General features: G+C 28.6%; 42 protein-coding genes, 1 pseudogene and 1 riboswitch. Of the genes and pseudogenes, 5 read left to right on the top strand and 38 right to left on the bottom strand.

The features are described from left to right. Positions 1–183 precede the first annotated feature (183 nt). Complete coding sequence (locus tag ACRCYC_RS15280; RefSeq protein WP_438619976.1) at positions 184–1,773, top strand: amidohydrolase; 1,590 nt, start codon at positions 184–186, stop codon at positions 1,771–1,773. A 147-nt stretch (positions 1,774–1,920) separates the two neighbouring features. Here ACRCYC_RS15280 and ACRCYC_RS15275 read toward each other — a convergent pair whose 3' ends face one another. From ACRCYC_RS15275 to ACRCYC_RS15170, 22 genes are all read right to left on the bottom strand, one after another. After that, positions 1,921–2,445 (bottom strand): CarD family transcriptional regulator, encoded by a 525-nt coding sequence (locus ACRCYC_RS15275; RefSeq protein ID WP_438619975.1) that lies wholly within the window; start codon positions 2,443–2,445, stop codon positions 1,921–1,923. A 163-nt stretch (positions 2,446–2,608) separates the two neighbouring features. Beyond that, entirely contained in the window at positions 2,609–2,809 is a 201-nt protein-coding gene (locus ACRCYC_RS15270; protein WP_438619974.1) for a cold-shock protein, read from the bottom strand. Positions 2,810–3,040: 231 nt separating this feature from the next. Further along, complete coding sequence (gene cplR / locus ACRCYC_RS15265; protein WP_438619973.1) at positions 3,041–4,696, bottom strand: ABC-F type ribosomal protection protein CplR; 1,656 nt, start codon at positions 4,694–4,696, stop codon at positions 3,041–3,043. 288 nt (positions 4,697–4,984) lie between these two features. Next, a complete protein-coding gene (locus ACRCYC_RS15260; protein WP_438619972.1) occupies positions 4,985–5,392 on the bottom strand; it encodes a bacteriohemerythrin in 408 nt (135 codons plus the stop codon). 79 nt (positions 5,393–5,471) lie between these two features. Next, positions 5,472–6,158, bottom strand: coding sequence for an ABC transporter ATP-binding protein (locus tag ACRCYC_RS15255; RefSeq protein WP_438619971.1), 687 nt, complete (start codon positions 6,156–6,158; stop codon positions 5,472–5,474). A 10-nt stretch (positions 6,159–6,168) separates the two neighbouring features. Further along, entirely contained in the window at positions 6,169–6,720 is a 552-nt protein-coding gene (locus ACRCYC_RS15250; protein WP_438619970.1) for a hypothetical protein, read from the bottom strand. A 24-nt stretch (positions 6,721–6,744) separates the two neighbouring features. Beyond that, positions 6,745–7,884, bottom strand: coding sequence for an ABC transporter permease (locus ACRCYC_RS15245; RefSeq protein WP_438619977.1), 1,140 nt, complete (start codon positions 7,882–7,884; stop codon positions 6,745–6,747). A gap of 40 nt (positions 7,885–7,924) precedes the next feature. Further along, positions 7,925–8,956 (bottom strand): efflux RND transporter periplasmic adaptor subunit, encoded by a 1,032-nt coding sequence (locus tag ACRCYC_RS15240; RefSeq protein ID WP_438619969.1) that lies wholly within the window; start codon positions 8,954–8,956, stop codon positions 7,925–7,927. Positions 8,957–9,123: 167 nt separating this feature from the next. Then, positions 9,124–9,615, bottom strand: coding sequence for a hypothetical protein (locus tag ACRCYC_RS15235; RefSeq protein ID WP_438619968.1), 492 nt, complete (start codon positions 9,613–9,615; stop codon positions 9,124–9,126). Positions 9,616–9,699: 84 nt separating this feature from the next. Next, entirely contained in the window at positions 9,700–10,854 is a 1,155-nt protein-coding gene (locus ACRCYC_RS15230) for a sensor histidine kinase (RefSeq protein WP_438619967.1), read from the bottom strand. Beyond that, complete coding sequence (locus tag ACRCYC_RS15225) at positions 10,854–11,537, bottom strand: response regulator transcription factor (RefSeq protein WP_438619966.1); 684 nt, start codon at positions 11,535–11,537, stop codon at positions 10,854–10,856. Before ACRCYC_RS15225 ends, ACRCYC_RS15230 begins: the two co-directional genes overlap by 1 nt. Positions 11,538–11,720: 183 nt before the next feature. Continuing rightward, positions 11,721–12,239: a hypothetical protein gene (locus tag ACRCYC_RS15220; protein ID WP_438619965.1), complete on the bottom strand. Its 519-nt coding sequence runs from the start codon at positions 12,237–12,239 to the stop codon at positions 11,721–11,723. A 224-nt stretch (positions 12,240–12,463) separates the two neighbouring features. Further along, entirely contained in the window at positions 12,464–12,985 is a 522-nt protein-coding gene (locus tag ACRCYC_RS15215) for a PASTA domain-containing protein (RefSeq protein ID WP_438619964.1), read from the bottom strand. 385 nt (positions 12,986–13,370) lie between these two features. After that, positions 13,371–13,832, bottom strand: a complete 462-nt coding sequence (locus tag ACRCYC_RS15210) for a methylated-DNA--[protein]-cysteine S-methyltransferase (protein ID WP_438619963.1) — start codon at positions 13,830–13,832, stop codon at positions 13,371–13,373. A 57-nt stretch (positions 13,833–13,889) separates the two neighbouring features. Further along, positions 13,890–14,783: an SPL family radical SAM protein gene (locus ACRCYC_RS15205; RefSeq protein WP_438619962.1), complete on the bottom strand. Its 894-nt coding sequence runs from the start codon at positions 14,781–14,783 to the stop codon at positions 13,890–13,892. 110 nt (positions 14,784–14,893) lie between these two features. Further along, positions 14,894–15,376 carry a prolyl-tRNA synthetase associated domain-containing protein gene (locus tag ACRCYC_RS15200; protein WP_438619961.1) on the bottom strand — a complete coding sequence of 161 codons (483 nt, stop codon included), beginning with the start codon at positions 15,374–15,376 and terminating at the stop codon, positions 14,894–14,896. Positions 15,377–15,600: 224 nt separating this feature from the next. After that, a complete protein-coding gene (ribH, locus tag ACRCYC_RS15195; RefSeq protein WP_438619960.1) occupies positions 15,601–16,062 on the bottom strand; it encodes a 6,7-dimethyl-8-ribityllumazine synthase in 462 nt (153 codons plus the stop codon). 30 nt (positions 16,063–16,092) lie between these two features. Then, positions 16,093–17,289: a bifunctional 3,4-dihydroxy-2-butanone-4-phosphate synthase/GTP cyclohydrolase II gene (locus ACRCYC_RS15190; protein WP_438619959.1), complete on the bottom strand. Its 1,197-nt coding sequence runs from the start codon at positions 17,287–17,289 to the stop codon at positions 16,093–16,095. A 43-nt stretch (positions 17,290–17,332) separates the two neighbouring features. Continuing rightward, on the bottom strand, positions 17,333–17,986 hold the full coding sequence (gene ribE / locus ACRCYC_RS15185) for a riboflavin synthase (RefSeq protein ID WP_438619958.1): 654 nt from the start codon (positions 17,984–17,986) through the stop codon (positions 17,333–17,335). After that, positions 17,987–19,084, bottom strand: a complete 1,098-nt coding sequence (gene ribD, locus ACRCYC_RS15180) for a bifunctional diaminohydroxyphosphoribosylaminopyrimidine deaminase/5-amino-6-(5-phosphoribosylamino)uracil reductase RibD (protein WP_438619957.1) — start codon at positions 19,082–19,084, stop codon at positions 17,987–17,989. A 213-nt stretch (positions 19,085–19,297) separates the two neighbouring features. Continuing rightward, positions 19,298–19,413: riboswitch (FMN riboswitch) on the bottom strand. 95 nt (positions 19,414–19,508) lie between these two features. Next, positions 19,509–20,390 (bottom strand): proline iminopeptidase, encoded by an 882-nt coding sequence (gene pepI / locus ACRCYC_RS15175; RefSeq protein ID WP_438619956.1) that lies wholly within the window; start codon positions 20,388–20,390, stop codon positions 19,509–19,511. A gap of 229 nt (positions 20,391–20,619) precedes the next feature. Continuing rightward, entirely contained in the window at positions 20,620–21,978 is a 1,359-nt protein-coding gene (locus tag ACRCYC_RS15170) for a peptide MFS transporter (RefSeq protein ID WP_438619955.1), read from the bottom strand. Between the two features lie 740 nt (positions 21,979–22,718). Between ACRCYC_RS15170 and ACRCYC_RS15165 the strand changes: the two genes are divergently transcribed. Then, entirely contained in the window at positions 22,719–23,861 is a 1,143-nt protein-coding gene (locus tag ACRCYC_RS15165) for an aldo/keto reductase (RefSeq protein ID WP_438619954.1), read from the top strand. Positions 23,862–23,963: 102 nt separating this feature from the next. Here ACRCYC_RS15165 and ade read toward each other — a convergent pair whose 3' ends face one another. The 12 genes from ade to ftcD all read right to left on the bottom strand — a co-directional run bounded on the left by ade (position 23,964) and on the right by ftcD (position 32,995). Continuing rightward, positions 23,964–25,766, bottom strand: coding sequence for an adenine deaminase (gene ade, locus ACRCYC_RS15160; RefSeq protein ID WP_438619953.1), 1,803 nt, complete (start codon positions 25,764–25,766; stop codon positions 23,964–23,966). Positions 25,767–25,768: 2 nt separating this feature from the next. Next, a complete protein-coding gene (locus tag ACRCYC_RS15155; protein WP_438619952.1) occupies positions 25,769–26,041 on the bottom strand; it encodes a EutN/CcmL family microcompartment protein in 273 nt (90 codons plus the stop codon). Positions 26,042–26,062: 21 nt separating this feature from the next. Next, positions 26,063–26,395 carry a hypothetical protein gene (locus tag ACRCYC_RS15150; RefSeq protein WP_438619951.1) on the bottom strand — a complete coding sequence of 111 codons (333 nt, stop codon included), beginning with the start codon at positions 26,393–26,395 and terminating at the stop codon, positions 26,063–26,065. A 4-nt stretch (positions 26,396–26,399) separates the two neighbouring features. Beyond that, the gene (locus ACRCYC_RS15145; RefSeq protein ID WP_270659173.1) at positions 26,400–26,678 is read right to left on the bottom strand and encodes a BMC domain-containing protein; all 279 of its coding nucleotides are present in this window, start codon (positions 26,676–26,678) and stop codon (positions 26,400–26,402) included. Between the two features lie 13 nt (positions 26,679–26,691). After that, positions 26,692–27,036: a BMC domain-containing protein gene (locus tag ACRCYC_RS15140; RefSeq protein ID WP_438619950.1), complete on the bottom strand. Its 345-nt coding sequence runs from the start codon at positions 27,034–27,036 to the stop codon at positions 26,692–26,694. Positions 27,037–27,047: 11 nt separating this feature from the next. Then, complete coding sequence (locus ACRCYC_RS15135) at positions 27,048–27,416, bottom strand: hypothetical protein (protein WP_438619949.1); 369 nt, start codon at positions 27,414–27,416, stop codon at positions 27,048–27,050. 12 nt (positions 27,417–27,428) lie between these two features. After that, entirely contained in the window at positions 27,429–27,689 is a 261-nt protein-coding gene (locus ACRCYC_RS15130) for a BMC domain-containing protein (protein WP_438619948.1), read from the bottom strand. Between the two features lie 29 nt (positions 27,690–27,718). After that, the gene (locus tag ACRCYC_RS15125; RefSeq protein WP_438619947.1) at positions 27,719–29,059 is read right to left on the bottom strand and encodes a UbiD family decarboxylase; all 1,341 of its coding nucleotides are present in this window, start codon (positions 29,057–29,059) and stop codon (positions 27,719–27,721) included. A gap of 1 nt (position 29,060) precedes the next feature. Further along, complete coding sequence (locus ACRCYC_RS15120) at positions 29,061–29,615, bottom strand: UbiX family flavin prenyltransferase (protein ID WP_438619946.1); 555 nt, start codon at positions 29,613–29,615, stop codon at positions 29,061–29,063. A gap of 210 nt (positions 29,616–29,825) precedes the next feature. Then, on the bottom strand, positions 29,826–30,437 hold the full coding sequence (locus ACRCYC_RS15115) for a cysteine hydrolase family protein (protein ID WP_438619945.1): 612 nt from the start codon (positions 30,435–30,437) through the stop codon (positions 29,826–29,828). 63 nt (positions 30,438–30,500) lie between these two features. Then, positions 30,501–32,048: a dihydroorotase gene (locus tag ACRCYC_RS15110; RefSeq protein ID WP_438619944.1), complete on the bottom strand. Its 1,548-nt coding sequence runs from the start codon at positions 32,046–32,048 to the stop codon at positions 30,501–30,503. After that, a complete protein-coding gene (ftcD, locus tag ACRCYC_RS15105; RefSeq protein WP_438619943.1) occupies positions 32,045–32,995 on the bottom strand; it encodes a glutamate formimidoyltransferase in 951 nt (316 codons plus the stop codon). Before ftcD ends, ACRCYC_RS15110 begins: the two co-directional genes overlap by 4 nt. A 220-nt stretch (positions 32,996–33,215) precedes the next feature. Between ftcD and ACRCYC_RS15100 the strand changes: the two genes are divergently transcribed. From ACRCYC_RS15100 to gltS, 3 genes are all read left to right on the top strand, one after another. Next, on the top strand, positions 33,216–33,908 hold the full coding sequence (locus tag ACRCYC_RS15100; protein WP_438619942.1) for a cyclase family protein: 693 nt from the start codon (positions 33,216–33,218) through the stop codon (positions 33,906–33,908). Between the two features lie 37 nt (positions 33,909–33,945). Continuing rightward, on the top strand, positions 33,946–35,280 hold the full coding sequence (locus ACRCYC_RS15095; RefSeq protein ID WP_438619941.1) for a uracil-xanthine permease family protein: 1,335 nt from the start codon (positions 33,946–33,948) through the stop codon (positions 35,278–35,280). Positions 35,281–35,540: 260 nt separating this feature from the next. Next, positions 35,541–36,809, top strand: a complete 1,269-nt coding sequence (gltS, locus tag ACRCYC_RS15090) for a sodium/glutamate symporter (RefSeq protein WP_438619940.1) — start codon at positions 35,541–35,543, stop codon at positions 36,807–36,809. 230 nt (positions 36,810–37,039) lie between these two features. Here the strand turns inward: gltS and ACRCYC_RS15085 are convergent. From ACRCYC_RS15085 to ACRCYC_RS15070, 4 genes and pseudogenes are all read right to left on the bottom strand, one after another. Next, positions 37,040–37,759: pseudogene (locus ACRCYC_RS15085) on the bottom strand (transposase); the annotation flags it as partial. Between the two features lie 68 nt (positions 37,760–37,827). Beyond that, positions 37,828–38,511, bottom strand: a complete 684-nt coding sequence (locus ACRCYC_RS15080; RefSeq protein WP_438619939.1) for an ABC transporter ATP-binding protein — start codon at positions 38,509–38,511, stop codon at positions 37,828–37,830. A gap of 23 nt (positions 38,512–38,534) precedes the next feature. Beyond that, entirely contained in the window at positions 38,535–41,096 is a 2,562-nt protein-coding gene (locus ACRCYC_RS15075; RefSeq protein WP_438619938.1) for an FtsX-like permease family protein, read from the bottom strand. Positions 41,097–41,281: 185 nt separating this feature from the next. Then, the coding region (locus ACRCYC_RS15070; RefSeq protein WP_438619937.1) for an ATP-binding protein at positions 41,282–41,766 on the bottom strand (485 nt) is incomplete at its 5' end.

Raw genomic sequence — 41,766 nt, 5'->3', positions numbered from 1 at the left:
TTTTAAATATGATATATTTTGAACTAGTTAAATAATATTATTTAATTGTGTAAAATATATTTAAAGTTTTGAAATATAGGTATATAAATATTATAAAATTAAATTAATCTTTTAAATATTTTAATTTAACGTATACTATTAAATAATATGAATTTCAAAATATATTTTAGGGAGATGTTTAATATGAAAGAAACTTTATATTTTAATGGAGATATTATAACCTTAGAAAATGATTTATATGCAGAAGCAATTTTAGTTAGAGATGGCAAAATATTTAAAATTGATAAAAAAGAAAATCTTTTAAAAATTGCTAATTCTACTGTAGAAATTATAGACTTGCAAGGTAAAACTTTAATTCCTTCATTTATAGATGCTCATAGCCATTTTTTTGCTTATTCACAAACACTACTTCAACCATCTTTAGAGAATGCTACTAATTTTGAAGAAATAATTGATATTATACAAAAATTCATAAAAAATAATAATATTCCAAAAGGAATTTGGGTTACTGCTGCTAACTACGATCATAATAATTTAAATGAAAAAACAAGTCCTACAAAAGAAGTACTTGATAAAGCTGCTCCAGATAATCCACTTGTAATAAAACATCAATCAGGTCATAGTGGAGTTTTGAACTCTATTGGCCTAAATGAATTAGGTATAACTAGTGATACATTAAATCCTGAAGGAGGAATTATCTATAAAAAAGATAATGATCCAACAGGGTATTTAGAAGAAAATGCTTTTATTAATTATATTCAAAAAATACCTTTACCTTCATTTAACGAAATAATCAAATCTGTTAAAAAAGCACAAGAACGATATAAGTCATTTGGTATAACCACTATGCAAGAAGGTATGGTAGTTCCTTTAATGAGTGATATATTAAACTACATAAAAAATTCTAAAATGTTAGAACTAGATTATATCGGTTATATAGATGTTAAAGAATCAAAATCTCTACTTAATAATTTTGATGGTTGCATAAAAAATTATGTCAATAGGTTCAAAATAGGTGGATATAAAATATTTTTGGATGGTTCACCACAAAGCCGTACTGCTTATATGTTAAAACCTTATAAAGATGCAACAGATGGTTATAGAGGTTATCCAATTTATAAAGATGAAGATTTAGAAAAATACATAGAATTGGCTATAAAAAATAATATGCAATTACTTGCTCATTGTAATGGAGATGCGGCTAGTTATCAATATATATCTCAATTTAATATTGCAAAAGAAAAATGTAATTTAAATAATGATATTAGACCAGTTATAGTTCATGCTCAACTGCTTCCATATTCTCAGCTAGATGCCGTTCATAGGCTTAAAATGATACCTTCATTCTTTGTCGCTCATGTTTATCACTGGGGAGATATTCATATTAAAAACTTTGGATTTGAAAGAGCTAGTAAAATAAGTTTAGCTAATTCAGCATCAAAAAAAGATCTTAAATTTACATTCCACCAAGATTCACCTGTAATAGAACCTAATATGTTAGAAACAATTTGGTGTGCTGTAAATAGAATAACTAAAGATGGAGTTTTATTAGGAAATGATGAAAAAATTACTCCATTAGAAGCTTTAAAAGCTGTCACTATAAATGCTGCTTATCAATATTTTGAAGAGCATCATAAAGGCAGTATTAAGGAAGGCAAGTTAGCAGATTTAGTTATATTAGAAAAAAATCCTTTAAAAGTAAAGCCTATGGAAATTAGAAATATCCATGTTTTAGAAACCATAAAAGAAGGAATCTCAATATTTAAACTTTAAAATTACATAATAAAAAGATAGACTCATTTTAGTCTATCTTTTTATTATTAATAAATAAGTTCATATATTTAACTATGGGCTCATTTTTTATTTTATAAAATGAAAAAATAAGTCTATAGTTAAATATAAATATTTTTTCAACTAACTCTATTTATTATTTTTTTTATCTTCAAATTCGTTTATTTTATTTCTAATATATGATGGAACTTCTTCTCTTGGAATTCCTAAAACAACTGAAAATTCATCATTAATTAATCCCTCAGCTACTTTCATGAATCTATCATCTATTTGCCCAAGTTTTTTACCTTTGTTTTCTGCACTAACTTTTTTTTCATAAATACCTGCTATTACGGCTAATAAATCTGAACATTCATGAGTTTGTAAAATATTTTTATAATAAGCTTGAAGTAATCTTGAGTTTTTCTCTTTAAATTCCATATCTTTCATAGAAGGAATCATTTCTATTAATTGTTGAACCTCTTCATAAGTAATAACAGCTCTCATAAACACACTGGTATCTACTGGCGTAAATATTCTTCCATTTTCATATGCTGGTTTAAGAGTATAATAAGTCCTTTTTTTATTAATACTTGAAATATTAATTTCACCTATATCCTCTACTTCACATACTCCATCATTTCCATAAATAATAAATTCTCCAATTTTGTACATAATTTTATATCTCCCATCTTCCTTTATATTTTATATCCGAAAATAGAATCAGCCCCATTTGACTGGAATTATCTCACTATTTATAATATTTTATTCAATATTTTATATTATACTAGGTATAAAAAAAGACCCTCGAAAGGATCTTCCCGAATCAATCTATATATTATAATATAGTTATGTTCTCTGCTTGAGGACCTCTAGCACCTTTAACTATATTAAAGCTTACTTTTTGACCTTCTTCTAATGATTTGAATCCATCAGTTTGTATAGCTGAGAAATGAGCGAATACATCATCTCCACCTTCTACTGATATAAATCCAAAACCTTTATCATTGTTAAACCATTTTACTATTCCATTAGTCATTTTGACTGTCTCCTATAAACCGATCAAGATTAATCTTGATTTACTTTTGTATTTCTACAATATTTATTATAGCACAAATAAAAAATAATAACTAGTAGTATTATCTAGTATTATTTTTTATTTGTAATAACAGTGAGAAATAAACCCAATTATTTATTTTAAATATATCAATATTATCTTATTTTGACTAGATATCACGGTATCGTACTTTATAGCATATTTGCAATACTATTAATTACAATTATTTTTAAGTTTACTTATTTCTTTTAACAAATCTTCATATTCTTTTTCATATTGTAATTTTCTAGCTTGATTATTTTCCATACATATCATAGATACTATATGAGTTATCTTATTTTCTAAAATTAAAATTTTATTTTTATCAATTTGTTCTTCTTTATTAATCTTTACTACAACCTTTGCCTTTTCATACTCTTTTAAATTTCCGTTAAACTCACTTAAACCTCTTTCCTTAATTTCGACTATATAATCGCAAACTTTATTAATAAAAATTCTATCATGAGTTGCTATAATCATAGTTTTTTCTGTACTTATTAACGATTTTTCCAAAGCTTCCATTGATGTAATATCTAAATAGTTAGTTGGCTCATCTAATATTAATAAATTATTATCTTCTAAAATAAGCTTACACAAAGCTACCTTTACCTTTTCTCCACCACTTAATACTTCTATTTTTTTATAAACCTCATCACCTTTAAATCCAAACAAATTTAAGTTTATTCTGATAAAAGTTTCATCAAAAGATGATACTTCCTTTATATTGTCTAGTATACTTTTTTTAAAATTTAAACTATCTTGATTTTGAGCAAAGTACCCTACTTTAACTTTAGAATTTATTTTAATAGATTCATTATTGTTTTTTATAAATTCTTTTAATAAACTACTTTTTCCACATCCATTATCACCTATTAGAGCAATTTTTTTATTTCTTTTTACTTTAAAAGAAACATTGTCTAATAAAAGTCTCTCATGCATCTTCAATGTTAAATCTCTTACTTCTATTAAATTTTTACTTATTATCTCCATACCATCTTGTATATTTATTTTTATTTGATTAATATATTTTGGTTTATCCTTTACTTCTAAATGTTCAATTCTACTTTGTATTGATTTTATATTTCCATCTAATTTCTTTTTACTTTTTTGATCTCCCATTTTGTGAAGTCTAGCTTCAGAGTTTCCCATTCTCTTTGGAGTTTTTCTAATGCTGTTTTTAAGTTCAGTTTTTTGTATTTTAGCATTTTCTAGTCTATTTTTTTCTATTTTATATTGTTCATATTCAAATTCTTGTCTTTTCATTTCTTCTTCTTTAAGATTTAAATAAGTTGTGTAATTTCCTTTATATACTTTTATTTTCCCTTCGTCAATTTCAGCTATAGTATCACATATAGAATCTAAAAACTGTCTATCATGAGATATTAATAGTAATGCTCCATTATGTTTTTTTAACATATTTTCTAAAATTCCAATACTGTGTTGATCTAAATTAGAAGTTGGCTCATCAGCTATTATTAATTTCCTTTTTTCCTTTAAAGCATTTGCAATTTTTAGTTTTACTTTTTCTCCTCCAGATAAGTGTTCTTCAAATTTTGCCGGGATATTTAACAAACTTTTAATTTTACCATCTGTGCATAAATTTTCTACATCTTCACTTTGACTTATATAAGAATAACTATTTGTTAAATATATATTACCTTCATCTATATCTATATTTCCCGTTAAAGCTTTTACCAAAGTTGTTTTGCCTGCTCCATTAACTCCTACTAATCCTATCCTATCATTTTCTAATATTTCAAAATTTTTAATATCTAGTATTAATCTGTCTAAATAATATTTTTTTAATTTATCTATACTTGCAAGTAACATAAAAAAATCCCTCCTTATTTATGCCTAAATATAAGGAGAGACCGTTATTTATAGGTACGGCAAATAAAAGTAAAGTTTATAATTTACTCTCCTTTAATTTAAGCATTATAAATATACCTACTAACAATAGGTTTTAAAAATTTATAATACTGTAAATTTAAAAAGTAAATTATATGTTCATTTTATTTTATTCCGTTCCCTTTCTTTTAATTTTCACTGTAATTTTAGCACAGTTAATATTTATTATCAACTTACAGTTTGATTTTTATGTGATAATTTTTTATAAAATTATTTAGAGTTATTTCTTATATGTGCTGCAACTTTAACATCTTCTCTTTTTATATGACTAATTATCCAAGTTGCAACTTTACTGTTAATTTCTCCAACTAAAGAAATGCTCGGTCCACTTTCCATAAGCTTTCTTTGTATATCATCGACTGTTGATATAAAGTGTTGATGATATTTTTTATGATTAATATAATCTGGATATCTAGATTTCATTTGTAAAACTTCTTCATGCGCAAAGTGAGTTTTTGTATAAGAAGATAAAAATTTCACTGTTTTTTCTAGCTCAGCTCTTCCTTTTCCTTTGCTACAAGCTTCTAATAAATCATTAATCGCTTTTATAAGTTCTTTATGTTCATTGTCAATTTGAGAGTTACCTGTTAGTAACTCATCAGTCCATTTATATGCCATTTACATCCTCCATGATAAAGTATTTATATACTTATACGCCGATTATAACTTTTTCTAAAGCTTTTTTATAAACTAAATCTTAAACTTTTTTCTCATTTATTTCTATTTTACCATCAACAATAGTTATAATACGATCTCCAACATTTGCAACATTTCTATCATGTGTAATCATTACAATAGTATTTCCTTGATCTTTTAACTCTTTGAATAATAGTAATACTTCTTTACTTGTTTTTGAGTCTAATGCTCCTGTTGGTTCATCTGCTAAAAGGATTGCTGGATTCGAAACCAGAGCTCTAGCTATAGCAACTCTTTGTTGTTGTCCCCCTGAAAGTTCATTTGGTTTATGTTTTAACCTATCTTCTAATCCCACAAGCCTTAACTTTTCAATAGATTTATTTCTAGCAATTTCTTTATCTACACCTCTTATTAAAAGCGGCATCATTACATTTTGTATAACACTGTATTTTGGTATTAAGTGATATTTTTGAAATATAAAACCTATCTTTTGATTTCTAACTAAAGCTAAAGAATTGTCATCTAAATTACCTATATCCTTACCATCTAAGTTATAACTTCCATCATCTAATATATCCATACACCCTATAATATTCATAAGTGTTGACTTTCCTGATCCAGAAGGCCCTAGTATTGATATAAATTCCCCTTTTTCAACTTTTAAACTAATATCCTTTAACACATGTAACTTTTCATCTCCTACACTGTAGGACTTATTAACATTTGATATATCTATTATGTAATCCATAATTTAGTACCTATGATATTACATCTACTGATAATATAGTGGGAGTTTCTGATTTATTGTCATCTACTGATAACTTTAAATATGTTCCTTCTTTTATAGATGATAACCCTTCTCCACTTCTAGCCGACAATATATTTATATTTACACCCGTTGGTATCATTATAGTTTTTAGATCACCTGTAAACTCTAACTCTACTAAAGGTTCATTTTTTTCTATATCGCCTACAGACACTTTTTTATCATCTTCTTTACTCATTGCTTTCGTAGTCATAGTTGCAGGTACTTCATCTTTTTTTTCTTTGTCTTTCTCTACTTCTTCTTTATCAACAGCTTTTATGTCTTTTCCTGGATCTTTTGCTAATTCAAACTCTATTTCATTACCTACTATACTTTTTACTTTACCATAAATAAATTGGTCTTCCTTCTGACCTTGCTTATCTAGTTTTTGCTCATTTCTAGGTTTATCTTTTATACCTTCCTTCTGTTCTTCTTTTTCTGAATTACAAGCTGTAACTCCTAATGCTATTGATATAACTAATCCTAATAATAATGGTTTTTTCATATTAATTTCTCCTCTTATTTTAATTTATTCGTAACTTAATGCTTCTACTGGCTTTAACTGTGATGCTTTGTATGCTGGATATATTCCAAATACAGTCCCTGTTATAATTGCAAATAATAATGCTATTATCTTTCCATGTAGAGTAAACAAAACAGGAACTCCTAAATACTTTGTTAATGGTATTAATAAGTAACTTAAAATTATTCCACATATTCCTCCAATAGTACTTATTAATATAGATTCTATTAAAAATTGTAATAATATATCTTTACTTGAACTTCCTAAAGCCTTTAATATACCTATTTCTTTAGTCCTTTCATTTACTGCTACAAATAATACATTCATTATTCCTATACCTCCAACGATAAAAACAATAGTTGCCACAGACATTAAAAGTATATTCATAGTCTTTGCTGATGCAAGAGCTGCTTCTATCTTATTGCCTGCATCTTCAACTTTAAAATTATTAGCTTCACCATCAAATATATAGTCTAGAGAATTTTGAATATCACGTATTCCATCTTCAACTTTATTTAAATCTTCAACTAAAGCAATTCCTTGAGGTTGATAACTTTTTTCATCATATACATATTTATATGCAGTAGAGTATGGTATAAAAATACTTTGATCTGGCCTTACTCCTTGCATTCCATCACCTTTTTTTTGTAAAACGCCTATGACTTTATAAGTTCTACCTCCTATTTTTACAGACTCTCCTACAGCACTTTGAGCATCCGTAAAATGCTGTTGTGCTAAACTTTCTCCTAATACACATACCTTCTCCTTTGATTGTTGATGTTTTTCATTTAAGGTATCTCCAAATTGTATCTCAATGTTGTTTATATCATTGAATTCATTAGTTATACCTACCACCGGCTCAACACTATCCTTACCTCGTATTTTCACGCTAGTAGAACTTGATACATTCAAGCCTACCTTACTTATATTATTTGAATCATCCATTATACTTTGCATTTTTTCTTCGTCTAGAGGTTCAATATTTACTATATCTAAATCTGGATTTTCAAAGTTAAGATTTATAAAAATACTTCCTGCACTTAATCCTTCAAACTGTTTTTTTACCTCTTCCTCTCCACCTTTTCCAATGGCAATTACCATTATAATAGTTACTGTTCCTACTATAATTCCAAGAGAGGTAAGAATAACCTTAAATTTATTTTCTTTTAAGTTTATAAATATAATATTAATTAGCTCCTGGACTTTCAGAATCTCCCACCTTCCTTTCTTCTATTACAACCTGATTTTCTTTTAATCCTTGTAGTATTTGTGTAACCTTTCCGTCAGAAAATCCTGTTTTTACTTCTACTTCTTTTGTTTTTTCGCCATCTTTAACCTTAACTATTTGCTTATTGTTTTTATTTGTTATAGCTTTACTTGGTATTTGCAATACATTTTCTTTGTTTTTTATTATAAATTCAACTTCTGCAGTCATACCTTGATAAAGTTCTACGTCTTTATTATCTAGTTCTACTTTAACTTTATAGTCTACATCTTCCTCAGACCCTACACTTGTGTAACTTTTTTCTTTCACGGTCCCATCAACTTCAATATCTGGATAAGTCTCAAAAGTTACTTTAACCTCTTGGTCTTCTTTCACTTTTACAATATCTGTTTGAGTTAGCAAAACATCTAAATATATTTTATTTTCATTTCCTACTACAATAATTTGATTTGCAGGTGTTACAGCCGCTCCTAGCTCGCCCTTAATATCTATAACTACCCCATCATTTTTTGCATATACATACAATTTATTAAGATCTAGTTTTAAGTTTTCAATTTTTTTATTCACTTTATCTAATTCACCTTGAGCCGTTTTTATTTGCAAATCTATTGATGTATCTTCTGGTGCACTATTTTTTTGATTTTTTAATTGATTTAATGCTTCTGATTTAGTGTCTTGTTCTATTTTCAACTCATCTATTTGTGAATTAATATCTTTATCTGATAATTTAGCTAACTTACTTCCTTTTTTTACTTTGTCACCTTTATTCACATAAATTTTTTCAAGAGCTCCACTTGTTTCAAAATTGTGATCAATTCCTTCTAACTTAGCTTCTCCCTCTCCTTCTATTGCAACTCTTATATCATCCACTATAGCTATGTGTTCCTTATCTTTTTTTAATGGTTCTTCTTTTTTAGGTTTAAGCATTAACCAACTAGCTCCTACCAAACATGCAACTACTGTTAATGCTATTAATTTCTTTTTTATTAACATAATACCCCTCCATATTCCACTTCATTTTTATAGTTTAACTATACTAAAATAGGTATAAAGTTTCTGTTAAGAAATTTATTTTAAATAAAAATTTTTAAAAATAAAAATGCACTTTATACTGTAAATTTTTATTTACTGTATAAAATGCATTTTATTTTCTTAATTATTTAATTAACTTTATCTACACTAATTACCTTGCTATCTTCAATATCTATTTCATTTTTTTCTTTCGGCTCATAAGTTCCTATTCTTACATATATTCCTTCTTTTATATCGCTAAATAACATATTGCTATCTACACCTATTAAATCAATGTTAGCATTTTCTCCTGTTTCTTTTAACTTAGTAGTATCTATATCTAAATTATCATTGTACCCCTTATCATCATAATCTTCTGGGGTGTTTAGAAATGCCACATCTATTTTTGTATCTTGTATTTTCATAATCTTAGCAAATTTATATTTTGTATTTTCTTTTATAGTTTTCACTACATTTTCATTAATTTTTTCCATTTCTTCTTTTGTAAGAAACTTTTCTTCAGTCTGTTCTTCTTTCTTACTTTTAACTTCCTTTTCATGTTGACTTTCACTAACTCCATTACATGCAGTTAATACCAAACTTACACATACTACACTTCCCCACAAAACTATCTTTTTCATATTTATATTCCTCTCATTTTTATTATAATTATTTTGATTAATTTTATAATAACGAAAAGTATATAAAGTTTTTGTTAAGAAATATTAATTATAAGGAATTTTAATAGTGAATTTACTTCCTTTTCCATCGCTTTTAACCTCAATAGTTCCATTGTGTTCATTTATTATATTCTTAACTATTGAAAGACCAAGCCCCGATCCTCCTATTTTTCTTGATCTAGACTTATCTATCCTATAAAAAGGTTTAAATATATTTTCATAATCTTCTTTTTTTATTCCTATTCCACTATCTTCAACAATGATGCTTATAAAATTAGTGTATTCATTTAAATAAATTTTTACGTATCCATTTTCATGGTTATACTTAATACTATTTTCTATTAAATTATACATTGCCCTATATAAAAGATCTTCATTACCATAAAATTCTTTGTATGCATTTTTACTTATATTTTCATCAATAACTATATTTATATTTTTTCGTGATGTAACTTCTTCAAGTTCACCAACAATAGATTTAATAACTTTATTTAAATTTATCTTATCTCGAAATTCTATATTACCTTTATTACAAATACTTAGTAATTCTTCTACTACTTTTGATAGCCTATTGTTATTATTTTCTATTACATGAATTAACTTTATATAATCTTCTTGTGTATGTTCATTTCGCTTATTAAATACATCTATTTTCATTTTTATAACTGATAAAGGCGTTCTAAGTTCATGTGCTACATTTAATGAAAACTGTTTTTGACTTTCAAAAGCATCTTCTATCCTTGTTAACATACTATTGAAAGATTTAGTTAAATCTTTTATTTCATCTTCAGGTCCTTCTTCTTTTATTTTTTTAGATAAATTATGTTCACTAATATCTTTTATTTCATCATTTAATTTTTTTACACTTTCTAACGATTTACCTGTTGCTAAATATGTTATTATACATCCTAAAATGATTACAATTATCATATAAATAAAACTTGTAATTGCTAGTTTTTCTTTTTCTATTTTAAATGAATTAGTTACATTTTTAGCAGGTATTCCTTCTACACTGTCTAACTTATTCTGATCTCCTTGGGTTGTGCTAATAGCTGAATTATTTAAAGGAATATTCTCTAATGAGTCTATAGTTTTCGCTGCTGAAAAAGAAGTACTTAAAGTTAATAACACACTACAAACTATAAGTACTATAGTATTTATAATTGTTACTTTAAGTCTAAGTGATAAATTTAAATTCATTAAATTTCCTCCTTAGCTGTTTCTATTATATATCCAACTCCAACCACATTTTTGATTATATCTTCATCTAATTTAACTTTTAATTTTTTTCTTAATGAATTAATATGAACCCTAACTGCATTACTAAACATATCAACACTATTATCCCATACATGATCAATGAGTTCTTCTTGACTGATTGTTTTATTTATGTTTTTCATTAAATATTCTAATATAGCAAATTCTTTTTTTGTTAACTTTATTTCATAATCATCTATATAAGTTTTTCTTGATTTTATATTTATTTTTAAATTTTTATACTTAAGTTCCTCGTCTTCTTGTATAAATTTAATTCTAAGTAAACATCTTATCCTTGCTTCTAGTTCGTCAAAATGAAATGGTTTTACTAAATAATCATTAGCTCCTAAATCAAGTCCCTTTACTCTTTCTTTTATGCTTGATCTTGCTGTTAGTATTAATATTTTGGTTAATTTATCATTAATTCTTATATTCTTCAATATGTCTAATCCATCCATATTTGGTAAGTTTAAATCAAGAATTATAAGATCATAATCATTTACAATAGCTAATTCTAAACCTTCTTCACCATCTTCGCTTGTATCAACTGCATATCCATCTATTCTTAAACCTTCTGATATAGCTTCTAATAAATCTACTTCGTCTTCTACTACTAATATTCTCATATTTATGCCTCCCCTAAACATTATCTTAACTATTATACACTTAATTATATAAAGTTTTTGTTAAGTTGATTTTGAAGTATATTATTAAATAATTTTTCATATCCTAAAATCAATTACTGTTCAAGATTTTTTATGATCAAATATACTATATGTACTATACTTATACTTTGAGTGAAATTAAAATTATTTATAATATGTGTTTAATAAATAGTTACATCTCTCAATAGTCATTCTAGATTTAATTTGCATATCACTAATATTTTCTTTATCTTTTATCCAATTTATTTGCCCCACCCTTAAAATTTCAAATTCACCTGTTGTTACTATATTTTTTAGTTCTCCCCACATCTCATTTAATATAGTGTCTGCTGAGCTATAACTTTCCATTGCAGCAGTCATACGTTGAGCTTCATAAATTTTAGTTTGATAATAAGATTTATTTAAACCTATATATTCTTTTGATTTATTTTCATCTATTTTTATTAAATTACCATTGTCATATTTTATATCATTATTTTGAATAAATTCATCAATATATGATTGATTATACTCTTTTAAATCATGAATTTTAGTACCTATGTATTCAGTTTTATTTTTCTCTTCATCTAAATAGATATTGTTTAGTTTTTCCATTGTTAAAACTACTACTAGTGCTATAATTATGATTGCTACCGTAGCACTTATAATTACTACTTTCTTCATATATAATACCTTTCTATACTCAAATTTTGCATATTTAAAAGCCTAGCACACCAATCCTGTTCTCTAGGCTTTTATCACTATTATATATATTATCATTAAATATACTAAATTCTCAATATATTCACTTGCATTTTTTCTATATTTAAACGAATTATGTTTCGAATCAAATATACATAGCCTCTTCCTATTTTTGAATATGAAACCAGTTAATAAATTTATATATTCTAATTATCGGTATTATTTTTCATAAAATTACCCTCTTCATCATGACATTTATCCTCCCCATTATTAGGATCATAATGCCCATCAAATACATATATACTAATCTTAATCTTATTATCTTTTGTAATACTCTCACCTGGTTCAATTGATTGTTTAGCAATAGTTCCTTTTAAATTATATATTGGTGTAAGTACAGCTTCTCCTAACTCATATTTCACACCATGTTTCTTTGCAAATTCATATACCTCTGTTTGCTTATATCCCTTAAAATTTGGAACTTTTCCTTCTGTGTATATTATTTCATTTTTATCCTTACTTTCTATTTTCTCAGACTTAGTTTTGCCATCCGTTTTATCTTCTTTCATCTCTTTGAATTCATTTTTTTTACTTTCAGTTATATACATTATTTTTTTCTCAACATCCCCAAACAAATTATCATTGTTTAACTTTATAATTATAAAACCTACAGTTAATGCTAAACTAAAAACTCCACCTACAATACTTATAATAGCTAATTTTTTCATGTAAATTACCTTTCTACATATTTTACCCTACTTAAAAATCCCCAGCAGTAATTATATACTCTATCACTTTATTATGTTAAAAGTAACGATAACATATAATATATGTTATCGTTACTTTTAACATAAAACTTTAATTGTATTTACCAATTTTTTGTCTCAAGTTTTAGTTAATATAATAAAAATCAAGTATCAGTGATGGTCAAGCTAGAGACTAAAATTTCAAAAATATTTGTCTACAATCTAATATTATATTTGTTTTTTACACTGTTCCAATTTTTAATATTATTGCATAATGGCTTTATATTTAAAATAAAAACCACTCATATAAAATAATATGAATGGTTTTTATTTTCATTTCATACACCAATAGAATATTAAGTTTTCTTTATTTTTTACAATTTTTTTCATGTTCCAAAAGCCATAACTTTCTATCTAGTCCACCACCATATCCAGTTAAACTTTTGTTGGCTCCAATAACTCTATGACATGGAATAACTATATTTATAATATTCTTTCCATTAGCATTTCCTACTGCTCTTACAGCTTTTTCATTCCCGATTCTATTAGCTATATATTTGTAAGATACTGTTTCTCCATAAGGAATTTCTATTAAAGAATTCCATACTTTTTCTTGAAATTCAGTTCCTTTAAGTTTAAATTTAATATTGAATTCTTTTCTATATCCATTAAAATATTCATCTAATTGTCTAACAACTTCATTTAAAATTACATTAGTTTGTGTATTTTCTTTTTTTTCATCTACATATAAGATTGAAATTAATTCTTCTTTTGTCGTGCTTATCTCTAGTATTCCAATAGGTGATTCGTAATAATATTTTTCTAGCATGTGAACGTCTCCTTAGATAACCATATTTTATATATAATATGTATTTATGTAAAATTATTAAAACCAAGTAATTTGCTTAACTTCATATTTGCTTTTATAGTCTTTTATAATATCTTGCATATCATATAATAGATTGTATTTATCGCATTCTTCTTTAAATACTTTCCACAAATATTCAGATTTTGTAGAGCTATTTTCATATACATCTCCATATGTTTCAATATATTTTTTATCTATCATTTGATTTGGAAATATTTTTCTTAATTGCTCAAAATAGTAATCCCTTTGATTATTTCTTAATGTAACTCCCAATCCATAACTGAAAACAAATTTAGCCCCACATTCATATGTTTTTTTTATAATATTTTTTATATTTTCTTCAGTATCATTAATAAAAGGTAGTATTGGCATTAACAACACCCCTGAATATATATTATTATCTGATAATTTTTTTAAAGCTTTAAATCGATCAGTTGTTGTTGATACATTTCTTTCAATTTTTTTGCATAGTTCATCATCAAATGTAGTTATTGTAATTTTAACCATCGTAGGTGAATGAATCTGTATTTTTTTTAATATATCTATATCTCTAACTATTAGGTCGCTTTTAGTGATTATAGATATACCAAATTTGTGCTCATCTATTAATTTTAAAGCTTTTCTTGTTAACATATATGTTTTTTCAAAGGGGTTATATGGATCACTCATAGCTCCTGTTCCTACTACCCCCTTTTTTCTTTTGGCTTTCAAATCATTTTTTATTATTTGAGTTGAATTTGCCTTAGCTCTAACTCTATCAAAATCTATAATTTGATAGCAATTACTTCTAGAATCACAATATATACAACCATGACAACAACCTTTATAGATATTCATAGTATAGTTTATTCCAAACCATTGTGGACTTTCTTTATAATTAGATACAATTGTTTTGGTTGGTATAAATTCCATAAATTCATCAATCCTTTTAATTATCTATTTATTATATTTTCCATAAACTATTTTAAAATATAATATTTTTTCACTCAGATTACTTTGTAATATTTTATTAATCGATTAATTTATATCTTTACTTTAATAACTGTATTTTTAGCATATTTTAAAAATTTATTAAAATCATTACCTGTTATATTAAATGTTTCCGTATTTATAGCCGGATGAAAATTAAGATTTTGACTGTCTAATAAATCATTATCTATTAATAATATTACCTTACTATTTATATCATTTATAACACTAAAAGGATTTACACTACCAGGCGTTACCTTCATCAATTCGTATAATCTCTCTGGTGAGTCAAAAGAAAGTCTACTACTTCCAATTTGAGCTTTTACATCCTTTAAATCTACAGCTTTATCATGTTTTGCTACTAATAAGTAGTTCATACTTTTATTTGAGTTTTTTAAAAATAAATTTTTACAGTGATGTCCTGGCATATCTTTAGTTACTTCATAAAACTCCTCTGCTGTAAATACCTCTTCATGTTTTAGTACTTGACATTTTATATTTAGTTCATCTAATTTTGCATATATTGCTCTTTTCATTATTTTCCCCCTGTTGAATTTATATAAGTATATTATTACATATTTTTTATTTTGATTAAAGTTATAAAAAACTCATATCAAATCGATATGAGTTTTTTATATTTATATATAAATTTCATTAATAACTTTATTATCTAGAATACCACCTGCCTCTAAAATTAGATGCTCATCACATTAACATACTTTACAATGCTCTTTACTTAATTTTTATGTAGTTAATAATACTAAAATTGTTTTAATAAATTTGCCATTTCAATAGCTGTTACCGCAGAATCATAACCTTTATTTCCAGCTTTAGTTCCAGCCCTTTCAATAGCTTGTTCAATTGTGTCTGTTGTTAATATTCCAAATATCACTGGCTTTTCACTATATAGTGAAACTGAAGCAATTCCCTTTGAAGCTTCTGCACATACATAATCAAAATGTGGTGTTGCCCCTTTGATGACTGCACCTAGACATATTACTGCATCATACTTTTCGTTTTTAGCCATTTTTTTTGCTATTAAGGGAATTTCAAATGCTCCTGGTACCCATGCTACATCTATGTTATCTTCATCTACCCCATGTCTTTTTAATCCATCAATAGCTCCACCTAATAATTTTGAAACTATAAATTCATTAAATCTTCCTACGACGATACCTACCTTAATACTTTCTGCTACTAAATTGCCTTCTATCATTCTCATTTTCAATTCCTCCGTTAATATATATTAATTTTAATAATTAAGCATATGCTGCAATTTTTCTTGTTTAGTTTTTAAATAAAATTCATTTTTTTCATTATGATTCATTTGAATCGGTACTCTTTCTACTACGTCAATATCATAACCCTTTAGCCCATTAAGTTTTCTAGGGTTATTTGTCATAAGTCTCAACTTTCTAACGCCTAAATTTTTTAGTATTTGTGCTCCAATTCCGTAATCTCTCATATCTGCTGGAAATCCTAACATAAGGTTTGCCTCCACTGTATCATAACCTTTATCTTGAAGCTCATATGCTTTCAATTTATTTATAAGACCAATACCTCTACCTTCCTGTCTCATATATAAAAGAATACCTCTACCTTCTTCTGCTATTTTTTTCATTGCAGCATCATATTGTTCTCCACAATCGCATCTTAACGACCCTAAAGCATCCCCAGTTAAACATTCTGAATGAACTCTTGTAAGAACTGAGTCATTTTCATTTATTTCACCTTTAACTAAAGCTACATGATGCTCTTTATTTAATTTATTTATAAAACCATACATCTTAAAATCCCCATATTTTGTTGGCATATTAACTTCTACAACTCTTTCAACTAAGTTCTCACGTACTCTTCTATAAGCTACCAAATCAGCTATAGTTATTATCTTAAGATTATGTTCTTTTGCAAACTCTATTAACTCAGGTGTTCTAGCCATAGTTCCATCTGTGCTCATAATTTCACAAATAACACCTGCTGGTTCTAATCCAGAAAGTCTAGACAAATCTACTGCTGCTTCTGTATGTCCAACCCTTTTTAACACTCCACCAGACTTAGCTATAAGTGGAAAAACATGTCCTGGTCTTCTAAAATCTAGTGGTTCACTATTTTCTAATACTTTTTGTATTGTTAAAGCTCTTTCATAAGTAGAAATCCCAGTAGTAGTATCAATATAATCAATAGAAACTGTAAAAGCTGTTTCATGGTTATCCGTATTATTTTCTACCATAGGATGTAAACTTAATTTTTTTGCTTTTTCTTCCTCTATAGGCATACATATAAGCCCTCTTCCATATGTGGCCATAAAGTTAATAGCTTCAGGCGTTACCATCTCAGCAGCCATTAACAAATCTCCTTCATTCTCTCTATCCTCATCATCAACAACTATTACTATTTTTCCTTTTTTTATATCTTCTAAAGCTTCTTCAATAGTATTAAATTTCAACATTTTATCTTCTCCTTATCTTTAAATGAATCTAATTTTCTAGAATCTATAAAAAACCATTAATTTTTAAAAAATCTTCACTTAGTGAACTTTTATTATTATTTTTATCTATATTCAACCTTAATAATTTTTCTACATATTTACCTATTAAGTCACATTCAAGATTTACTGTCTGTCCTATCTTTTTATTAAGTAATGTTGTTTCACTTGCTGTATGAGGTATTATAGAAACTTTAAAACAGCTATTGTCTATATAAGCCACTGTTAAACTTATACCATCTATAGTTATTGAACCTTTATGTACTATGTATTTTAAAATATCAATTGAAGCTTTTACTGTAATCCATACAGCATTATCTTCTTTTATGAACGATACAATAGTCCCTGTACCATCTATATGCCCACTAACTATATGTCCTCCTAGTCTTTTATCTAAACTTAAGGCTCTTTCTAAGTTAACGTAACTACCAATATTAAGACTTCCAAGATTACTTCTTCTTAAGGTTTCTGTCATAATATCAGCTTCAAAACTATCTCCATTCAAATCCGTTACAGTAAGACATACTCCATTTGTTGCAATACTATCTCCTATATGAGTTTTATTTAAAACCTTATTTGCTTTTATTGATAACTTTGAAGATTTACCACCTTTTTTAATTTCTTTAATAACTCCTATTTCCTCAACTATTCCAGTAAACATCTAGATTTCCTCATCTCCTATATATCCTTGAAGTAAAATATCTTCGTCAACTATTGATACATTCAAATCTTTAACTTTAAAAGCATCTTTAAGTTGTTCTATTCCATTTCCCCCTACTGGAGTTTTTGACTTTACTCCACCAATAATTTTTGGTGCTACATATATTAAAATCTTGTCAACAATTTCAGCTTCTATGGCTGAGTAATTTAAAGTTGCTCCTCCTTCTAAAAGAATACTATCAACTTTTAATTCACCTAACCTAATCATTAATTCTTTTAAATTCACTTTTCCATCTTTTGATTTAGTTTTTATAATAACTACTCCTAGTTTTTCTAAGTAATCTACTTTTTCTTTTTCTACTTTTTGTGTAGTACCAATTATTGTTTTTATATCATTTGTATTTTCTAATACCTTTGAATTTTTAGGAATTCTAAGTTCACTATCTACGATTATTCTTATTGGATTTCTACCTTCTAACATTCTACATGTTAGCTGAGGATTATCCATTATCACTATATCTACTCCAACCATAATAGCAGATAAGTCATTTCTTAATTTATGCACTTGGCTTCTTGATTTTTTTCCAGTAATCCACTTTGATTCTCCAAAAGCTGTAGCTATCTTTCCATCTAATGACATTGCAGATTTTAATACTACAAATGGCTTTTTCTTTTCAATGTATTTAATAAATACTTCATTTGCTTTTCTGCATTCTTCTTCCAACACACCCACCATTACATCAATTCCTGCGTCTCGTAGTTTCTTTATCCCTTTCCCTGATACTAGGGGATTAGGGTCTAGCACACCAATAACAACTCTAGCAATTTTATTCTCTATTATCTTATCAACACAAGGTGGTGTTTTACCATAATGAGAACATGGCTCTAAAGTTATATACATAGTTGCTCCAAATACGTTTTCCTCTGCATTTTTAAAAGCATTTACTTCTGCATGAGCTTCTCCATATTTTTCATGATAGCCTTTAGCTATAATCCTTTTATTTTTCACAATTATTGCTCCAACTATCGGATTTGGATTTACCATTCCCTTTCCCTTAATCGCTAGACTTAATGCAATGTCCATATAGTATTTATCCATACTTTCACCTCCTTATTTTTGATTTTAAATAAACTCCGGGCAATTATAAAATAAAGCCCTGAGAATAAATACTCAGGGCTTTCTATACATTTTATACATAAAATATAATTCTAATTTATTTTCTATAGAATTAAAAAAGCCCTGAAATATTAAATATTTCAGAGCATAAATAACACTACTATAGTACAATACTTTAGAGTAATCTTACGTTTATATTATCTTCTTTCATCCAGACTTTACTGTCGGCTTCGGAGTTTAACCGAATCATGCCATATAGGCTCGCGGGCTTTACCGCCGGTAGGGAATTGCACCCTGCCCTGAAGATCTATTCAATTTTAATTAAATAGTACTCTATATAATTTTATATGTCAACAATATATTTATATATATAATAAAAATAGATTATTATTTCATCATTTATTTATTAATCATTTTCATTTAACCATTTAGTTAAAACTTCTATATATTTTTCATTTTCCTCAACAAATGGCATGTGTCTTGAATATTCAAATAGTTCCCATTTGCTATTAAAAATTCTATCATACATAGTTTTTGCAATGTATGGTGAACATAAATCTATTGCTCCACTAGTTATTAAACACGGTTCCTTTATTTCATGTAATCTGTCTGTAAATTCATATCCAGCAAGGGTACCTGTAGGAGAAAATTCATTATGTCCCCACCCTACAACATATGCTTCAGAACCTGATTTTTTAGGTCTTCTTAAACATTCTGGAGATTCTTCAGTTAACTCTCCTGCACAATACATTTCCATAAATTTTTCTAAGGCATTATTATATTCTTTACTAGAATAATCTCCAGTGTTTACTGCATCAAGTAACGCCTTTTGATCTTGTTTATCCATATATGATATTCTTCTTTTTTGCTCTTTTTCCCAAAGCTTTGCTGAAGAAAGAGTAGATGAAAGAATATATGATTTAATCCCCTTTGGTTTATGTTCAATAGCATACCAAATAGCCTGCATACCTCCCCAAGATTGACCTAATAGATGAATTTCTTCAAGCCCTAGGTGCTTTCTTAGTTCAATAAGCTCTTTTATCCAAGTATCAGCATTAAATAACTCAGGATGACCTTTTACAAATGAATTACCACAACCAATTTGGTCATACATTATTACTTGTCTACCACTTTCTGCTATCTTATCTAATACCTCAAAATAGTTATGCGTAGAACCTGGTCCTCCGTGAAGCAGTACTAATGGCTTCTTTCCTTCTGTTGCTTCTCCTACTATACGATAATAGGTTTTAAAACCTTCAAAAGGCATGTATCCTTCAGTTATTTTCATGTTTATCCCTCCAATTTGTCTTTAGAAACGTTATCCTCTTATTAGCAAGACTATTTTAAAATTCTAAACCATATTCAATTTGTACTTGATTTTTTATACTTCCTTTTATAAATAGTATATCATAAAAAGAAATAATCTCCACCCCAACTATTTTTATATAATGATACCCCTATATCGCGAAATACGACATAGGGGTATCATCCTGATCTTTTAAATATAGATTTATATATTAATCTTCTACAAGTTTGTTTAGTTTATTATCGCATCCCCATAATACTACTCCACATACAATTACAACTACCGCTACTCCACCGTATGCAGATGCAAATGGCATTGTTGATAAAAATTCATATAAATATCCATATACTTTACTAGCAACAAATACTGCAAGTGGCCATATACCAAGCATTAATCCTAAAAGTTTACCTGGTGAGAACTTACTTATAAATGAATTTCCAAGTGGTGAGAATACCATTTCACCTAATGTCATTAATACACCTATCATTACTATCCATAATAAACTTGCTTGACCATCACCTCTTAATATTTCAGCTAACGCCATTACTCCAAATGCTGATCCAAGTAACATCATACCTAATGCAGTTTTTCTAAACATACTTAAATCTCCTTTAGCAGATTTTGCACGTTTACTCCAAACTACAGCTAATATAGGTCCAAGAGCTATACAAGAAAATGCATTTAATGAGTCAAACCAAGCTGAAGGTACTGTAAAGTTTCCTATTACCCAGTTTGCATGATTTGCAGTAGCTACTTCTGGTCCCCAGTGATATACTATTGGCATACTCATTAAGTAATATGCTATCCAAAATACTATAGAGAATACTGTAATGAAAACTATTGCCCCAACTCTTGATTTTTCTTTCTTAGTTAAAGGTGCTTCCCCAGATCTTTCTCCTTTTTTACCTGAGTTTTGTGTAGAATCTCCAGCTTTAAATGGTTGTTTACCAATATCACCAAAGAACATTTTTCCTCCGATTATAAACCAAGCTGCATCTAAAAATAAAAGTAATCCACATATTAAGAATGTACCACCAAATCCAATTGGAGAGAATGCTATAAATGATACGAAAGTTGTTCCTATAAGTGAACCTATATTAACAAATGAGTATTGTATCGAGAATGCTGAGTCAAGATCTTCTTTATTATTGAAGAATCTTCCATTTATCCCCGATAAATTCCCTTTAAACAATCCTGTACCTATTGATACAAGTAAAATCATCGCCCATACTAATCCGATTGATGTTTGTTCTGATGCTTGCCATCCACACATATATCCAAGTCCCATAATTATTGATCCTAAAGGAACACATACTCTTGGACTCACCCATCTATCTGCAATAAATCCTCCAAGTATAGGAGTTAAGTAAGTAAATGCAACTAAGTTTGCACTCATTTTTGCTCCATCACCATCTGTTAATCCAAGTCCACCTGATGCTACTTCTGCAACTATAAATATTAACATTAGCCATCTTGCTGAATAAAATGCCATACGTTCAAATGTGTAAGTTAATGAACAAACATAAAATCCTAAAGGATATTTCTTTTTATTTTTTACTGCATTTTCCATAATCGTCACCCCAATATTTAATTTTTTACATTTCGATTATATCTCTTTATTTCCAGTCAATGACCAGTTGTGATAGTTTTACAGTGTTGTCAATTATAAATATGAAATTATTCCAATTTTGCTAAAATACTGTTTTCTGATGTTTTAAATTATGCAATTTATTTGTATGTGATTGATTGTGATTATATCTGAGATGTTGAATTTTTTACAAATTCCTAGATGCCATTATAGGATTAAATCCCAATAACTTATTTCGAAAATTCTACTTTGATTTTATCAATAGTCTTATTTGATTTATGAATATATGAATTGTGTCTATTCTTATTATTTTGAAAGTATACTAAACCCCCTACCTCCTTATATTTTGTTCCTTACAAGAATTTTAGCGGAAAACATTTTTCAAGTCAATGTAAATATGTTCATTAATTTATTAAAAATCGATTTTTAATAGTACTATTTAAGGAATTAAATCGATTTTTTTATTATTTAAGATATTAAAACTTCACTAAATTTGTATAAGTTATATTGTTTATAATTTAGTATATATTATTACTTTAGATTTTACATCTATACCCCATATCGTGAACTATTGTATTCTCTTATTTATTAGTTATATTTAATTGATATACTAAAAATCTTGATTCTATCTAGTAAAAACAATTTAATTAAAGGAGATTTGTCTGTTGGCGCAGAATTTTAATTTATATTGTAGTATTTTAAACATAAAAGGAGATTCAATAATGAAATATGTTGAGTATGGAAAGACTGGTAAAAAAGTTTCATCAGTTGGATTTGGCGGTTTAAGATTTAATTTAGATAAAAGTAATGAAGAAAATGCAAAATTAGTAATGTATGCTTATGAAAAAGGTATAAATTATTTTGATACAGCACCGGGCTATTGCAATGGACGAAGTGAGGAAATTTTAGGTATAGCTTTTAGACATCTCATTAAAGATGGGAAAAATGATTTTTATGTATCTACAAAAGGTAGACCAACTGTATGTGATACAGTAGAAAAAACAGTATCTTCTGTAAAAAAATCTATTGAAACACTAGGTGTAGATAAAATAGATTTCTACCATGTATGGTGCATTCGAAAAATGGATCACTATGATATAGCAATGAAACCAGGTGGGCAATACGAAGGTTTATTAAAATGCAAGGAAGAAGGTCTAATTGATCATATAGTATTTTCATCTCACCAACCAGGTGATGAAGTTATAAAAGTATTAGATGATAATAAGTTTGAAGGAGTTACAATGGGTATAAACTTATTAAATTTTCCTTATAGATGGAACGGTGTAGAACATGCTTATAATAACAACTATGGAGTTGTAGCAATGAATCCATTAAATGGAGGTTCAATACCAAATCATAAAAATTCACTATCTTTTTTAGCAAAGGAAAATGAAAATGCTGTCGATGCCGCACTAAGATTTAATATAGGCAGTCCTCAAATAACAATATCATTAATAGGCTTTGGAAGTTTTTCTGATATAGACCATGCATGCTATATAGCAGATGAAAATAATATTTATAGCAATGAGGATATCGAAAATATAAAAAACAAATTAGGCGAACATATGAATTCTACTTGTAACGGGTGTGGATATTGTAGAGTATGTCCTCAAAACATAAATACTCCAGCATACATGCTTTTATATAATGAAAAACAAATGTTTAAAAAGAGTGATGAACAGATGATAGATGAAATCTATGGTCTTGAGTGTTGGAACTATACTATGAATAGCGAAGGTAGAGCTTGTGATTGTATAAAATGTGGTAAGTGTGAATATGAATGCACACAACATCTTCCTATAATTGATAGATTAAAAGAAATTGCTATGTGGGAGAAAATTGGAGTTAATAATATAAATGTATAAATAAAATATATAACCAAAATGAAGTACTTACTTAAAATAAATTTAATTATTTTAGTAGGAACTTCATTTTGGTGTATTGAAATTTAAAATCAACTATTTAAACTAAATAATAGGATTTAAAATCTCAAAATTATTAACATCAACTAACCCCTTATCAGTAATCTTCCACTTAGGACTAGTCGATAAAGCAAGAAAAGACAAATGCATAAACGGAGAGTGAATCTTACCTCCAAGCTCACAACTTACAGTATTTTCAAGGGAATCTATTCTTTCACTAACCTCACTGCCGCTAAGCTCATCTGTAATAAGTCCACCAACATTTAGACTTAGTTCATCAACAACTTTTCCCTTATTGACAACAGCAATGCCACCACCCATATCAATAACCCTATTAACAGCTACTACCATATCATAAATACTAGTTCCAACAACAGTAATATTGTGAGTATCATGAGCAATACTCTCTGCAAAAGCACCTCTCTTTAATCCAAATCCTCTAACAAAAGCCTTTCCAATATTACCAGTTCTACCATATCTTTCAACACAAGCAATATATAAAATATCCTCATTAATATCAGCTTCAACCATATTATTTCTTGTATTAAGTTTAACCTCCAAACACTCCGTCAAATTTTGATTGGGAATAGCCTCAATACACCTAGCAACAACTTCTCTTTTATCACTAAAGATTGCTAAATCTTTCTCACATATCTTTTCTAATCTAACAGAATTTTTCACGCTATCAGGATAAGTATACTTAGGTAACTCTATCAAAAGTTCTTTATCTGAAGCAACAAGCTTTCCTTCTATAAATACAGCTTCAACATCCATATCTTCTAAATCATTAATAACCGCTATATCAGCAATCTTAGAAGGAGCCAAAACTCCCCTATCCTCTAAATTAAAATAAGTCGCAGGATTTATAGTAGCCATTTGTATAGCTTCAATAGGGTTTACCCCTTCTTTTATAGTTCTTCTTATTATCTCGTTCATATGACCTAATTCTTCTAAATCCTTAGCCACCATATCATCAGTCGCCAATATACATCTTCTTGAATCCAAGCTTTCTTCAGTCACCGCTTTTATACACTCACCCATATTTTTTTGAGTAGATCCTTCTCTCATAAATACATAAACCCCTTGTCTTAATTTCTCTACACACTCAGCTTTTGTAGTAGTTTCATGGCAAGAACACTTCCCACCTGTACATACTATATGAGCTGCAAGTTCATTTGAAAATAAATCTGGGGCATTTCCATCTACAATCTTTCCTATACTTTTAGCGTAAGTAGTAGATGTCAACAAATCTGTTATTATTTCTGGAGTATTATTATATACATGTTTTGCATTGCTAAAACCTTGAAGTTCTCCTATCCCAATTATATTTTTATAATTAAGTAACTCTTCCATATCCTTAGAATTCACATCTACTCCAGCAGTTTCCAAGCTAGGACAATCTGGAGTTAGTGCTGGAACTACAAATTTTACATAGTTTGGGACATGACTTGCTTCATCTGCCATAGCTTTCATTCCAACACTACCTAGTGCATTTCCTATTTCGTGAGGATCCGCGATTAATGTTGTTGTTCCTGATGGTATTGAAAGTCTTGAAAATTCTGTTACCGTCAACATGCTACTTTCAAAGTGCATGTGAGAATCTATAAATCCAGGAGATAAGTACTTCCCACGAACATCTACAACTATAGTATTTTCACCTATTAATTTTTCACAATCTCCAACCATTAATATGTGCTTTCCTTTTATAGCAATATCTCCCGTATATATTTCCCTAGTCAATACATTTATTATATTTCCACCATACAAAACTAAATCTGCATGATGTTTATCACTCATCAGAGTATCTATTAACTCCTTGTACTCCATTGCTTGTTTTATATATTTCAAATTTAGTCCTCCCACACATCTATATTATCAACTATACCAACTATAGCAGCGTTTATTGAAGAATTACATTTTTTAGCTGCATTTCTAGCTGCGGTTCCTTCTGTATATATTACTATTTCCCCTATTCCTGCACCTACTGTATCTACTGCTATAATTGGTTTTCCTTCTGCATTTTTTCTAAAATCTAGAGGTTGTGTTATCATCAACTTACTTCCAACTAGTGTTTCATCTTTTTTAGTAGCAACTACAGTTCCTACAACTTTACCTATTTGCATTTTTATCCCCCTTTTTAATCATTAGTTAAATATTATTTCTATTTTATATTGTTTTATATAATCTTTGGCCATCGGAGTTATTATAGAATTTTTTGGTATGTTTATAGTAGTTGTATTTCTAGATTTGATATCATTTAAAGTTATTATTTTTCTTTTTTCTTCTATATTTTTATTATCTTCATCAGTACTATTAAAGTTTAAAAGTTTCATTATAGCTTCTATATTTGGATGATTTATAGGTATCATTATAAATGGATTAGTATTATCTTCAATATTATTAAATATTTTATCCTTTGTAGTTTTCATACTAATCTTATTTAATATATTTTCAGTAAACTCTTTTTTATCTTTCATTTAATTAATCTCTACTTAATATTACTCTTTCAACTTCTGAATGTGGTCTTGGTATTACATGAACTGAGTGAAGCTCTCCTACATTTCTAGCTGCTTCTGCTCCAGCATCTACAGCAGCTTTTACAGCCCCTACATCTCCACTTACCATAACAGTTACTAATCCAAATCCTATTTTTTCATATCCCATTAAAGTTACATTTGCAGATTTAACCATAGCATCTGCAGCTTCTACGGCTCCTACTAAACCTTTAGTTTCTATCATTCCTAGCGCTTGCCCCATAATATATACCTCCTTATTAATTATCCTTATTATTTTCTAATTCTTCTTTTTTAAGTTGTTTTACTTTTAAATTTTTCTTAAATTCATTTATTAAAACATCTATTTCCTCATGGGGTCTTGCTATCGTTTTAGAGGATACAATTTTACCAACTCGATTTCCTGCTTCTACCCCTGCATCTATCGCTGCATTTACTGCTGCGACTTCTCCTGCTAATTGTATATTCACACTTACAGATTTGCCTACACCTATTACCTTGTCATATCCAATTAGCTCCACATCAGCTGCTTTACAAGCTGCATCAAGTGCTGCAAGTGCTGTTGTAAGTCCTATAGCTTCTATCATCCCTAGGGCTTTTCTCATAATGATCCCCCTTATTTAGATAAGTCTTTTAAACTAATCATTTTTTTATTACCTTTATCATTAAGCTTAATTTTCATATCTTTTTTACAGCTTTTATCATTTAAACTACTTAAAGCTTTCAGTTCTATATTGTTATTTTTATTAACTTTTTGACTTATAGTTTCATTTTTTTCTATTTTAGAGTTTCCATTATTATTTTTCAAATCATTTAAATTAACTTTATTTTTATTTTTCACCAATATATTTTTAAGTATAGCTTCTTCTGATTTTCCTATATTTATAGAAGTATTTTTAACTTCGTTTTTATTATTTGTATTTTTTTTATTAAGAGCTAAATCTGATATATTCTTCATCACGCTCATAGTTAAGAAATCTGCCATTTAAATTTCCTCCTAAAGTATTTTGCTTACTTCATCATGAGGTCTTGCTATTACATTTGTAGATATTATCTCAGCTATCTTACTTGCTGAATCTTTCCCATTTTCAACGGCTGCATTAACTGCTGCAACATCACCTCTAACAATCGCTGCAACTATTCCAGATCCAACAAAATCAATATCTACAAGTTCAACGTCAGCAGATTTAAGCATCGTATCTGCAGCTTGAATCGCTCCAATTAAACTTTTCACTTCTACTATTCCAAGTGCTTTCAAGTTTTTTCCCCCTTTTAACCTTTAAGAAGCTAGAAATAATCATTTATATTAATATCTTCATAACCAGGAACTACTGCTCTATCAAATAATTCATTATTTAAAGGCTTTGTAGCATCTATCCCCATCTTATCGCTCAAACCCTTATTAACATGAGATGCCTCTAGTGGACTACCTAATGCATTTTTTATTATAATCACATCTTCACTCGCTTGAACTCTTGAAGATATTGCAAACTCTACATCGCTATAATCATATATATCAACATCACTATCAACTATAATTACATGTTTTAAATCCTTGCTGCTCCCAAGAGCTGCTAATATTGCACTTTTGCCGTCCCCTTCATTTTTCTTATTTATTTTCACGATAGCGTGAAGTCTACATCCACCACCTACAGTTACATTTACATCAACTATATCCACTATATTTTTTAGTGATGTATATATCTCAACTTCTCTAATGAGACCATTCGCTAAATGTTCTTCTCTTGAAGGAAATGCATGTTGAAATATTGGATTATCTCTATGAGTTATAACATTAATATCTATAGTTGGATGACTAACAATATCTCCATAATATCCCATCAACTCTCCAAACGGGCCTTCTATAACTTTCTTATTAGGATTTAGCTTACCTTCTATAACAATTTCTGCATATGCTGGAACTAATATATCTATACTTTCACATTTTACAACTTTTAAAGGTTCTCCTTTTAAAGCACTATATACCTTATACTTATCAAGCCCATACCTAGAAGAACTTATTTGGGATGCAATTAAAAGCTCTGCATCATATCCTAAAACTACAGCACAATCTATACTTTTATTATTTGCTTCACAATCTTTTATAAGTTTATTAAGATGTGGAGATGCTCCCGACACCAAAGCACTAATATTATCCTTTGAATTTACTTGAAACCTTCTAACAGCCATATGTATATCACCAGTATTTGGATCTTTTATTATAAGCATGCCAGAAGTTATAAAATTTGACGAATCTTTTTCATGTGAAATAGGTATTGGAAACATCTTATTTATGTCAATATTTCTACTTGCTATATTTTCTTTAACTGGACCACTACTAACTTCTATATAATCTATAGGATTTGTTATAGCATCCATAAACTTATATATTCTATTATCACTATTTAAATCCATCAAATCATAAAAAATTTCCCTCTTACCATAAACTCCTCCAGCCAAACTAATTTTATGATTTTTAACATTATTAAAAAGTATAGGGACTTCATTTTTAAAATATTTTAAAACTCCTCCAACCTCAAATATCGGATCCACACATTTCTCACAAACTTTTAAATACCCAAGCTTATCTAGCTTGTCCATGGTATATCTAAACATTTGATTTTCCAACCTACTCACCCCATCTCTTTAGCATATCATGTTCTATCCCAACTTGATCTAAGCATCTACCAACAATAGAAGTAACAATATCACTTATATCCTGAGGATGATTATAAAAACCAGGAGATAACGGCATAATAGTAACCCCTAAATTAGAAAGTTTTAACATATTGTCAAGATGAATAGAACTAAGAGGAGTTTCCCTAGTAAGGAGCACCAACCTTCTTCTATCCTTAATACAAACATCAGCAGCACGAGTTAACAAACTATCGCTAAACCCATGACAAACAGCCGATAAAGTCTTCATAGAACAAGGAACAACAACCATACCATCAACCTTAAAAGAACCACTAGCAACAGGTGCAGCCAAATCATAATTTTCATAATAAAAATCAGCCATATTCTTAAGTTCTTCTAAACTAACACCACACTCATGACTAACCACATACTCGCCCATATTACTAACCACCAAATGACTCTCAACCCCAAGTTCCCTCAGAGCCTTTAAAAAACCAAGAGCATAAATAGCGCCACTACCACCGGAAATACCAACAATAATTTTCATAAGCTTTCATTCCAATCTATATCTTTTTTCTCTTCTATTTTCTCTTTTTTTCTCCAATAAAGGTACATAGTTTTTAAATAGTTTGGTAAGCTTCATAAGGCGAGGGGGTGAATGTGGGAGGTGCAGCGACATTTAAAAGCACGCCCCACCGCTTGTATGGAGCAAACCGCCCACATTCACCCCGAGCCCCGAAGCTCACCAAACAAAAAACTACTCTACCTTATTCTCAGTGTCTCCTCCGCCAGCCCAAGGATCTAGGCCTTTTTCCCAAGCATCTATATACTCATCAATAGTCATAACCTTAGTAAAGATGCTCAAATCACGAAGCCCCGCCTCATGCATCTCATCATTTTTCGAATGAACACCATCACTTAAAGTAATAACCTTATACGCATTATATAAAGCATCACTAGCAGTACTTCTAACACAAACATTAGTCCAAACTCCAGTAACAACTACTGTGTCAATATTTTCCTCTCTCAAATACAAATCTAAATCCGTATGAGCAAAGCCACTATGTCTTCTCTTAGGAACAATATACTCCTCACCCTCAGGATAAAGTTCCTTTATAAAATCAGAACCCCAAGTTCCCTTAACCGCATGACGAGGTCTAACCCTGAAATCAGCATCATTTTTTCTATGAGCCTCTTGAATATGAATCAACTGAACATCATCAAGCCCTCTAGCATTTCTCTCCCTAACCCATGCAAAAAGTTTTTGAAGATCCGGAATAATCTGCTCTCCACCAGGACATCTAAGAGGAGCCTCCTCCCCAACAAAATCATTTAACATATCTATAACAACAATACCGTGTCTTTTCATAAATACCCCCACATATATTTTTATTTTCTCTCTTCCTCTAAAAATCATTAAGTTTTAGTATAGCTAAAACTTAATATTTTTATCTAACTTACTTATTTGTTGACGTTTAGTGAATTTACCGAATCCTGGTTTAACTTTTATCCCCTTTATACTCTTAACATGATCAACTATTAATTCAGGATGATCTTTTCTATAGCTCACCTTATACTCGCCACTTGTCAGCTCATATGGATTATTAAACAGAACGTCATAGTTCTCTAACTCACCTAAAACTCCAGCTTCACCATCTTCATAAACTAAATTACCTCTAACAATAGTTTTATCTATTCTTCCTTTTAGCTTCATACCTTCAAGTGGAGTATAACCACACATAGTAACTAAATCTTCTTTCTTAACAGTCCATTCTTTATCTAAATCAATCACAGTAAAGTCAGCATCTGAACCTATATTTAAAGCACCTTTCTTAGGATATAAACCATAGTGCTTAGCAGCATTAGTACTTAAAATATCAACTAATTTACTCAAAGTTATCCTACCTTTATTGTATCCTTCACTAACTACCACAGGAACCATAGTCTCAACCCCTGGTATACCTGGGAACGAAGTCCATATATTCATGCCTTCTTTTAACTTCTCACTCTCTATTTCATATGGAGCATGATCTGTAGCTATAAAATCAATACTTCCATCATTTATACCTTTCCAATGCTCTTCATTGTCTTTTTTAGTTCTAAGAGGAGGAGCAATTTTAGCTAAAGGTCCGTATTCTGTCATAGCATCTTGGTAATTTAGAGTTAAATAATGAGGACAAGACTCACTAGTTACATCTATTCCTCTCATCTTAGCATCCTTAACTAACTTAGCACCAATTCCAGTACTCATATGCACTATATGAAGTCTAGCTTTACTAGCTTCTGCAAAACTTATTCCAAGTTCTATAGCTACCTTTTCAGCCAACTCCATTCTAGCTTCAGCCCAAGCTGGTCCATCAATTCTTCCTTCTTCCCTAAACCTATTCACATAGAAATCACACATTGCAAAGTTTTCAGCATGTATTCCTATTGGAAGCCCTGTTTCTGATACTGCCTTAAAGCATTCAAACATTTCAGGATCTGTAACTCTTGGATAAGTTGGAACTGACGGAGTCATATATACCTTAAAAGCTACTACTCCATAATCTGCTTGTTCTTTAACATTATGCATCCATCCTTCTCTAACATCTTCTCCTGTTACTCCTCCCCACATAGCATAATCTACTACTGCTTGTGGACCACATATACTAAGCTTAGTTTCAAGTTGTTCTATACTTCTAACTGAAGGTACTGAACAACAAGGCATATCTATTATAGTTGTAACTCCACCAGTAGCAGCTGCTGCTGTTCCTGTTAAGAAGTTTTCTCTATGTGGAAATCCTTGATACATAAAGTGAGTATGAGAGTCTATGCATCCTGGCATAACTAAGTTTTTATTAGCATCTATAACTTCTTTAGCATCTATAATATTTATATCTTCAACAAACCCTACTATTTTCTCGTCATTTACTAATATATTAGTAAGTACCATTTCGTCTCCTTGAGGTATGTTGGCATTTTTTATAATTAAATCTATCATATTTCCCCCCCTATATCCATTAAATGAGTTTCTAATACTTGCCCATTTCTAAAATCTTCTAGCTGTAAATAATAGTTAAAAGTATCTAATACATAATCAAGCTTTATTGGCCCAACTAATTGACTTCCTGTTACAATTACACCATATCTTTGAGCTTCTCTTTTTACAAATTCAAAAGCTCTGTGTATAGGAGTTTGATAGCAATCTAACAAGTTCATAGAAACTACTACTCCTTCTTTTTCAGGGAACTTTATTCCAACTGCTCTAACTGTACTAAATCCACCACTTGGTCCTCTAAGTGCCTTAGCAATTTTTCTAGCTATATCAACATTTTCAGTCCCAAGGAATATATTATAAGCTGTAAGCCCATTAACTTCTGCACTAGATAATGTAGCTCCAGATTTTTCACTTAATAATCCGTCAATACTTAAATCTGGTTTTCTATTATTGTATTCTTCTTGTCGGCTTTCATCGTCTTTTATTTCTTTTAAAAGATCACGAACTCCCTCGTATTGACCTTTTCTTATATATGCAAATGCCTTTCTTTCTTCTGTACTAGCACTTTCTCCTGCAAAATACACCGGAACTTTACTTTCCTTATGTAATCTTTCACCAATTTCTTTAGATAAAGCTACACATTCTTCTATTGTTATATTTTTAAGTGGGAATATAGGTAGCGTATCTTGTGCTCCTATTCTTGGATGCGTTCCTTTGTGTTCTCTCATATCTATAAGTTCTATAGATTTTTTAGCCATATTAACAAGAGCATCTTTAACGCCTTCCGGCTCTCCTATAAATGTTACTACTGTTCTATTAAAATCTGCTTCTGGTTCATAACTTACTAATTTAACATCTGAATTTCTAACTACATCTACAATAGCTTCTATTACGTCTTTATCCTTTCCGTTGCTAAAATTTGGTACTGCTAATACATATTGTTTCTTCATAAAATTATCTCCTTATCTTTTTTTAATTTAATAAGTAGATAAACTATTAAAACAAGCAAATCTTCATTTATCCAAACTTATGAATCTATACTAACCCTGTAAATTTATCTTTGGTTATTTCTATTTTTATAAATTTTATATTTACGCTTGTTTAATAAATTATATTTTGGAAACTTTGTGAATATAACTTATAAATAAACTTTTTTAAGGAGGTGTTTATATGAGCTTTAAAATAATTGATTTATCTCAAGAAATTTTTCAAGGCATGTCTGTTTTTCCTATGCACCAACCAACATTTATAATGACTAATATGACGCATGAAGAAAACATGAAAAAAACAGGTAGCAAAACATTAGGCTTCTCTGCTAGAAACTTACTTATTAGCGAACATGGTGGTACTCACTGTGATGCTGTATGGGAATATAAACCTAGTGGTGAAACTATAGAAAATATGCCTCTTGATTATTTTTGTGGCAGTGCTATTTGCATAAATTTAAGTCATATCCCCTATAGCAGGTATATAGAAGTTTCGGATATTAAAGATGCTTTAAACAAAGATAATCTTGAGATAAACAAAGGTGACATAGTACTAATGTATACCGCTCACTTTGACAGAAATTTTGGAACTGATAAATGGCAAACAGAGTATTCAGGACTTAGTTATGAAGCAGCTACATATTTAGCTAAATTGGGAGTTGTAAATATAGGTGTTGATGCCCCTGCAATAGATCATCCTGATGATTTAGACTTTTCTGGTCATTTAGTTTGTGGTGAATTCGATATTTCAAACACAGAAAATTTATGCAACTTAGATAAAGTAGTTGGAAAAAGATTTTTATATTTTGGTCTACCTCTTAAAATACGAGGTGGGTCAGGTTCTCCTATAAGAGCAATTGCTCTTTTAGAAAATTAGTATATAATAATCCATTTTAAATTGGGAGGAAATTATTATGAGTAAAAAGAATTCTTCTCAAAAGATTAAAAATAAAACAAACACAGGATTACTTTATAAAATAGAAGATAGACCAAACCTTCAACTTTCTATACTGCTAGGTTTTCAACATATAGTTGCTGCTTTTGGTGGTATTGTTGCAGTTCCTTTAGTAGTAGGTCCTGCTATTGGACTTGATATACATACTACCGCCATGATGGTTAGTGCTGCTATATTTATAGCTGGCATTGCAACTATAATTCAAGCTAGAGGAGTATCTAAGGTTGGATCTAAACTACCATGTATAATGGGTACTGACTTTACATTTGTAGGTCCATCTATAGTCGTTGGTAGTTCTATGGGGCTTGCCGGAATATTTGGAGCTACTATACTAGGTTCTTTTATAGAAATGATTTTAAGTAGATTTATAAAACCACTTATGAAATTTTTCCCACCAGTTGTTACTGGCACTGTTGTTACTTTGATAGGCCTTACTTTAATACCAGTTGCAATGGATTGGTCTGCCGGTGGAGTTGGATCTTCTACCTATGGAAGTATAACTAATATTGGTGTCGCTTTACTTGTTATGATTATTGTCATAAGCTTTAATATTTATGGTAAAGGTATTCTTAGCAGTGCTTCAATATTGATAGGAATGTTTATAGGTTACTTAGTGTGTATTCCTCTAGGACTTGTAGATTTTACTCCTATAAAAGAAGCTAGTTTAATAGGTTTACCTGGTATTCCTTTAGTTTTAGAATATGGTATTAAATTTAGCTTGGTCGGAGTTATTCCTTTTGCTATAGCTTATTTGGTAACTACAATAGAAACCGTTGGTTGTTTAATCGCTATAGGTGAAGCTGCTGAAAAAGAAACTACTAGTGAAGAAATAAGTAGAGGTGTATTAGCTGATGGTGTTGGAAGTTTTCTAGCTGGATTATTTGGTGCTGGTCCTAATACATCGTTCAGTCAAAATGTAGGTCTTATTCCTATAACTAAAGTTGCAAGCCGTCATGTTGTTTTTGTTTCTGGAATTATCATGATGATTCTTGGAATTTTTCCTAAACTAGGTGCTTTGGTTGCTTCTATCCCTAATCCTGTTTTAGGTGGTGCTGGAATTGTAATGTTTGGTGTTGTTGCTGCTAGTGGCATCAAAACTTTAAGTAGAGTTAATATGAGTAATAGAAATTTAATTATAATATCTGTTTCCTTAGCTCTAGGTCTTGGTATAACTACTAGACCTGATTTATTAGCTAATTTACCTGAAGCTTTTAAAATGTTATTTGGTTCAGGTATAAGTACTGGTACTATATCTGCTTTAATTCTTAATTTAGTTTTAAAAGATAAAAGGTAAGTTTATTGTAAAAAACATGGATTTTAAAATACTATGCCAATTAGTATATTTTGAGATCCATGTTTTTATGATTTCAAATATATAATTTAATTATTTTGAAGATAATTTATTTACATATAATTTATACTTTTTTAAATTTATACTTAATAAAATTAAGCACATGAGGATATTTGCTTACTAATATTTACTTTTTTAAATTTAAATGCTATAATAATTAGATACATAATAATACAAACCAATAAAATAAAAGGGGTGATTTAATGGAGTTTACCTACATTAATGAAATCCTTACTCTTAATTTAAACATTGTTGCTACTATAGCACTTGCGTGTTTTTTAATAATATTTGGAAAATTTATTAGAAAACAAATTCCAGTTTTAGACAACCTATGTATACCAGGTCCAGTTATAGGTGGTATATTATTCGCAATTTTAGTATTTGTACTTAAACAATATGATATATTAAACATTGTCTTAGACACTAGTTTACAATCTACATTTATGGTGGCGTTCTTCTCTACTGTAGGTATAGATGCAAGTTTTAAGCTGTTAAAAAAAGGTGGAAAATCAGTATTCATTTACTGGATATTCTGTATAATCCTTATTTTTGCACAAAATATAATAGGTTTATTAGGTGCAATGCTAACAGGACTCGATCCACTAATGGGATTAATGTGTGGAGCTATTTCAATGGGTGGAGGCCATGGTACAAGTGCGACTTTTGGTCCAACTTTAGAATCAATGGGAGTTGTAGGTGCTAATACAATAGGACTTGCCGCTGCTACTTTAGGTCTTATATCAGGCGGATTAGTTGGAGCTCCAACTTCTAAATTTTTAATTGAAAAATATAAGTTAAAACCTAAAAAAGAACCTGTTGTAGATTTCCACGAAGGTATTCCTGATGAAGAAGGTATACACAGTGAAATAGTAGACTCAGATGCATCACTACCAACTGCTTCTAAGATAGATACTTCTCAATTTATAAAACATTTATTTATAATCAGTACTTGTATGACTATTGGTTATGTTGTTAGTGAATTTATAACTACTATTACAGGTTATGTTTTACCTGAATATGTAGGTGGTATATTAGTTGCTATGTTATTTAGAAATGCAAATGATAAATTTAAAGTAGTTGATGTCGACTACTCATACTTTGAACTTTTAGGTAATGTTAGTTTAAAATTATTTTTAACTATGGCTCTTATGAGTATTAAACTTTGGGAATTAAAAACTCTTGGACTGCCAATGTTAATCATAGTTTTAATGCAAGTAGTATTTATAGTGTTATTTACTATATTTGTAATGTTTAAATTATTAGGTAAGGATTATGATGCGGCCGTTATGGTTGGAGGATTTATAGGACATGAACTTGGTGCTACTCCAAACGCATTAGCAAATTTAAATTCAATATGTGGTAGATATGGGTATTCTCAAAGAGCATTTTTCACAATACCTATAGTATGTGCTTTCTTAATAGATTTAGTGGCACTGCCTACTATAATAATGTTTATAAATATGTTATCGTAGTATAAATTTAAATAGGCATATATAACTTAATTTAAGTTGAGAATGTCTATAGATTTGTGTAAATAGATTTATTTATAATTAATATTACTGGAAATTACTGATTCCAGTAATATTTTTTTATTTCTATGGAGTACTAATAATGGTATTCTTTACACTTTTATTATGTGTTTAATTTAGATGGTTATACACTAAATTAAACATTATTTCAAAAAAATTAGATTGTATAGATAATCCTGCTGATAATCAAATAAAGTTGATAAATTAGACCAATTGCTATACCAAGAATCTTTTACAATAGAGTACTTATTGTACCATTTTTTTAAGTATATCTAAATTTTCAAGGGTAGTTTCTTCATTAAATGTCTTATATACACTCCTTAAATCTTTGGTAAACTCTCTTTGCCTTTTGATGATATATATTTAAATGAATTTTTAATTTGATGTACTATACAAGTTTGTATATTAACATCTGGGTAGACTGTTTTTATTGCTTCTGGAAGTCCTTTTAATCCATACAAGCTATTAATATATCATCTAAGCCTCAATTTTTAAGGTCATTACATACTGATAACCAAAACTTTGCTCCTTCAGATTCACCTATCCAAATCCCTAAGATATCTTTTTTACATTGCATATCTAAAGCTATTATTATCATCTCGTACACTCATTCCACATGCATAGAGTCCTATTATTTTTTTATCTAGTTCATTACATACTGTTTCATATTTTTTAACAACCTTAGATTCAAATTGAGATTCTCTGTCTCTTGGAATATCTAATCCAACTTCACCAAAACTACTACTTATTATTTTAGAACTGTATCCATTTCGATAGTTTGTATTATTTGAACCAGATCTTTCATGTTTTTCTCTTCCTAAATGATCTTCCATTGTCTTACACTTTTTTATTTCAGCTTGATAATCTACATCTGGAATAATTAAATCTTTCATTTTTAAAATACCTACATTAAAGTTTTATATGAATATTGTTCCAAATTTACCATTTTTATATTCAATAATTACCTAACTTTTTCTACACTCTTTAACTTCCCATCAAAAATAGTTACAACAATATCAGCCATCTTAGCAATCCTCTCATCGTGAGTAATCATAACCAAAGTCTGCCCAAACTCCTTAACACTCATACAAAGTATATCCATAACCTCTTGACTAGTCTTACTATCTAAATTTCCAGTAGGCTCATCTGCAAATACTATAGAAGGCTTATTCGACAAAGCCCTCGCTATAGCAACCCTCTGCTGCTGTCCTCCAGACAACTCATTAGGAAACTTACCAACCTGTTTCTCTAACCCCAACGCTTTAACAATCTCATCAACATAACTCTTATCCACCTTCTTATGATCCACCGACACAGGCAAAATTATATTATCATAGACATTCACAATAGGAATCAAATTAAAATTCTGAAAAACAAACCCAAACTCTTCAACCCTAACCTTAGACAGCTTATCATCATTTAACTTATATATATCTGCATCTCCTAAATAAACATTCCCCTCAGTAGGCTTATCAAGCCCTGCCATACAATGTAGCAATGTACTCTTACCACTGCCACTCTCCCCAACTATTACAGTAAACTTTCCGCTCTCTATCTCCAAACTAATTCCATTAACAGCCTTAACCGCATTCTCCCCTTTTCCATATATCTTTTTTAAATTATCAACTCTTATGCTCTTCTTCATTTCTCAATCCTCCATAACCTGTTCTAGTCTTCATTTATTCCATCAATTATATCTATCTTATCTATAGATTTTGCTTTCATATATCCTACTAAAAAAGCAAATAAAACCATTATCACCGTAAATATAATCGCTTCTTTTGGAGGCATATATATTTCTTTAATTTTAATATCCATACTAAGCTGATCGATAAATGTTTCTCTGATATATTTAAGATATTTAAAATCCTTTATTCCAATAACAATAGTAGCAATCAAACTCCCTATTAAAGCATAAGTTACAGATTCCCAAACTACTAATTTTTTCAATGATTTCTTGTTTAATCCTACTGCTCTTAATATAGAAAACTCTCTTAAATTATTCTTTATATTTAAACTAATAGTTATATACATATTAAATAATGCTGAAACTAATACCAATAAAAAGACTATCGTTATAAAATTAATTTCAATCTCACGATTATACTCTTCGCTATGGTTAACAATTAGATATTTATTATTTGATTTTATATTGTCTAAAATTTGATTTATAGTTTTATAACTTTCTTCTTTAGCATTAAAGAATATTTCTTGATTATAAAATCCATTAGTTATTTGATTAAAATTATCAAAGTTCATCACTACTCTAGGCCCAGTACGATTTATTTCATAATTTTGGTTATAATCATAATCTAAAATAGCACCAACTCTACATTTTAAATTTTTATGACAATAATTTCCATAAGCATCTATAGTTATTACTTTAAAACTAAGTATATCCCCTAATTTTAAATCTTTTATAACAGATTTATAAACTCCATCCTTTATAGAATAAAAACTATTACATATAGCAACATTTATGTACTCACTCTTTTTATCATTTAAATGTTTTATATCTCCTTCGTTTACAAGTTCCTTTAATTTATCTATATCTTTCATTCCTTCAATTGTCGAGTATAAATTTTGGGTATTTAGATTACTTTCTTCTTCTGGATATTCATCCATATAAGCTTTATTTAATTTTTCATTATTTATTATCAAAATTCCTCTAGCATAATTTTCTACCCTTAAATCTTTTACTCCGTCTATATTCTTAATCTTCAAAATATCTTTGTCACTTACTTTTTCTATACTTTCATTAGTATTAAATTCAGGGCTTATAATATAATCGTATTTATGAGGTGAATATGACGATTGTTTATCCATTTGTTCATGAATATAATCTAAATTAGTAGCAAATCTCTGTATAACCATAATCCCACTAAAAGATATAACTATAACAGAAACTAAAGTTTTTGTTTTTTTCCTAAATAAATTATTCTTTAAAAGAGTTCTTGTAATATTTTTATTAAATCTTGTTTTATATCGTACTTTATCTGTACTATGTATAATATCTATAGGATATTTTCTTAATGATTTTAAAACAGGAATAAATACTGTAATCAATAATACAAGTAAAACGATAGACAAAGCTTTAAATACAATAAAGTATGGTATATTTAATTTAACTTTACTAAAATCACTTATATCAAACATGTTTATAGTTAAAATTGTACTCATAGCATACCTTGCAAATATAATGGAACTTATAAAACCTATAATGGAACCCACTGCAAATAATATAGCAATTTGAATTAAATAAAACTTAATTACATTTTTATTAGACATTCCAATAATTCTTAAATAACCTATTTGTCTTACAAGCTTTGTAAGAATTATATTAAAGAAATTTACTATTGTAAACGCTGCTATGACTGTAATAAATATTTTAGATTGCACTTCATTATTTTCTTGTTGGTCTTTGAAAAGTCTAAGAGTTGCATCTAAGTATTCATTACTCGATATTCCACTTATACTATCTTGTCTTATATCTACACTGCTATCTAATTTTGGATTATAATCTTCTCTTAATTTTGAAAACTTTGCATCTAAGTTATTTGGATTTACACCTTTTAAATTAAATACTGTATCATAATTTAATAGTTCTTTTGGTATTAATTCTTCATCAGTTTTAGCAAATGTGAATAGTTCTACTCCTCCCATTGCTCGTTGATTTCCAGTTGTATAATATAGTTCTTCTTTATTTATAACTCCTACTATTTTATATTTAGTTTTTTTACTGTAAATTTTTTGTTGCCCATTTACTGTATATTCTATTTTATCTATAGCGGAAATACTTTTATTTAATTTATCTTCTTTAGATTTTTCAAATACTTTTTTATCTACAACTATCTCGCCATTATTTTGTGGAAGTCTGCCTGATACAAGCTTATAGTTAAGTGCTTTTAAATAATTTTCATTATATGTATAAAGTTTAGAAGTTAATCCATCACTTGGAATAAACTCGCCTAAATCTTCAACTGTGTTTACGTTGTAAACTCCATCTACTTTTTTTAATCTTTCAATATTTTTTTTATTATTAGTTTTCAATGTACCATCATAATAACCTGCAATCTCTCTAGCCATTTTTATTTGGTTTAACTGTACACTATTTGATCCAATATCAACCCCTAAAATAAGAGTTATTGCAACAACTATACATGCTATTATTGAAATAGATTCTTTTTTATTTTTTCTTAAATATTTTAAAGCTAATTTAAACTCAAACATTCTCTTTTAAATACCTCCTTATGCTAAATTACCCTACATTATTAATTTCAAAAAAACTTGGTGTATACAAAAAAATAAGAGGCCTCTCGTATATGTACAAAGATAACACTCTTATTTTTTTCAATCAATATAACCAGCATAAGTGGTATTTTTTTCGTTCCAACTAGCATGAATAATGTATTATTTTAATCTATTGGTATATAAATATTTATTGTAAATTTGTTTTCTTCATCTATAATTTCTAAATCTCCATTATATTTACTTAAAGAAGATTTTATACTTTTTAGTCCTATTCCATGTAAAAACTTATCTTTTTTACTAGTAATTATTTTCTTATTTTTAATTTTAACTTCGTTATTTTTACTATTTTCACACTTTATTATGTAATAAGATTTGACTATTGTTCCTCTAATATTTATATACCTATTATCTTCAACTTTTTTACAAGCTTCTATAGCATTATCTAAAATATTAGAAAATATAGATGATGTATCTATCATTTCTATAAAATCACATTTTAAGAAATTCATATCGCAAAACAATTCTATATTATTTTTATCGCATAAAAACTTTTTTTCATTTAAAATTATATCTAATATCATATTTTCAGTATTAAAAGTAGTTTTATATCCTCTTAATTCCTCATTTATACTATCTATATATTCATTTA

The organism is Paraclostridium sp. (assembly GCF_051657365.1).
GTDB lineage: Bacteria > Bacillota > Clostridia > Peptostreptococcales > Peptostreptococcaceae > Paraclostridium.
Note: the sequence above shows the minus strand (reverse complement) of the source record. Positions and strands in the feature narration are given on the sequence as shown.

Bases quoted from the DNA above. Each gene is read 5' to 3' on its own strand.
- ACRCYC_RS15140 (WP_438619950.1), bottom strand. From the start codon at position 27,036: ATGAGAAAAGCCCTAGGGATGATAGAAGCTATAGGACTTACAACAGCA.
- ACRCYC_RS15165 (WP_438619954.1), top strand. From the start codon at position 22,719: ATGAAATATGTTGAGTATGGAAAGACTGGTAAAAAAGTTTCATCAGTT.
- ACRCYC_RS15210 (WP_438619963.1), bottom strand. From the start codon at position 13,832: ATGCTAGAAAAATATTATTACGAATCACCTATTGGAATACTAGAGATA.
- ACRCYC_RS15275 (WP_438619975.1), bottom strand. From the start codon at position 2,445: ATGTACAAAATTGGAGAATTTATTATTTATGGAAATGATGGAGTATGT.
- ACRCYC_RS15095 (WP_438619941.1), top strand. From the start codon at position 33,946: ATGAGTAAAAAGAATTCTTCTCAAAAGATTAAAAATAAAACAAACACA.
- ACRCYC_RS15225 (WP_438619966.1), bottom strand. From the start codon at position 11,537: ATGAGAATATTAGTAGTAGAAGACGAAGTAGATTTATTAGAAGCTATA.
- ribD (WP_438619957.1), bottom strand. From the start codon at position 19,084: ATGGATAAATACTATATGGACATTGCATTAAGTCTAGCGATTAAGGGA.
- ACRCYC_RS15255 (WP_438619971.1), bottom strand. From the start codon at position 6,158: ATGGATTACATAATAGATATATCAAATGTTAATAAGTCCTACAGTGTA.
- ACRCYC_RS15260 (WP_438619972.1), bottom strand. From the start codon at position 5,392: ATGGCATATAAATGGACTGATGAGTTACTAACAGGTAACTCTCAAATT.
- pepI (WP_438619956.1), bottom strand. From the start codon at position 20,390: ATGAAAATAACTGAAGGATACATGCCTTTTGAAGGTTTTAAAACCTAT.
- gltS (WP_438619940.1), top strand. From the start codon at position 35,541: ATGGAGTTTACCTACATTAATGAAATCCTTACTCTTAATTTAAACATT.
- ACRCYC_RS15190 (WP_438619959.1), bottom strand. From the start codon at position 17,289: ATGTTGAAATTTAATACTATTGAAGAAGCTTTAGAAGATATAAAAAAA.
- ACRCYC_RS15230 (WP_438619967.1), bottom strand. From the start codon at position 10,854: ATGAATTTAAATTTATCACTTAGACTTAAAGTAACAATTATAAATACT.
- cplR (WP_438619973.1), bottom strand. From the start codon at position 4,696: ATGTTACTTGCAAGTATAGATAAATTAAAAAAATATTATTTAGACAGA.
- ftcD (WP_438619943.1), bottom strand. From the start codon at position 32,995: ATGAAGAAACAATATGTATTAGCAGTACCAAATTTTAGCAACGGAAAG.
- ACRCYC_RS15080 (WP_438619939.1), bottom strand. From the start codon at position 38,511: ATGAAGAAGAGCATAAGAGTTGATAATTTAAAAAAGATATATGGAAAA.
- ACRCYC_RS15270 (WP_438619974.1), bottom strand. From the start codon at position 2,809: ATGACTAATGGAATAGTAAAATGGTTTAACAATGATAAAGGTTTTGGA.
- ACRCYC_RS15075 (WP_438619938.1), bottom strand. From the start codon at position 41,096: ATGTTTGAGTTTAAATTAGCTTTAAAATATTTAAGAAAAAATAAAAAA.
- ACRCYC_RS15240 (WP_438619969.1), bottom strand. From the start codon at position 8,956: ATGTTAATAAAAAAGAAATTAATAGCATTAACAGTAGTTGCATGTTTG.
- ACRCYC_RS15150 (WP_438619951.1), bottom strand. From the start codon at position 26,395: ATGAAAGATAAAAAAGAGTTTACTGAAAATATATTAAATAAGATTAGT.
- ACRCYC_RS15205 (WP_438619962.1), bottom strand. From the start codon at position 14,783: ATGGAATTTATACCAACCAAAACAATTGTATCTAATTATAAAGAAAGT.
- ACRCYC_RS15220 (WP_438619965.1), bottom strand. From the start codon at position 12,239: ATGAAGAAAGTAGTAATTATAAGTGCTACGGTAGCAATCATAATTATA.
- ACRCYC_RS15215 (WP_438619964.1), bottom strand. From the start codon at position 12,985: ATGAAAAAATTAGCTATTATAAGTATTGTAGGTGGAGTTTTTAGTTTA.
- ACRCYC_RS15200 (WP_438619961.1), bottom strand. From the start codon at position 15,376: ATGAAAAGAGCAATATATGCAAAATTAGATGAACTAAATATAAAATGT.
- ACRCYC_RS15110 (WP_438619944.1), bottom strand. From the start codon at position 32,048: ATGATAGATTTAATTATAAAAAATGCCAACATACCTCAAGGAGACGAA.
- ACRCYC_RS15280 (WP_438619976.1), top strand. From the start codon at position 184: ATGAAAGAAACTTTATATTTTAATGGAGATATTATAACCTTAGAAAAT.
- ACRCYC_RS15135 (WP_438619949.1), bottom strand. From the start codon at position 27,416: ATGGCAGATTTCTTAACTATGAGCGTGATGAAGAATATATCAGATTTA.
- ACRCYC_RS15155 (WP_438619952.1), bottom strand. From the start codon at position 26,041: ATGCAAATAGGTAAAGTTGTAGGAACTGTAGTTGCTACTAAAAAAGAT.
- ACRCYC_RS15100 (WP_438619942.1), top strand. From the start codon at position 33,216: ATGAGCTTTAAAATAATTGATTTATCTCAAGAAATTTTTCAAGGCATG.
- ACRCYC_RS15170 (WP_438619955.1), bottom strand. From the start codon at position 21,978: ATGGAAAATGCAGTAAAAAATAAAAAGAAATATCCTTTAGGATTTTAT.
- ACRCYC_RS15115 (WP_438619945.1), bottom strand. From the start codon at position 30,437: ATGAAAAGACACGGTATTGTTGTTATAGATATGTTAAATGATTTTGTT.
- ribE (WP_438619958.1), bottom strand. From the start codon at position 17,986: ATGTTTACTGGAATAGTTGAGGAAATAGGAGTTATTAAAGAAATTAAA.
- ribH (WP_438619960.1), bottom strand. From the start codon at position 16,062: ATGAGAATGATAGAAGGCAATTTAGTAGCAGAAAGTATTAAGGTAGGT.
- ACRCYC_RS15250 (WP_438619970.1), bottom strand. From the start codon at position 6,720: ATGAAAAAACCATTATTATTAGGATTAGTTATATCAATAGCATTAGGA.
- ACRCYC_RS15235 (WP_438619968.1), bottom strand. From the start codon at position 9,615: ATGAAAAAGATAGTTTTGTGGGGAAGTGTAGTATGTGTAAGTTTGGTA.
- ACRCYC_RS15120 (WP_438619946.1), bottom strand. From the start codon at position 29,615: ATGAAAATTATTGTTGGTATTTCCGGTGGTAGTGGCGCTATTTATGCT.